Source organism: Mycobacterium sp. NTMscope_MAC_12, from assembly GCF_976985675.1.
The window spans coordinates 1,493,675-1,551,345 of record NZ_CDRJYY010000001.1 but is presented as its reverse complement, the minus strand read 5'-3'; the positions used below and the strand labels follow the sequence as shown (position 1 = coordinate 1,551,345).

Below are 57,671 nucleotides of genomic sequence, written 5' to 3'. Positions count from 1 at the left end.
ATCTTGCGGGATGTGCTTGCCGCGGAGGGGTTGGACTCATCGGATCCCAAGCACGTGATGACGTGGGTCGAGCGGACGTACGGCCATCCCTGTGACGTCGGCCGTGCCGGATTGCCCGCAGAGATCGCATCCATCACCACGTACCTGGCGTCACGACGAAACGGCTACGTGACCGGGGCCACCGTCAACGTCGACGGCGGATCGGACTTCATCTGATCGCGAACTCACATCGCTAGAGCACCACGTCGGCATCCGTACCGATGATGGCGTTGCGATCGGCGGACGCCAGCACCCCTGCTTCCGGGACCTCGCACAGCGCGCCCGCATCGACCCCGGCTTTGCCCGCGTCGTAGACCCGCACACCGACCAGTTCCAGGTCCGGCCGGCTCACGATGTGCCGCAAAGACATCATCCCGGTCACCCCGGTGGCCCGCTGGATCACGCGAGTCATGTCAGGATTCCTAATCCCACACGACGTCCAGGCGTGGTGGCGAACGAAAAATCGTGCCGCTCACGTAGGGCGGCGGAGCATCGGGGTCGAGTCGCAACCCTGGGAGTTTGTCGAGCAACGCGTTGAAGATCTTGGTGCTCTCCAGCCGCGCCAGGTGCATGCCCAGGCACAGGTGCGCCCCGTGCCCGAACCCGATGTGCGGCTTGCGGTCCCGAAAGATGTTGAAGGACTCGGCATCCTCCCATCGCGTCTCGTCATGGTTGGCGCTGCCGAGGTTGACCATCATCGTCGAACTCTTCGGGATACGGAGCCCGAAAAAGTCGATGTCGGTGGTGACCTCTCGGATGAAGTTGAGCAGCGGCGTCTCCCACCGGATGCCCTCCTCGATCGCCTGCGGCAACAGGCTGCGATCGGCCCGCAGCGCATCGAGTTGGTCGGTGTGGGTCAACAGACCCAACGCGAGGCTGGCCGTCGAGCGCGACGTGGTCTCTGCTCCCGCGGGCAAGAGATTGCGCATGAATCCGTAGATTTGTTCATCGGACATTTTGATACCGTCGATCTCGGCCTGAGACAGGATGGTAACCATGTCGTCCTTTGGCGACTTGCGCCGGTCGGCAAGGACTTCGACGAAGTACTCCTTCATCTCCGCCGAAGCTTTCATCGCCGTTTCCATGTCGGCACGAAAGCCCAGCAGATCGATGGCCAGCCGATGAAACTCACCGATATCCGATTCGGGCAACCCGAGAAGGGCGGCGATGATCCGCACGGGGATCGGCATGAACACCGCATCGACCAGGTCGGCGCGCTTGTCGTCGCGAAACTTCGCGATGGTGCGATCCACAACGGGCCCAACAAGTTCGGTGTCCCAGCGTTTCATCGAGGACCTCGCGAAGGCGAATTCGTGTAACTTGCGGTAGGTCGCGTGCTCGGGTTTCTGCATTTCCAGGATCGTCGGCCCTTGCAGTGGTCGCACCATATCCTCGTAGATCCGGGTGCTGAACGTGATGCTGTCGGTGAAGACGGCTTTGACCGCATCGAACGAGTACGCCGTGAATGTCTTCTTGCCGTCGGGACCATCGTCGGGAACACCCATTTCCGGCCAACCCGGGTGGACGGCCGCCTTCTGGCGCAGCTCGCGCAGCAGCGGGTACGGGGTCGCGTCGCCGTCGGCACCCATTCCCGCGTTGAACTTCGCCTGCGCCGCGCGGATGCGCTGCTCGATGTCGTCGGTAACCGTAGGCTCCGCCACGCGCCACCTCCCGTAAGGCCGCTCAACCTACAAGCTGTCGGTTGCAAACCTACATGATGTAGGTTGAACCAACCAGAACCTCAGAGAAATCCGAAAGCGCAACCTGGAGCGGTCGATTGGTTATCCGAGTCGTGCAATGGGCCACCGGCGCCGTCGGTCGGGCCGCACTGCAAGAGCTTATTGAGAATCCACGTTATCAGCTGGCGGGCGTGCTGGTGTACGACCAGGCGAAGGCCGGGCTCGACGCGGGTGCGCTCTGCGGGCTCCCACCGACGACGGGCGTGTTCGCCACGGCGGACAAGGACGAGATCATCGCGCTGGGCGCCGATGTCGTCGTGCACGCGGCCAGCAAGGCCCATGCCGTCGAGACGAACGCGCAGGACATCTGCCGCCTACTCGTGGCGGGCAACACCGTCATCACCACGACGTCGTACAACCACTTACCCACCTACGGCGTGGAGACCGAGGCGGCGTTCGCAAGGGCCTGCCAACAGGGCGGGTCACGCTTCCACGCCGCCGGCGAGAACCCCGGTTTTATGTTCGAGCGACTCGTCGCGACAGTGACGGGGCTGAGTAAGACAATCGACCGCATCGACCTCTACGAAGCCACCGACGTCTCAGCCGTCAACAGTCGGCCGATGCTCGTCGACCTGATGGGTATGGGCAGACCGCCGGAAGATGTCAGCATTGACTCCCCAATCATCAAGAAGCTCGACATGGCCTACCGCCAGGCCCTCAACGCGACGGCCGATGTCCTCGGGATCACCCTCTCGCACATCGATGTGGCGGTCGACGCCACCACACTGCCCCACGATATCGATGTCCCGGCCGGCAGGATGAGGGCGGGAACGGTTGTCGGGCAGCGTTTCTCGTGGGTTGGCCACTGGTCAGGCCGCCCTCTGCTGGCCATTCACGAGGAGTGGGTGCTCACCCGCGACCTGCCCCAGTGGGGTATGGCTCCGTTGGCGCCCGGTGAGAAGGCGCCGCTGATCCGCGCGGTCATCAAAGGTGAGCCGAGCTTCGAACTCCAGCTCGACGTGGCGTTCGATGGTGTGACGCCGACGGGCCAGCACGCCATGCCCGGTCATCTGATGATCGCGATGGGCGCGGTTCGCGCCATTCCGTACGTGCTTGCCCGACCGCCCGGCATCGTGACCGCACCGGTGTTCGGGGCGATCCAACTAGCGTGACGTAACAGCGACGGCGCGGGCGATGTGGTCGCTGGGCGCCGCGTGGAAAACGTGCGCGGTGCCGTCGGGCAGCACGCGCCGGGCCACGAGATAGTCGGAACCCATCCAGCCCTGTCGAATGAACCGGCCGAACCGCAAAAACGTGCCCGGTGCGCCGCTGGCCGACGGGACGAGTTTCACCTGCTCCATCCCGTTCTTCGCCCCCTCGCCGGTCAGCGGGCGCGCTGCGGCGAGGCCCCGCACGATCACGGTCGCCGCATCATGCGACAGGCCCGGCATCGAGTGTCCGGGCCGCCGACCGTATCGGGCCTCGAAGCGATCGAGGAAGGCCTGCCCGACAGTGTTGCGCTCATCGTAGCTGTCCAGCCCGATCCAGCCGGATAGATGCCGCATCCACTCAGTGCTGATGTGTGCCATTTCGAACGCCGTCGTCGTGTACCGCGGTGGATCCCAGCCGGCGGTCCGGAGCGCATCCGTGAAGCCCCACAGGCCGTGCCCGAACCCGACATGCACCAGCGCGTCGGGTTCCGACGCGCGCAACGCGGTGACCGCCTCGGATTTGTCGGCCTCGACCTGGGGAATCGCCACGGTCGCAACGACCTTCAAACCCGCGGCATCGTAGGCTCTTTGAGCGAAGGCGAGGTACTCCTTGCCGATCAGCGAGGCCTCATACGCGATGGCGATGCGCGATCGACCATCGCCGATCATCACCGCGGCCAGCATCACCGGCTCCTCCGGCATCGAACCGTTGTTCAGAGCGAAGCACCAGTCGCCGAGCGCTCCCTCCGACCCGGACAATGTCAGGATCGGAACCCGCGCGGTGGCCTCGACATGGGAACGCAGCGGCACGACGTTGTCCGATACCCACGGCCCGAAAATGACCAGACAACCCTCCGCCACGAGTTCGTCGAAGGCCCGTTCAACCGCAAGGTAAGTGCCGTTGGGCAGGCCCACCACGTTGCGCGCGACGAGTTCGATCGGCCGGTCGAGCAATCCGGAGTCATAGGCTTCGTCCATCACCAGCCGCAGCGCGGCGAAGGTGTCGTTGTCCATGTCGCCGGAGGTCGGATAGTCATTGAGCAAGCCGACTTTCAGGGGAGCGACCGAACCGTATGCGCGAACCTCGCCTGCCATAGCCGGCAACATACAGCATGGAGGTTGGGCCTAGGGTCCGAACCGTGCTGCGGTGTCGCGCGCTGACGCCGCCACTACCTAGCGCTCAACATTCAAGCTGAATGTTGCTACGATCGTCGGCATGGCGCAGCGCGGTGGGGCGGACGACGATCGACGCGCGCGTGGCGAGCAGACCCGTCGCGAGTTGATCGAGGCGGGCCGGGAACTGTTCGTGGAACACGGGTTCTTCAACACGAGCATCGGTGACCTGGTGGCCAAGTCGGGCGTCGGCACGCGCGGGGCCTTCTACCACCACTTCAAGGACAAGGCCGAGCTGTTTCGCGCCGTCTTCGAAGATGTCGAGAACGACCTCACACTTCGGTCCATCGCCGCTCCCCCGCCCGGCACGGACCCATGGGAGCGGCTCACGAGCGGTCTGCACGGATTTCTCGAAGCGGCCACCGAGCCCGCCGTCCAGAGGGTGATACTCGTCGACGGGCCGGTGGTGCTGGGCTGGCAAACTCTTCGGGAAATCCAGGAGGGCAACAGCATCGCCCTCATCAACGAGGTGGTCCGTGAAGCGATCGCGGCGGGCGTCATCGACGACCAACCGGTCGGGGAACTGACCCACATGCTGGTGGCAGCCCTCGAGGAAGCCGCACTTCTCGTGGCGCATGCCGCAAATCCCACCAGGGCTCGGCGTCGGGCCGCCAAGATCCTCGATCGACTCCTGCTCTCCTTCGCCGCCGAGCCCCGAAAAACATTGCGGCGGTGATCATCCTGTTCATGCCCTGGCCTGACGCCGCCGCTGTGGAAATGTACATTTTCGTAATTGAATATAGTTCCTCTACAACCTGATAACCTCGCTCGTAACCTGTGCGCAAGGAGACCCATGCTGCCCGAACACATGATCTTGGTGAGCGTCGACGACCATCTGGTGGAGCCGCCGAACCTGTTCGAGGGCAGGGTCGCGAACGAGTACGCCGATGTTTCGCCTGGCGTGATCCTCCTGCCAATGGGCGCGACGCTCGGCTCCGTCAGCGCCAAACTCGATGTCTGACAATGTCTGACAAGGGGCAGCTTCCGCTTCGGGTCGCCGTCGTCGGTGCCTCCGCCGGTCTGGGTCGATGCATCGGCACCGGGCTCGCCCACCGGGGCGCCCACGTCGCGCTGCTGGCGCGCCGCTACGACCGGCTGGTCGACGCCGCCAGGGACGCCGGCAACGGTGCGGTCGCCGTCGCCTGCGACGTCACCGTGACTGACAGTTGCCGGCAGGCGATGTCCGAGGTGGTCGGCGCGCTCGGCGGCCTCGACGCCCTGGTGTACACGACCGGCATGGGTGTGCTGGCACCACTGCGCGAGGTGACCGCCGAACAATGGGCGCAGTTGTTCGCCACCAATGTCACCGGCGCCTCGCTCGTCACCGCCGCCGCTGCCCCATATTTGGCGGCGGCTGCGGGCTCGGCCGTGTACCTGTCGTCGCTGAGTGCGTCCTACACGACCCCGTGGCCGCTGCTCGGGTCCTACGCGGTTACCAAGGGGGCGTTGGACAAGCTCGTCGAGGCCTGGCGCATCGAACATCCGGAGATCGGCTTCACCCGCCTCGCCGTGGGCGACAGCCTCGGCGGCGCCGGCGACGCACAGACCGAGTTCAACAAAAGCTGGGACCCCGACGCTCTCGAAGCGGCCATCAAGTTCTGGATGGAAAACAAGTACATGCTGGGCGGTCTCGTCGACGCCGATCATCTGACCGAGGTCGTCCATTCCGTCATCCGTTGCGGCAATAGCAGTTTCATCCCCTCCCTGACATTGGCTCCGCGCGCCTCCGAAGCAGTGAAGGAACTCCGGCAATGGTGAACCACGAATCGCGGATGCTCATCGACGGCAAGCTCTCCGAGTCTGAGCCAAAGACTGTCGGCCGGCCGGCTACCCTCCTAATGAAAGAGACGCGATGAAGTCCAAAGCAGCAGTCCTGCGCGGTGTCGGGGTCGACTGGGAAGTCACCGAAGTCGAACTTGATCCGCCGCACGCGGGCGAAGTGCTGGTCAAGATGGCCTATGCCGGGATTTGTCACTCCGACGAACACTTCTATACCGGCGACAGTGTGCCGACCGCGGAGATGGCAGAAATGATGCGGGCGTCCGGCCTTCCGGTGCCCGAATGGTTTCCCATGCTCGGCGGACACGAGGGCTCCGGTGTCGTCGAAGCGGTCGGAGCCGGGGTAAAGACACTGAAACCCGGTGACCACGTGGCCATCTCGTTCTTGCCCGCCTGCGGCAACTGCCGATGGTGTGCCAGCGGCTACACCTACCTGTGCGACGTGGGCGCCGACATCTACAGCAAGGCGATGACCACCGACGGCACCCGGCGGCGCCACCTCGGCGACGAAGACCTCATGGCGATGATGCAGGTCGGCACCTTCTCCGAATACGTGGTGGCGTCGGAGCGCTCACTGGTCAAAGTCCACGACTGGATCCCGTTGGAGGCAGCCTCACTGGTGTCCTGCGGTGTGACAACGGGATTCGGGTCGGGGTCGGTCGCGGCGGGCACCCAAGCCGGCGACACCGTCGTCGTGGTCGGCGTCGGGGGAATCGGCATGAACGCCGTGCAGGGCGCGAAAGTCGCCGGCGCCAAGCACATCGTCGCCGTCGACCCCAACGAGTTCAAACGTGAGGTGGCGCCGACGTTCGGCGCCACCCACGTCGCTGCCGACATCGGCGCCGCGCTGGAACTGGTCAAGGAAATCACCTGGGGCGTGATGGCCGACCGGGTCGTTCTCACGCCCGGGGTCGTGCCCGCCGACATGATATTGACGGCGATGATGTTGTTGCGCAAGGGCGGGACCTGTGTGTTGACCGGGATGCCGAAGATCACCGACCTGATGGTGCCGATCGTCCTCACTGACATGGTCAGTTCGTGCAAGACGTTCAAAGGCGTGCTCTACGGCGAGCTGAACCCGCGCGAGGCCATGCCGAAACTCCTGGCGATGTACGAGGCGGGTTTGATCAAGCTCGACGAGTTGGTCACGCAGAAGTACAAGCTCGACGATATCAACGAGGCCATGAAAGATCTCCGCGCCGGCAAGAACATTCGCGGCGTCATCGCCTTCGAATAGTGTTGCGACGTCACGTCGCGCGTTGCAACAGCATCACCCCAGACGGAACTCCCCCACCGGTGCTGACGACGGCGGTGCGTGCGTTCTCAACCTGACGGCTCCCGGCATGATGGCGCAATTGCAGCACCGCCTCGTAGACGAAACCGAATCCGTGTAGCCGTCCCTCGGACAACTGGCCGCCGTGGGTGTTGAGCGGCAGTTCGCCATCCAGCGCGATGCGTCTGCCGCCGTCCAACCAGCCCTGGGTCTCGCCGAAGCCGCAGAAGCCCAGGGCCTCGAGCCACGACACGCAGTTGAAGGTGAATCCGTCATAGAGCAGCGCAAGATCGACGTCCCTCGGTCGCAGGTCGGTGCGACTCCACAAATGGGCGGCCTGGCCAATGACCTGGGGCTCGTGGGTCAAGGTGCCTTGGTCCCACGATATACGTTCGGCCACTTGCGTTCCGACGGCCTCACAGCGTATGGCCGGACGCGGCAAGTCGTCGGCGGCCGAGGCGTCAGAGACCACGACCGCGATCGAACCGTCGCAGGGAACGTCGCAGTCGTACAGGCCGAATGGGGACGTGATGGGCCGCGCGGCGAGGTAGTCGTCCATCGTCATCGGGTCCCGGTAGATGGCCGACGGATTGAGCGCGGCATTGCGCCGCGCGTTCACGGCGATCATGCCGAAGAGTTCTCGATCGGCACCGTAACGGTGCAGATACTGGTTGGCATTCACGCCGATCCAATTGGCCGCCGAGGCCGCGCCAAACGGCAACGACCATTGCTGTGGCCCCGATACCCGTCCGCCGCCCCCGTGCAGCCGAAGCGCGGCGAACGTCGATTCCCACACCGTCCGGAAGCAAAGGACGTGTCTACAAAGGCCCGCAGCCACCGCCATCATCGCGGCTATGATCGCGCCGCCCTGACCGGGTAGATCCATGCCGCCGTTGATCCATGTCGGACGTATACGCAGAGCCTCCTCGACGGCGGCGATCCCGCCTTCGCTCATGCCCATGCCCACGGGTCCCGGGTACGTCGAAAGACCGTCAATATCAGACAGTTCCAAACCGGCATCGGTAACCGCGGCCAAACATGCATCCACCGTGAGCGACAACGGATCGACCATCAGTCGGCGGCCGATCGCAGACCGTCCGATGCCCGATATCACGGATCGATGCTCAAACCGCTCTCTGGCTACAGGCTGACGCGGGACGGGAGTGGTGGGCGGTCCCAGTAGGTCCCGCTCATCGGTGGCGCCGGTTGGTTCGAACAGCGGAACCCACACGTCGTCAATGTTTTCGAATCGCACGGAGACGCACTGGCCGACGTGCACCTCCTCGGGTGAGCAGCCGACGATATTCGTTGTCAGGCGCACTTCGGCGCACTCGTCGAGTGCGACCACCGCGACGACGTAGGGCGGTTCGAATCCGGGGAGCCATGGGTGCTCATTGACCGTGTAGCCCACCACCGTCGCACGACCGGAAACCACGGCGGGTGCAGCCGATGTCGCCCGGCACGACGGACAAATCGGTACGGGTGGGTGCACGTACGTATGGCACTCGGTGCAGCGCTGGATGCGCAGATTGCCGTCCCGGCCGGATGCCCAGAACCACTGATTCCACGGCGTGAGCTGCGGCAGCGGTCTCATGTCCTGGCCTCGGACGCACGCCGGCCGCGAAAGCCGTCAACACTCGCGAGATGCGGCCGCGTTATGGGAAGCATCCATGCCGGGTAGCTTCGGATATGCCTATTCTCATAAACGCAATTGTCCATTGTCGGCAATAGTCTCACATCGGTCGGCCCAGCTACCCGCCGGTCAGATCGATGCGCATCAGTCCTGCGCTGGGTACAGCTGCTGGTATCGGCTCATCAGTTTGGGGATGTCGTCGTCCATGGTCAACGAATGATCAGCGACGGCGGTATCAGCACAGACACCTGGCAGGTGCTCGTCCAGCCTGAGCGTCATAACCCGTACTCGGCTTTGAGAAGGTCGCCGGCACACTCACCGATTACTACGCAGGGAGCCATGGTGTTGCCGGTGGTTATGCGCGGCATGATGGACCCGTGGGCGATCCGAAGGCCTTCCACCCCATAAACTTTGAGGCTTCCGTCCACCACCGACATAGTGTCTCGCCCCATTTTCGCCGTGCCGGATTGATGCCAGAAGGTTTCAGCCCCGTCGCGGATGAACCGCTCGAGTTGCTGGCCGGCGAGGTTGCCGGGCATAACCTCACGCTTGTTGAAGCGTTCCACCGGGGCCGAGTTGCCGATTTCGCGGCACAGCTCGACGGCGGCGAGGGCGGCCTTGAAGTCCTCGTCGTGCGCCAGCCTGTTGTCCTCGATCGCGACCGGGTGGGCCGGATTGGGACCGGTTAGGCGGACCCGGCCGCGGCTCTTCGGTCGGAGCACGCCAGCACACGCGGTCCAACCGTGCTCCGGTAGTCCATAGACGGCGGCGTTTTCCGCACTGGACAACGGCAACTCCGCGACGCATATCTGTAGGTCGGGCGCTTCCATGAGTGCATCACTCTTCCAGAGCACCATCGCTTCTCCCCCGTTGTTGCGCGGCTCAAGCGGCTGGCGATACTCCCATACGCAGTCGATACGCGGATGGTCTTGGTAGTTGTGTCCGACGCCCGGTAGATGCGACACGAGCGGTATGCCGAACTGGCGCAGCTCGTCAGCGTCGCCGATGCCCGACTGCATCAATACTTTTGGCGTGTTGATCGCGCCCAGCGAAACGACCACCTCGCTCGTCGCGGCAACGCTGTGATTCGTCCCGCGGCACGAAAACTCTACGGCGGTGACCCGGTTTGCCTCGGAAATCAGCCGCGTCACCGTCGCGCCGGTGAGAATGGTCAGATTTGACGGGCGGAGACGCGGGCGCACATAGCTGCGAAACATCGACTGCCGGAATCCATTGCGTACTCGGAGATCGATCAGAGATGCGCCGCCGCCAGCCACCATCATGGCGCTGTTGTTGCTTGGGTAGCTAGGGATTCCCACCGAGCGTGCGCCCTCAACGATCGCCGCGGCCAGCGGATTCGGGTCGCTAGCGGGTGCGACGAACACCGGGCCGCCGGCGCCGCGGTCGGGGCCGGCGGGTCCGTGAAAACGGTTGGATCGGTTCGAGTGACGCTGAGACATGGGCGGTCCAAGGCGGACGGATTTGTTGAGAATGACCGCTCCCGCTTGACTTGGGCTGTTGCCGCGGATCGAAGATGAAGCCAGTAGGCCGCTGTGTTGGCGTTTGCCGTCTATTGGGCGCGCTGTCCGCTTCTGCGCTTGCCGTGTAGGTGGCGGTAGGTGGAAATTCCTCGGGCTAGGCCACGTACCGCGTAAATGGCAGCCAGGGTTGACAGGATGACGAGCAAGACGAATGTGATCAACCAATTGCTTCGGGTGTGATCGATGTTCCACCAGACGACGGTGAACAACACGGTGCAGGCGAACACAACGATGTCACGCCAATTGCCGTGGTAGGACGTGACTGCATCCCTGATTTCACGGTTGCGGTCGAGTCCAGCGACCGGGTCATCGATGCGCATATCGATGGTTCGCTGTAGTTGCGTACGCCGTTCGGTGTCCTCGGCTGGCAGTAATGAGACTAGTTCCAGGTCGGCTTTGATGTTGCCGCGAAGGTCGGGTAGCCGGAGGCTTCCCGCTGCCATCCCGAGCAGGGCCCCACCGGCGATCGGGGCGCCGGATAGGGCCATTTCAGCGATTCCGGGCATGATGTCTCCTTCGTTGATCCATGCGAACGGGTCAATGTGCTGCGCTAGAGGATCTCACCCAAACGTATCGGCGCGGACGGTGAGGCGACGACCGGGACGATGCGTTGGCTTCATCGATTAATCGACTCCGTTGCGGTCCCCCAAGGGAGACGCTAACAATCAGCAATTGCCAGCGACGGATGTGATGGTTTTGCGCAGCAGAAGATGTTCCCGTTGGACATAGTGGGTCCATTGATGTTAAGCCGAAGGCATCATGCCGACCAGACCAGTCAATGGGTTCGGTAGTGCTGTTTCCAGGCGGAAAGCGTTGGGCCGCTTGGCCGCTGTCGGTGTTGACGCCTTGTCGGCTCCGACGCCGGCCTCGGGATGCGGCAACGGTGGCGGTGATACGTCTTCGACCGGCGCCGCGTGGGTGACGAATAATTCGGTCAAGGTCGCAACGGATGCAAAGAAGGAGTCGCTGCCGTTAGACAGCGCGACGATTTCGCCGATGCCCAGCGGGATCTGAGATCACTCGGTGCAGATATTGCATGAAAAAGCTGCACCGCAATCGTTGAGGTCATCGAGCTTTCGCGCAGCGCCGCTTCGACCTTGTAGTGAGCTACGTGCCGACCGGACGGAGAGAGAATTGCGGCCACACGTCATCGCCGCCACCGCGATGATCCACCTAGGGCATTATCTAGTCCCTCCGGCCGATCCGAGCCGACTCGCAGAACCGAAGTTGCCTTAGACTCAATGAGAACGGGCAACACGGTCTGTCCTTTTTGCAGGCAAGCGCGAGTGAGTAGATCCTGTCCCGCCTGAGACCGGTACGGTATGGTTGGCTTTCTGAAAAGATGGGACCGGTAGCGGGCTAAGCGGCCCGTTTTTCCATGGTGAACTGGCAGACGTCGGTGTAGCCATCCCGAAACAGCTCGCGGCAGCCGGTCAGATATTTCATGAACGTCTCGTACATCTGCTCGCCCTTGAGCTCGATCGCCTGGTCCTTGTGCGCTTCCAGACCCTTGGCCCACGTGTCCAAAGTCCGCACGTAGTTCGACCCGATCCGATGGAGGCGGCTGATATGGAAGCCGGCTTCGGCGGCGTATTTGTCGACAACCGAAATCATCGGCAACCGGCCGCCGGGGTAGATCTCTTTGCGGATGAAGCTGATGAACCGCATCAGCGACATCGTCCTCTTCAGCCCGAGCTGCTCGGCTTCTTCGGCGCTGGGCAACACGATGGTGTGCAGCAGCATGACGCCGTCGTCAGGCAGGACGCTGTAACACATCTTGAAGAAGTCGTCGTAGCGCTCGTAAGTGCCGATGCCGTCGGCGAAGTGCTCGAACGCGCCGACGGACACAATGCGGTCCACCGGCTCGTCGAACTCCTCCCAGCCGTGCAGCCGCACCTCTTTGTGGCGCGGGCTGTCCATTTCGTCGAACTTTTGCCGGCAGTGCGCCAACTGGTTTTCGCTCAATGTCAGCCCTATGACATTGACGTCGTATTTTTCGACTGCGCGCCGCATGGTCGAGCCCCAACCGCAACCGATGTCGAGCAGCGTCATCCCGGGCTGCAGGCCCAGCTTGCCCAGCGCCAGGTCGATTTTCGCGCGCTGCGCCTCTTCCAGCGTCATGTTGTCGCGCTCGAAGTACGCGCAGCTGTAGGTCATCGTCGGGTCTAGCCAAAGCCGAAAGAATTCGTTGGACCGGTCGTAGTGCGACTGGACGTGGTCGACATTCGGCTTGAGTTCACTGTTGCCGTGTGTCATAGCCGCTGACCATATACGCCACCTCGGCTACCTGCAATTTTGTTCTGCGGCGACGCCCCGAGACGAGCTACCCACACCTCCCGGAGGCTACTTTGCCAGGGTGAATTGGTTGACGTCGATGTAGCCGACCCGGAATCCGTTGGCGCAGCCGGTCAAGTAACGCATGTAGCGCTCGTAGACCTCCTCGGACTGGATCTCGATGGCCTTGGCCTTGTTGGCCTGCAGCGCCGCCGCCCACAAATCGAGCGTGCGGGCGTAGTGCGGCTGCAGCGACTGGCGCCGCGTCAGGGTGAAACCGGCATTAGCCGAGCGCTCCTCGACCATCTCGATCGATGGCAGCCGCCCGCCCGGGAAGATCTCGGTGACCATGAACTTGATGAAACGGGCCAGCTCGAACGTCAGCGGCATGCCGCGCTCCACGATCTGCGGCCCGGTCAAGGCGGTGATGGTGTGCAGCAGCATCACACCGTCGTCGGGCAGCACGTCGTGGGCCATCTTGAAGAAGTCGTCGTAGCGTTCGTGGCCGAAGTGCTCGAACGCGCCGATCGACACGATCCGGTCGACAGGCTCGTCCCACTCCTCCCAGCCGTGCAGCAGCACCCGGCGGCTGCGCTGGGTGTCCATCTCGTCGAACGTCTGCTGCACGTGGGCGAGCTGGTTTTTGGACAGGGTCAGGCCGACGACGTTCACGTCGTATTTCTCGATCGCCCGGCGCATGGTGGCACCCCAGCCGCAGCCGACGTCGAGCAGTGTCATACCCGGCTGCAGGCCCAGCTTGCCCAGCGCCAGGTCGATCTTGGCCAGCTGCGCCTCCTCCAGCGTCATGTCCTCACGCTCGAAGTAGGCGCAGCTGTAGGTCTGGGTCGGGTCCAGGAAGAGCCGGAAGAAGTCGTCGGACAGGTCGTAATGCGCCTGCACGTCTTCGAAATGAGGTCGCAGTTTTTGCGTCATGATCTGGCCTTTCTGAGATGTAGAGGCTTCGCAGCCGTTCAGAACGCTGTCCGAAACGAACGCTGTGCTACCCGATGCGTTTGTCGGATGCTAACCCGCTCTCGGTTATGAGGTCACAGCGGCAATTGGCGGCCCGGGGGCTCGTGAGGTCCAGCGCCCTACGTGTCGCGGCTCGATGAAGAAATCATGGCAACCCAGCCGTCCCCAACGATGACCACTTCCGTCACTGTGACATCGCAGCGGTCGATAATCACGCTTGCCACTGCCACCACATGGGGCTGCGAAAGCCTGGCGGCGCGGTAACGGACGATACGTCCAATGATGGCTTCACAACGCTACTCCTGCTGTGGTACAGCGTGTTTCACGCCCTCACACGGATATCGTCGTTATCAATCGATTCGGCAGGGGCGCGCGCCGACGAAGGTGAACGCCGGCCACGGCAAGGCGGGGCTTTACGCGCCTCCACCTGAGGATTTCGCCGGCGTTGGGTACGCCGCCGATCAGGACGGCTTCGTCGTTCACCAGGCGAAGACGCTTAGCGGCGATCAGAAGTATGGCCCTCCGACTCTTGTCGCCAATCCGGATCCATTGTGTCGGAATAAGGGAGCGACAATGGGCAGCACTTAAGAGTGCGAATCGCGATTAATGCTGTTGTGCAATATCTTTCGTCGGGAGGCGGACGCATCAGACTAACCGTTGGGGTCCGTTAGACCCAGCGGAGCAGTTAGACATCAGCGTCTCAGCTACGTGTCATACATGACATCTCAACCAAGAATGCGACTCCGAAGCTGAGGACCCGCAGCCGCCGCTGTCGGTTCTCAAATCCTGCGTCATATCGCGAGCCATCAAACTGCTGCGATGCAGGTTGTCTCACGTCGTGTCATCTGCGCTTCGTCTCATATTCGTGTCATTTCGTCAGGCGCTGCATCTGGGTCGCTTCAGCAAGCTCTGATCATCGATCGGCGCGGCCGGACAGCTTGAACACCATTGCGTCACGTGACAGCGACGAGAAGGTCGGCACTTCAGTGCAGAAGCCGACGGGGCGTCCCCCCGGACCGCACCACTTTTACTGAATCAGGTTGTCCGAGAACGGTTTCAAGGCCCCAAATCATGGATAATCCACATTATCCACGCAGTGGTTCCCGCATGACTATGCAGACCCGAATGCGTTAACCGCGCCGAGATCGAGTGACTGTGACCGGCCTTGCTTATCAAAGCTCGACATTGTGTCAGCTAGCGCGCAAAGCGGTCTTCGCCAAGAGATTGCCCATCCTGATAGCCAGTCATATTGGTCCTTCCGACGTCTTGTCAGAGTTGAGGAGATCCACATCAACAGCGTCCTGACTGTGAGATTGCGAATCCTAAGAGCTGCCAAGGCTCTATGCGCAAGGTCGAACGGAACCTGCTTTCACTCCGATCACCCATCCTTGCTCGCGGCTACGCGGCCGAACTTCACCCCAGCGAACGGTTTTGTGCCCGGTGGCGAAGCTGCCCCGCTCGTAGCGGGAGGATGGCCGCGCGGCTTGCCACGGACGATCCGATCGTCGTGAAGCGACCAGCGGAAGGCTTTGGTGGCGGCCGACGGCGCCATTGCTGTCTCATGGTGCGAGCCTGACAAAGCCCGGCGGCATATGGGGCGCCGGCGCCGACTGCACCGGACCGCCGCCGCCGTTGCCACCACCGCCGCCCCCGTCGATGCCTCCACCGCCGTTACCACCACCGCCACCGCCGGCAGTGCCTCCCGGCTGAGGAGCCGCAGCAGGAGGCTCCACCTGTTGCGGTGGTGGCGGCAGCTCTTGCGGTGGTGGCGGCGGTCGTTGTGGTGGCGGCGGTGCCGCGATTGGCCGGGGTGGTATCAGGTTGTGCGCCGTCGGCGGCGGTGGTGGCGGAATCTGCGGCGGGTTCGGTAAGTCGGAATCTCCCTCGGGAACCGCTCCGGTCAGCGAGGTGAGCATTGTGCCCGGCGCGCCACGGTCCGATCGGTCGTTCCCGGAGCGGCCCAACACGAAGGTGGCACCGTCGATCAAGTGTGGCAGCCGCACCACGCCGGTGCCCGTCGGTTCCTGCCGCGCCGCCGAAGTGTCGATCATGTAAAAGCGCGGCGGCTCGCGCGGATCGCTTGCTGAGTTGACCGTGTTGTGTGTGGACGCGGCGACCAGGTGCGTCGGTTGATTCGATCCTGGCGCGGGACTAGCCATAGCCGTGATGGAAGCTATCTTTTGTTGGTTGTACGGGCAGTAGGCTTCCACGGCCGCAGTGATGAATCGGGTGAGGGTACGCGTGAGCCGCTCGGGGGGATATTGGCGCTCGGGCGGGTCCACGTTGAACGCAGTGTTCCTCATCAAGTCCACTACGTCGTTCACCGGCATGCCGCCATCGAGTTTGCGACAAACCTTGTGGGCAGTGGCGATGAGGCTTGGCACGTTCCGGCGGGCGGGGATCTCTTTTTTAACGAGCAGCGCCAGAAACTGGTCGTCCTGGTCGGGGTCGGCCGCTACTGTGCCGGCGCCCACAATTGCGGTGCCGGCTAGCACCACAGTGGCGGTAACCAGGGCGCCGGCGTGGCTAGTGATGCCGGCGAACATGGCAGGGGTTCCATTCTTTTGGCCATCCCATCGCTCCCCTTGGCGAGGTCTTGGCCCCTCCCGGTGGAGCGGACATATACTGTCTACTATAGTACTTAGTAGGTCAGCAAATTGGCAAGTGTGGCGTGGTCGCTAATGCGGGAGCCCAACGTCGACATTTGTGATCCGCTGACCGTCATCGAGGTGGCGGCGTCTGGGCCGGTGGCGCTCCTGGGCCCAGCCAGCGCAATGGATCGGTGGTCGCGATCATCGCCCGCGGCGCCACGTATGGACCGCTTACGACTGTGATCGGTCAGTGCGACGCACGCGGGGGTATGGGCCCTTCGTTGAGAACGCCGGATGTTGGCTGGTGGGTCAACATCCGGCCCCAAGTCCAGATGCTAAGCGGCTAACGCCGGCCTTCCGATGCTGGTCACACCGACCATGCTGCATTCCCTCTCGGCTCGTTGACTCATCCGAACTGCTCGAAATCGACTACCTCATACCCCTTGAGGGTATAAGGGATATGGTCTATCGTCGGATCGTGGGGTGTTTCCCGCTCGTCTGCGACGCTCGCATCGATTTGGGTAAGTCGGTCGGTGAGGTGTTGGTCGCGGCTCAAGAGCTGCGTGTTGTTTAGCGGCCGTGCAGACCATTGCACGCAACAGTGAAGTCGGAGTCTCGCCACGGTGAGCCCCGCGGGCGCTGGAACATCACCGCGGCGACGCTTGATCGTTGGCACGGGGATCGCCGCGGCGGTGGTGTGGGCGCTCGCTTTTGGCCTGTGTGGATTGCACCAGGCTGAGTCATATGGGGCTCATGCGCCGGACTCGGTGTTGGCGTCGACGGGTCAACGGTTAGTTGTCCACGGTGAGGACGCCTCGCTTGGCGACGGTGCACCACACGGTTGTCCGCAGCAGGTGGCGACGGCGGTACCGGTGCGCTCAGCGACCGAGTTGGCCGTGCTGGGTGTAGCCGTGGCGGTGGTCGCCGTCACGGGATGGATGGCGCCGCTTATTTTTTCGGCCGGGCGGGGCCCGCCTGTCACACCGGGCATTGCGCTTACCGGTCAAGATCTGTTGACGCGGTTCTGCTTGTCTCGTCGCTAACTGGTCAGCGTCAGGTCGTTGTGTCCTGCCACGACGGCCGGTGATCGCTGATCCTTTGTCAACGGCTGCTGCTCTGATTCGCGGCCCGGCACCGAAGCGACAATACCCATGACTGGCGTTGCATCCCTTGATCATCGTGTCCACCCGATCCACACACTAAACACCCGCAACCCGCGTAGCGGCGGCCCGCCGCCGGTGTCTCTTCACTGTCGGCGTCAGACTGGGCCAATCCCCGTGCTGTGCATCGCGGAACCGCCCGCCCGACCGGGACTTTTGGACCACCATGATGGTTTCAACTCCGGCGGCCGCATGAAAGACCGTCCCGCCACGCACATGGCGGAGCTGAGCCCGGTCCGCGGTGAGCTGCAACCCGGCGCCCGGATCGGCGAATCCACCAGCGGCAACCTGGGCCTAGGGCTGGCGCTAACGTCCCAAACATGGCTCATGGCACCACTATTCGCGACGTCGATTCTAGTAGCCGTCACCGGACGCTTGCGCGTCACCCGCTGGTTCGTCGCTCGCCGGAACTCAGGGCGTAGTCCGTTCATCGGCATGATGCTCGCGGCGGCATCGTTCGTACCGCTGCTCATGGTGCCCGACACTCAGTGCCTTTGCGCGCCCGCCGCGGTGGGCGCCCCTACTGTTATGAGGGGGCCTGCTCGCGATCGACTCGGTTGCGGTGTTCCCTCTCGAGATGGACACCATCGTCGGCGCCGGAATTCCCCCGGCAATCTCGCCACCAGATCGACATTCGGTGCCACACACCGTCTCGGGATCGGCGAACTCCCCTGGGCAGCATTAGCTCTCGTCGGCACTCTCGCTCCCCCGGTTCGACCCAAACACCAACCCCATCCATTTCGAGGCCGGGTCTTTCGCCGCACCGCTGCCAATCATTTGGCCTCCAGCGCAACCCGCCGCAGCGATCTCGTCTCGACCAATCCAACCCACAGGACTGCAGCCCAGAAAAAGGGGTGACGGAATGAAAGCCAAACTCCAACGCCGAACCGTGCTTTCCGTCGCGAGCCTGGCGGTAACCGCCGCGATGACCGTCATGCTGAATCCGCCCGCCGGCGCCGAGCCAGACAACAGTTCCACCACCGATCTGCCTCTCCGGCCTTTCGCTCTAGGCATTCGCTATGGCGCGATCGCCTATGCGCCGAACGGCGCAGTCGGCAAAGCATGGCGGTGGCGCACTCGATCACAAGCAGAGAACGCCGCAATGGATAAGTGCGGCGTCGCCAATTGCGAAGTGCTCAGTTGGTTCACCCGCTGCGGCGCTCTCGCTAACGACGGCTCGGCTTCCGCGGGCGGAGTCGGCCCTACGCGCAGCATGGCAGAAAACGACGCCATAACCAGGCTCGGCGGCGGGAGGGTCCTCACATGGGCGTGCAACCAAGTCAGCTGGTCCACAGATGGTGAGAACTGATCACGTTGCCGTACGAACGATTTAGCTCTGAGCGCGGGGGCTTGTCGGATCAATTTTCGTAATCGCGCCGCAGAGGCGGACCCTGTCGCCCGAGGGACGCGGCAGGCGGCGTTCCGACATGCGCGGTTGTCCCCGATCTGGTGTCGCAACTCGGTATTAGGTAGATAAGCGTGCTCGGCCGGCGTTCCCCTTTAGATGGCTATCGGGTAGCACCACATGGCGCCGGCTGCAGTGAGAACGGCGAAAATCAGCGGCCCCCCAGTGATGAGAAGGGTTGCGGCGGTAAGCAACAGCCGGCTGTTCCATCGATTTCGAGCGGCGGCCGGTGCGGCCAGACGTTCGGCGCGGGCCAGCACGTCCGTTCCGGTGGCCCCGAAGGCACCTTGCGGCGCCTGGGCATCCATGGACAACGCCAGCAGCGCGTCCAACAGCGTCAGCGAACCGCACCTGCGGGCCGCGGCGTCATCGGCGGCCATCTCCAGCAACAGAGCGATCTCTCGATCGGCCGTGCTGAACAGGGACACCCCGGGGATGGCAACCGCTAGGGCGTGCACGAAGGCCCGAACATGGTGGTGGCGCCCAGCCAGATGGGCTCGTTCGTGTGCCAGCACAGCCTGCAGATTGCGATCGGTGAGTGAGTCCAGCGCTGCGCTGGTCACGACGACGATGTCAGGGCGGCCGGCCACGCAGTACGCAGCCCGTTCGGCAGCGTCCACCACGACGGCATCCACTCCATCGATGCGCCGACCGATCACCCGAGCTCTTTCGGCGTGCCGGCGGCTCTGCGCGCATGCCCGCCACAGAGACCTGCCCGAGCGCCAACCCAGCGTGCTCAGTGTGCTGACCGCGGTCGCGGCCAGCACGAGCAAGGCCACCTGTAGCGCTACCGCGGCGCCGCCGTCGACCAGCCGCCGCAGCGACTCGAAACATGCGGTGGCGAGTCGACCTGGCTCATGCCAATAACGCACAAGGGACACGATGAGGAATGCAGTCGCGGCCAGCCACGAAGCGACAACGCTGACCATCACCATTAACCACGCAGCCACCCCTAGCCGCGGGGCGGTACCCGCATGGGTCAAGCGAGGCAACACCCACGGTGAGAGCGTCGCGACCGCGAAGCTGTACAGCAGCAGGCAGACTGCGACGCTCATCGTGCCGTTGGGCTCTCGTCGAAGCTCATCAGGCGCAGCGAATTGGCACCCACGCTGACCGCAGAAAATCCCATTGCCGCGCCCGTGAGGATCGGGTTGAGGAAGCAAGCCGCGGTCAAGTCGGGGCTTGCAGGTGAGTTCGTGGGTTCCGTCATCGCGTCAGCAATCGCGCACTTGCAAGCAGCACACGAGGTTTCGAGTACCGAACCGACCGTTGTGCTCACCGCCAGTACCTCCGATCCGTGGCACACCACCCAGTGTTATCCTTCCAGCGCACTGGAATGTCAAGGACGGTGGTATGAAGATTGGCGAGTTGGCCGAACTCGCCAACGCCAGCGCCAAGACCACTGCTCCTACGAGGGCTCGGGTTTCGTATCACCCGCGGCGCGAAGTGCGTCCAGGTATCGCGACTATGAGCGGTGGTGCTGAACTCATCGGAGGGGCGAACCGCACAGCTTCTCCAGAGCTCCTCGGCCACATCCGTCACGGCAGCGGCCGCGGATCGATCACCGCGAAATCGCGGGCTTGCACAAGGCTCGAACTCGGTATTGCCAGTCGCGCAGTGCTATATCTACTATCTGCGTACATAGATAGTACGCCCAAGGTGGTTGTTTGGGCCGGCGATGACAGGACTTGTGTTCCTTGAGGGATGGCGCAATGCGACGAACTCGGCGATCGTTTACTCCTGAGTACAGGTTTACGGCCGCGCATCGTGTCATCGATGGAAAAGAGCGTGTCGTCGACGTCGCCCGGGAGCTCAATCTGAATGACAGCGTGCTACACACATGGGTGCGCGATGAACGGTGGCGCATGTCTGCCGACAGTGCTGGCAGGTTGCTAGATGATCCCAGTGGCGGTGAACCGCTTTTACCCAAGGAGCGAGCGGAATTGGTGCGACTCCGCAAGCAGGTGGCTGAACAGGCAGAAACTATCGCCTTCCTAGCCAACGCCTCGGCGTATTGCGCGGCGCAACTTAACAGTCCCGAGTTTCGTGCGCACTTTCTTGCTTGGGAAGGATGGCGCGATGCCCAGCAAGCACGACGAGAGCCTCAGGGCCAAGGTGGGTTTGACGGTGACACATATGACCGATGGCTATGACCTGTATAGGCGACGGTGCGCGCGATCTTAGCCTGGAGCCCCCGCGTGGCGGTGAAACTATACGGCTCGGTAGCGCGGCTCGGAGTGCGTCGTCTAAAAGACTTGGACCGCGCGCCAATTGGCGACTGGCCGTGCGATCGCAATGCTCTACGCGGTGGCGCCACGTCGATAGTGGCGAGCCTGGCGCGTGCTCGTGCCACGCGCGTGACTGGCAAGCACGGACGACACAAATGACCACTGGCGTCCTCTCTGACGTCGACGGGAGCGGCTCGGTATCGCATGATTCATGACTTGGTACTTCGTTGGGTCGTCACCGGATTGTTCGTCCTGACCGCCGCAGAATGCGTGCTGGCGATCGTCGGCAAACGCCGACCGTGGACCTGGGTCGTCAGTCACGGGCTGCATTTCGTCATGGCACTGGCAATGGTGATGATGGCCTGGCCATCGGGCGCACAGCTGCCTTCGACCGGACCTACAGTGTTTTTCCTGCTCGCGGCCATGACGTTCGTGACGATGGCCTTCGTTGTGGCCCGAACAACCGCCTTGCGCGTTAGGTACGGATATCACACTCTGATGATGCTGGCGACGGGCTGGATGTACGCCATGATGAACGCTCGGTGGTATCCGGCCCGAACGAGCACCCAGCACAACGCTCCGCCAGCTATGTCGTCTATGCCGGGCATGGGCATGGCCGGCACGGCCATGCCGGCAGGCAGCGGATCGCCTGTATGGTTTAGCGCTGTGAACTGGTTCGCTGCCGTCGGTTTCGCGGTTGCGGCGCTTTTTTGGACCTACTGGTACTTCGTCAAACGTCAGCATGAGCCGTCCCTGTTCAGGTCACTGGGTAACCTAAGTCAGGCAGGGATGGCTATCGGCATGTCTATCCTGTTCTCCGCCACGCTATTTCGGATTTGAGCGTGCGAAAGCCGCTTCCGATAGTCCTTTCGCGCCTTCAGCATGGGCGAGGTCGACGTACGTCTCCACTTCCTTATCCGCTCAAGTGTGGAGTGCCATTCGGCCGTTCAGGGCTGCATCGTTCGCGAATCTCGCGTGCCCCAGAGTAAGCCGCCAAATGCCTTGCAGGCCAGCGGAACCGCGTCGAAATCGCATACGGCGTGGCGCAACCCTGATGCAAGGTATTTCGTGGCTCCTCATTTCAGAGCGACCACTGATTTGCGTACGCCCAGCTGGGCCTCGCGACCGAAGCGGCGGAGCCGCAGCGAGTTGGTTACCACGCTGACCGAGGAGAACCCCATCGCGGCACCCGCCACGACCGGGTTCAACATGCCGAGCGCGGCGAGTGGGATTGCGGCGGTGTTGTAGCCAAAGGCCCAGCCGAGGTTCTGATAGATGGTGCGCAGTGTCTGCCGGGAGAGCCCGATCGCAGACACGACACCGTCGAGCCGCTCAGACATCAGGGTGATGTCGGAGGCCTCGATGGCCACGTCGGTACCGGTGCCGATGGCAATGCCCAAGTCGGCCTGCACCAGCGCGGGGGCGTCATTGACGCCATCGCCGACCATCGCGACCACCTTGCCCTCGTCCTGCAGCCGGCGAACCTCGGTGACCTTGTCTTCCGGCAACACCTCGGCCAGCACCTGGTCAATGCCGACCTGCGCAGCGATCGCGGCCGCGGTGCGGGCGTTGTCTCCAGTGATCATCGCGACCCGTAGACCCATGGCATGCAGTTGACGGACCACATCGACGGCGTCTTCTTTGACCGTGTCGGCCACCGCTAGCACACCCACCACGTGTCCGTCGCGGCCGACGAACACCGCGGTGCGGCCCTGCGCTTCGAGGTCCGCGGCGGCGGTAGCCAAATGGTCGGGCAACTCCAGATCGTGCTCGTTGATGAGCGTGCGCCGCCCAACCACCACCGGCCTGCCGTCAATCTCGGCGCGTACCCCGTGCCCGGCGACGTTGGTGAACGCAGCGGCGGCCGGGATCTCCAATCCCCGCTCATGCGCTTCGGCGACGATCGCCGCACCGATCGGGTGTTCGGAGCCCGATTCGACTGCGGCGGCGATCCGCAGCACCAGATCGGGCTTGCGCCGCTTGCCGGCAACGACCTCGGTCACCCGCATCTGGGCGCGGGTGAGGGTGCCGGTCTTGTCGAACACCACCGTGTCGATCTTCTTCGAGGCTTCGAGCACCTCGCCACCCTTGACCAGGATTCCCAGGTCTGCGCCCCGGCCGGTGCCGACCATGATTGCCGTGGGGGTGGCCAGGCCCAGCGCACACGGGCACGCGATGATCAGCACCGCGACCGCCGCGGTCATGCCGCCGATCGGGTTGCCGGCAAGCAGCGTCCACCCCGCAAACGTCGCGACGGCAACAACAATGACGGCCGGAACGAACACGGACGAGACCCGGTCGGCCAGCCGCTGGACCGGGGCCTTGCCGCTCTGCGCCTGCTCGACAAGTCGCACAATCTGCGCCAGCGCAGTATCCGCCCCAACCGCCGTGGCGCGCACCGTCAGTAGCCCATCGGTGTTGACGGTCGCGCCGGCAACATGGTCGCCCACCGTTTTCTCGACCGGGACGGACTCGCCGGTCAGCATCGACTCATCGACGGCGGCGCGCCCGTCGATGACCTCGCCGTCGACCGGGATCTTCTCCCCCGGCCGCACGCGCACCAGGTCTCCGACGCGGACCTGATCGACTGGCACGCGGCGCTCCTCGCCGTCCACAAGCAGCGTGGCTTCCTTGGCGCCGATCTCCAGCAGCTTGCTGATCGCCTCGCGCGCCTTGCCTTGGGCTCTGGCCTCGAAATAGCGGCCCAGCACCACGAACGCGATGATCAGCGCCGAGGTGTCGAAGAACAGAGGCCCACCGGCAAACAACTGATAAGTGGAGTAGAGGAACGCGGTCAATGTGCCCAGCGAGATCAGAGTGTCCATGTTCGAGGTCAACTCCAGCGCCCGCTCGACCGCCCCCTGGAGGAACGGCCACCCGGCGACGAATTGCACCGGCACCGTCGCGGCGAACGCCAACCAGCCCGCCCAAGGGTAGGCGCCGAAGAACATTGTCGAAGCCATCGCTACCAGCCCCAGCGGGAAGGCCAACCACACCCGCCGCCACCACTTGCGCCGTTCGCGCCGACTCTGCTCGTCCGGCGACAACTCACTCCCGATGACCGGTCCGGACCCGCAGCCGCCGCAACTCTCGCCGTCCGTCGCACGATCTTGCACATCACGGCGCAAGCCGAACAGCGCCAATCCGATCCCGCTGGCAATTCTTCGCAGCACACCGGCCTTTGGAATATCAGCCGAGTGCGGGGCCCGCGCGGGCACCGATTCGGCGGGGATGTGCTCGGCTTCGGCGATCGCCGACAGCACGTCAGCGGCGTCGCAGGCTTGGGGCATGTACCAGACCACCACGGATGCGGTACGCGGATACGCTTGCACGGCCTGCACGCCGGTCACTTGGGAGACCATCTCCTCGATCGCAACGGCCCGAACCGCGTCCACACCAAACCCCGTGACGCGCACACGCATCCGCCCCGACGCATCGGATACAACTTTCAATGCGACGTCGCCGTCAAGGACCCCGGTGGTCATTTGTCGTCGCTCGAGTCCACCACTGTCAGTGGTCCAGCTTCCTCCCCGGCGCGCTCTTTGGCCTCAGCCAGCACGTCGGCGACCGTCAGTCGAGCCTGCTCGGCGCCCGCCCCGGCCTTGCGCTCGGCCTCGCGGACAACGCGTATGCCCCAAGCGGTAGCGATGACCGTCGCCTTCCGCAACGGAGCCTTCCCCGCCGCCTTGCGCAGTGCCTCATACGCGGCAACCCCGACTACGCCGGTCACCACCGTGGGTACCGCCTTCACCAAGAATCCGTGCAACACCATTCCGAGTGCTCCCTTTCATGTCATGCAAATTGTTGACCCGTCGGTGGGTTCAACTTCGGTGGTGTCCGCCGTGATGACCGGACTGAAGAGACCATCAAGCCACTACCGCGGGCGTCATAGGCCAATTACTGCCGTACAAGCCGGCAACAATCTCTGGGACCAAGGTGACTTCTGGACTCACCGAAACCAACCGTCAACCTTGAGCGCACCGCCGCAGCTCGCGATTGCCATGAATCCAGTGTTATCCTTCCAGTGCACTGGAAGGTCAAGGAGGGCGCATGAAGATCGGCGAGCTGGCCAAACTGACCAACACCAGCACCAAGACGATCCGCTTCTACGAGGACTCGGGGCTGTTACCGTTGCCCGCACGCAGCGCTTCCGGGTATCGCGACTATGGACCCGAGATCGTGGATCGGCTGCGGTTCATCCATCGCGGTCAAGCGGCCGGGTTGACCCTGCAGAAGGTTCGCCAAATCTTGGCGATTCATGACCGCGGCGAGATGCCGTGCGGGCACGTCCGCCAAGTCCTGCATAGCCGCCTTGACCAAGTCCGCGCCCAGATCGCCGAACTCGTCGCGCTTGAGGGTCACTTGCAGACTCTTCTCGACCGTGCATCACGCCATGCGCCGACCAAACATGACCATTCCACCGTGTGCTGGATCTTGGAAAACGACCTGGACGCCCCAGAAGCCGCCGAACTCACGGACGCCCGTGGCTAGTACAGCTAGATCGACATCCTGGCGGGACCAGCACGTACACGGTTTCCGAGGGCTCCTGCGCGTTTACCTAGGCAGTAGTGGGTTCATCGAGTCAGACTTGCGGATGTCTGTGACGGGTTTGGTCTCGGTAGCGACGGTTTGAAGCGGCCCCATCTGCCGACTCGGCGGTCACGATCAGTCTTGTATCAAAACCCTGGCCAGACGAGCCCAGAGCAGTGATAGTGCACTGGTGAATGCCCTTGAAGTGGTGCTGCTGAGTTTCGTGGCGGGATTGGGCGTCGCTCTGCTGACTGCCCCGGTGGGCGTGTCAGGTGCAGCGTTCCTGCTGCCCATTCAACTCACCGTGCTGCAGGTGCCAAACCCCGCGGTCACCCCCACTAACTTGCTGTTTAACATCGTGGCGATTCCCGGCGCTCTTGTGCGCTACCGCACTCAAGCACCGTTACATAGCCCGCTGACCGCCATGCTGCTGATCGGCACGCTGCCCGGCATGGTGATCGGCGCCATCATCCGGGTATTCCTCATCCCGGGGCCCCAAGTCTTCCGGCTGCTTGTCGCTGGATTCCTTCTCCCGCTGGGGATCTGGTTGTGTCTTCCACAAAACCCGGCGGCCGCATCGCCACCGCGGGCAGTCCCACCGCCAACATCAACGACCATCGTGCTGGCAACCATCGTCGGTGTGATCGGTGGGATCTACGGTATCGGTGGCGGATCACTGCTAAGCCCGATCCTGGTCGGGCGCGGCGTTCCCATCGCCATGGTTGCGCCGGCCACCCTGGTCTCCACCTTCATCACCTCAGCCGTCGGCGCGATCACCTACCTCCTCCTAGCAATTGCGGCCGCCGGACACCACATCGCACCCGACTGGACCATCGGACTCATCGCCGGCGCTGGCGGACTTATTGGCGGCTACCTCGGCGCACGGCTGCAACCACACCTTCCCGAACACTCCCTCCGCGTGGGGTTGGGCGCTCTGGCCATCGCAACCGCAACCCTCTACCTCCTCCAAGCCGTGCACTAACGAGACAGGACCACAGCCAAGGCGGGTCGATTTCCCGGGAACCGAAAAGGGATGCTCCTATAGATTGTCAAGGGCTGACCGCTGGGTCTTCGGGTGTGGGTGTGAATCGTGTTGGGCGCGTGAGTTCCTGGTAGATCTCGCGGGCGATGGCCCGTTTGAGGCAGCGCATGATGTCCTTCTTTGACAGTCCTTCGGCGGTTCGCCGGCGAGCATAGGCGCGGGTGCGTTCGTCATATTTCAGCCGCACGACAGCGACGGTGTGAAGTGCTTTGTTCGCTGCCCGGTCGCCACCCCGGTTGAGCCGGTGGCGGTTCGTGCGTCCCGAGGATGCCGGGATAGGAGCAACACCGGCGAGATGGGCGAAGGAGGCCTCGGAACGAAGCCGTTCGGGGTTGTCGCCGGCACTGACCAACAGTTGTCCGGCGACCTCGGTGCCGACGCCAGTCTTGGCCAGCAGACCTGGAGCAGCAGTGGTGGTCAGCTCATCCAAGACGATGTCGAGCTCTTTGATCTCGTCATTGAGCGCCAGGTGGCGGCGAGCCAGGGATCGAAGCGTAAGTCTGATCGCTGCCGCTGGCGCCGAGAGGTCTGTTCCGGGGCGCAGACGCGACAGCGCCTGGATCAATGCAACGGTTCCCAACGGTTTCATGTGCTCACGCAAGTCCATCGGGCCGGTGATCAGCAGTCCGCGAATCTGGTTGATGCACTGAGTCTTTGCCTTGACTGCCGATCGCCGAGCCACGCGAAGACAACGGATGGACTCCACGATGCCGTCTCGTGATTTCGGAACGCTGTCGGCTCGCCCGGAGGCTACCGCTTGGGCTGCTGCGTAGGCATCAACGGGATCAGACTTGCCATTGGCGCGCCGGGTCGCACGGTCGGGCCGGTTGACCTCGAGCACCGCCAGGCCCGCTGCCGTCAACACCCGGCCCAGTTGGGCTCCGTAGGTTCCGGTGCCTTCCACTCCCACACCGGCGACCGATCCGATCGAGGAGATCCAGTCCAGGAGGCTGCGGTAGCCGTCCGGATCGGCGGGGAATTCTCGGTCGCCGAGGTGGCGTCCGAGTTGGTCGATGACAGCAACGTGGTGCGTATCGGCGTGGGTGTCGACCCCGACAAAGACAGCGGTCGATGCGGCAGGCATTGGCCTCCTTCAGTGGTACTGATACGGACAGCACCCTGAGCGCGGGCCGATGGGACAAGACAGTGATGGGCCCCGTTGCTACGACAAGCTCCTATAAGGTCACCAAGCACGCCCTCAACGGGTGCATGGGCTCAGTGACGGACCGGCAGATCCCACTCAAAGGCAGCCATCCGGCGCCGGTCAATTTTCGGGCCAGGCCCGCCACCAAGCTCCGAAACAATGATCACTGTCAATTTTCAGAAACCGTTGACACCTCAGTCCCCAGCTGAATCCGCGCATCCTTCCAGCGCCACCAGCATTCGCTCCCTGGTCCGGAGGTCCGGCCTGGCAGTCCTTCTGGTGTCCGCGGGGCTAGGTTGGTGGTGATCAGTGGTGAGCGCCGCCGGCATGTGCGATGACGGAATGTCCGCGGACGCCCAGTCAACGATGTCCTTCGCCGCGGCCCTCGTCGCGAGGGCAGCCATGATGGGCGACGATGATGCTTCGGCCGAGCACGAATTTCTTTGCTGCGAGTAGGTTTTCGGAGTTAATGGCCTAGGAACCTCTAGATCGCGGTTCCTAGGCGATACGGCTACGGTCGCGGAGTGACCGGGGCCAAAGGAGTAGTCGACGTCGACGACGGCGGTTGACCAGGCCCCATCGGCCCCATGCCACCGGCCCCCATCATGCCTCCCATTCCGCCGCCAGACCCGCCCATCTCACAGCGCATCACCTGCGGTCCGTTGTGATGCTCCCAGCGGGAGCCAAGGAAAAAGCCCGAAAAGAACACCGCACCCACGATGAAGACAACACCGGCGGTGATTCCCACCACTGCCGCGGCCTGACCTAGGCGGCTGGATCGCTGAGGGTTCGGTTTCCCGGCCGTGGATTCGCTTGGTGCTTGGGGTGTTTCAGTCATGTGCACCTCCGAGTTTCGCTAGATTATGTTACTGGCCTTGGAAGGCCGTTCCACCCTTGACGTTCGGCCGCCAGCTGGTCAAGCGCCTCGGAAATATTGTGGACTCGACCCGATCAGATTCGCTGCCAGCATCGAATACCCATATGCGGGTTGCGACGGAGCAATCCTCTTTCCTATCTGTCAGCGGCGCCAATCCCTCTCAGGGGTCACCGATGCAGCACTGTCTACGTACACATATAGTAGATGATTAAACGATAAAGCGCACAGGCCTCCCCAGTCTGAGTAACTGTTGAGGTCCAGCGATGATCGGCGTCGCCCGTCGGAGAATCGGCCTCGTGCACACGCACGGCTTGACGCAGTGATTCATATCAATAGCCCGTGAAGGAACGTTTACCCTCGACGAGTTCTTACAGAATTGGGCGTGGGCCTGTCCACCGGCAGCATCGGCGGGCTGCGAGCCGGTGCCGGAAGACGCTACGGGACTTCCTTAATGGCAATCCCATGAGCGGCGACCCTGCTGCCCTGCCCTCAACGCACACGACGAATCGTCCTGACCTACGACACCGTCCAGCCCGGAGAACCCACACCGACCAGAACAACTTCGAGGCGGAGCCGTAGCGTTGCGCCTCGCATAACAATTGGGTGCGGCTACGGTCGAGGCTAGATCGAGCGCTGGAGCATCACGTGGCCGTTGTCGGCCAAAACCACTTGTACTGCGGCGATCTGGGTTACCGGCATCGAAATGCTACCGGTGGGCGTCGCCGTATGGCCTGGGATCGCCACCCACGTCGCCAGCCGGGTCTGGCTGCCGTCGCGGCCCACGACGACCAACGCCACCGTATCGTGAGGAGCATCGGGTGGAGCTAGGCACACGAACTTCAGCGCGATGTTTGTACCCCATTGCTGGCCGCTAAGTGACACTGTCGATGCCAGCAGGGTCGTACCGATTTGGTCCATCGGCAGCGCCGCCTGTGGCGGCGATGTCGGGAACCTACCATTAACCCCAATTAGCACACCGATCGTCAGGATGACGGCAGCGGCAGCCGAGCCCACCCAGGTCATCGCGCGGCTTCGAACGCGGTGCGAACGGACCGCGGCCAGCATCGACGGCAGCAAATCCGGCGGCATCTCGGTTGCTCCGGCTGGGTGGTCTGCCTCGTTGATCGCACCAATGTCACTGCGGGCGAGCTGCGCCAGCATGGCCGGAATGCCGCTGAGCTCGGCAACGGCCTGACGGCATTGCGGGCAGCCGGCCATGTGCGCCTCGAATTCACGCCAATCGGTGGCCGACAGTGATCCCAAGACATACGCGGCATCCCACATCGCGTGGAGGTGGTTGTCACCAGGCGGGCCAACTCCGCGTAACGATGTCATCATCACCATCACCCTCCATCCCTAGCGACTAGCAGGTATTCGAGCTCGATGGCGCACGGACGGGCTGTCGGATGGCTTTGGTCTCGAGCCAATTGCCTTGCATCTTTTGGCTTTCGCTGTCGACGGGCATCGCGATGGGCGGTAGCGCTGTCAACGTGTCACCTCGCTCTATTGCTGCGTAAGCCGGCGTGATTGCTGGGTAAGCCGGCGTGCCGAGCGACCTAGCGCAATCGGGACTTGACGGTCCTTCGGCAATTTGAGGTCCCCGGAGCAGGGTCTCGCAGACGACGTCTTCGGGACGACTCGCATGGCCTATCAATCGAAACGCATATCGCCACAAGGCGGCGGCATGATCGTCGTCGCGAGCCGTCCTCGCCGCTTGCAGTTCCGATCCGCCGATGACCCCTGGCACTCCATCACCTCCTGCTATGACACGAGTGGGGCGCCTGGCAGGTTCACCAGCCGAAGCGTCGCGACCGTCATCATCTATGCCAGCCGGTACGTAGATGCAGTTTCATATCTGGTTGTTGTCACGATTGTTTCGTCCGATTCCTCGCCAACGCATGGCCGAACGCGTTCATCGTCGCGTGACCGGCTTGGCCCGTGGACAGGAGCAGCGGGCCGCGGCCAGAGCCGCATCATCTCTGTCCGTTGCCGGATATTTCGAATTGATCTACTATCTGTGTACATAGATAGTAGGAATGCAGATCAGACTCGTCGGCAGGCCGGTGACGGCGCAGTCCTAGTTGGGCGATGCGGTTGGGCGGTCTCGGTTTTCGGATCTCGTGGTCGCGTGGTGATCGGTGATGAGACGGAGGTAGTGCGGCGATGATCTCGTATGGCGCCGACAGCTGGGTTTGGTGTGGCACGTTGTTCAACGGATTGGCGGTGATGCTGTTTTTGGGCGTCGTCATCACCGCTGTGGTGCTCGCGATTCATGTTCGCGACGCGAGGCGAAGCGTCCCGTCGGCGGGAGCGGACGGCGGTTTTGATCGGGCCGGCCAGGTGCCAACGTCACCTGGCGCGCGCGGCGATGCCGACGGGGATGATGTCTGCCGCCGGTTGATGTAGGCGGGCGAGATGCGGCGACCGCGCTAGTGATTGACGGCGGAAAAGTGATGGGCTATCCGGGAGCCGTCAGAAGGGTAGATCCACTCGACGCGCGGCCCTAGCGGCGCTGCCCGACGCGGTGGGCGGTGTGTGGGATAAGCACTGCGCGGCGTGCCGGTGCCACCGGTGCTGCGTATCCGATTGACAGATGGCGGCAGGGTGGGACCACCCTAGCGTCCGGCGATCACGAAGCCACTCCGAACCAATGCGTCTGCAAAGCAGCATGATTCGACGGGTGAAGGCAGGACCCGGCGGCCCCGTAACGGTTACTTGCGTCGGGTCCGTCGGGCCAGCCGCTGCAACGCTGCACGCAAACGCGCGGATTCCTCGGGGCTGATCTGTTCGAGGAAGTGGCTCAGCACCAGTTCAGAGCGCCCCCCGGCATCAAATACCTCGCGCATGAGCTGGGCACTGTGCTGCTCGCGGGTCAATGTAGGCCAGTACCGGTAGGCCTTGCCGTCTCGCTCACGCTCCAGCCACCCCTTGGTGTGCAGGTTGTCCATGGTCGACATCACTGTCGTGTAGGCGATCTCGCGTTCAGCGGCCAGCTCGTCAAATATCTCGCGGACCGTAGTGGTTCCATTCCGGTCCCAGATGCGGTCCATCACCACCGCTTCCAACTCCCCGAACCCGCGCACGCGCACCGTCACCCTCCGATCCGCTCAGCATTCCCACGCCGGTCACCGTCATACACTAACTACGTACACACATAGTAGGTTAACCGTGGCCCACATACAATGTCGGATGTCTGGCCACGATGCGGCAGAAGTCATCCAGATGACGCTGGCATTTTCGAATCCTCGCATTGGGAGACCGTCGAACGTGATTGCCGCGTCGACGCAACGCTTTCGACGACCCAGGCCATGCCTTCCTCGAGCGGGCGGACCAACTCAGCCGGCGGGCAGGGCTCGTCCGAGGGTGCGGGAAAGGATGTCGGAACGAACCGCAGCGGAGCGTAGGAGAACCAGTCGATCTACGCGATCCCGAAACCGGTGGCTTCCGTCGCTGCCGCGGTATCCCGGTTGGGTGACAACCGCCCGCACGCGACCACAGCGAGGTGACACGTCCTGCGGCATGTCGAACCCCAGGTGATGAGAGCGCATGTGCTCCACGAACCGCACCTCGCCACCAGGCTTGAGCACCCGCCGGAACTCGCAGACACCCCGCCAACGTCCGACACCGAACTCGACACCAGTTACGCGACCGCCGCGTGATACGAAGCGGAATTTCAACCGTTGCTGTTGTATCAGCGAAAGCTGTATTGTTTAACCAATGCTGACATGTGAGGTGCGGGAATCGGCGTTGGCCCGGCTGGGCCGGGCGCTGGCCGATCCGACGCGGTGCCGAATTCTCGTCGCGCTGCTGGATGGCGTTTGCTATCCGGGTCAGTTGGCGTCGCACCTCGGATTGACCCGATCCAATGTGTCCAACCATCTGTCGTGCTTGCGGGGCTGCGGTCTCGTAATCGCTGCGTATGAGGGCCGCCAGGTTCGGTATGCCCTGGCCGATAGTCACCTCGCGCGTGCCCTGGGTGAGTTGGTTCAGGTCGTTCTCGCCGTGGACACCGACCAGCCTTGCGGCGGCGAGCAATCCAATTTCGAGGAAGTGCGCACCGCGCCGTCTGGTCGATGAGCGGGCTCGCCGAAGCGCGACGAGAAAGCAGAACATAAGGAGGGTTAGCTGTGGTTGCACATGGCCTACTGGTTAAGGCGACCGGGACGGTGTTCACCGGGCTCGTCGGGGTAAGTGCCTACGAGGCGTTGCGCAAGGCGGTGGGAAAAGCTCCCGTCCACCGCGCGGCTGTGACCGCGACGGAGTGGGGCATGCGGGGAACCCGGCGCGCCGAGGTGGCGGCCGAGACCGCTCGGCTGAAAGTTGCCGACGTGGTCGCCGAAGCTCGCGATCGCATCAGTGACGACGCCTCCCTTCCTGTCAACCCCGTAGCCGACGACTGTTGCTGCTGACATCGCACGCTGCGCCCTCGGCGGACAGGGCAGGTTGACATCCGCGGTAGGGATCCACCGATATACCGCTAGGAGCTGGCGATGCTGACCACTGGTGCGAGGCCCGATGCCGACCTCGGGCTGAACGTTGTGTCTGCGACGGCGCGGCGAATGCGGGTGCACGCCAGCCAGTTTCGATTCGACACGGTCCGCGCGGTGGCGATCGAGGACGCGGTTGGCATGGTGGCCGGTGTCGAAGACGTGCGGGCCTATCCGCGCACCGGCTCAGTGGTGATCTGGTATGCGCCTGAGAGCTGCGACACCGCCGCCGTCCTCTCGGCGATCGCCGATGCCCGGCACATTCCCATAGCTTCGCTGCCGACGCGCACCCCGCACGCGGCCGACAAGCGCAAGCCCGGTGTGCTGCAACGAGTCATCGACTGGAGCACGCGGGTTCGGTCGGGTACGTGTGACGTTGAACAACGTCGTCCCCCAAGGGCGGTCAGCGATTACTGCTGCGACCACGATGACAGCGAGAACGCGCCGGAACGGCTCTGGCAGGTCGCCAAGCTGCGACGCGCCACGTTATCTGGGGTGTTGCTGACGGGGTCGGTGATCACCGCATGGACCACTCCGCTGGGGCCGGTCGCTCTGGGTTTTAAAGTCGTCGCCCTGGCGGTGGGGGGCTCGACCTTCGTGCCGTCGGCCATCAAGCGACTTACGCAGGGCCGCATCGGTGTTGGCACGTTAATGACTATCGCTGCGGCCGGCGCTGTCGGTCTCGGCCAGGTCGGCGAGGCTGCCATGCTGGCGTTTTTGTTCTCCATCAGTGAGGGCTTGGAGGAATACGCGGTGTCGCGTACGCGGCGCGGCTTGCGCGCGTTGCTGTCGCTGGTGCCGGATCAGGCCACCGTGCTGCGCGCGGACAGCGAAACCGTGGTGGCCGCGGCCGACCTTCAAGTTGGCGATCAGATGATCGTCAAGCCGGGTGAGCGTCTGGCCACTGACGGCATCATTCGTGACGGGCGCACCTCATTGGACGTCTCCGCGATCACCGGTGAGTCGGTACCGGTCGAAGCCGGGCCTGGCGACGACGTGTTCGCCGGGTCGATCAACGGTCCCGGCGCGCTGCTGGTGCAGGTCACCGCGACGGCAGAAGACAACTCGCTGGCGCGCATCGTGCACATCGTGGAAGCCGAGCAGGCGCGCAAGGGCGCCAGTCAGCGACTGGCCGACCGCATCGCGCGACCGCTGGTGCCGAGCATCATGATGGCCGGACCGGCGATCGCCGGGGCGGGCAGCGTCTTCGGTAGCCCGGCGGTCTGGATCGAACGTGCTCTGGTGGTATTGGTGGCTGCCTCGCCATGCGCATTGGCCATCGCGGTGCCGGTGTCGGTGGTGGCGTCCATCGGGGCGGCCGCCAGGATCGGCGTACTCATCAAAGGTGGCGCAGCACTGGAAGACATGGGCACCATCGGCGCAATTGCCCTGGACAAGACCGGAACCCTGACGATCAATCGGCCCGCGGTCATCGAGGTCGCCACAACCAGCGGCGTCACTCGTGAAGAGGTGCTGGCGGTGGCAGCCGCGCTGGAGGCCCGCAGCGAGCACCCACTGGCCGCGGCTGTTCTCGCCGCGATCCAAACACCGGCCGCCGCGGCCAGCGAAGTGCAAGCCATCCCGGGTGCCGGATTGACCGGTCGGCTCGACGGCCACGGTGTCCGACTGGGACGCGCCGGCTGGCTCGATCCAGCCGACCTCACCGAGGATGTAATGCGCATGCAACACGCCGGGGCCACAACGGTTCTCGTCGAACGCGACGGGCGGCTGCTCGGCGCCATCGCCGTGCGCGACGAACTACGTCCGGAAACCGCCGAGGTCGTTGCCGAATTGCGAGCCCGCAACTACGAGGTGGCGATGCTCACCGGCGACAACCATGCCACCGCTTCAGCCTTGGCCGCCGAAGCTGGAATCGAGCGCGTGTACGCCAACCTGCGTCCTGAGGACAAGGCGCGCATGGTCGCAGAGCTACGTGCCCAGCGGCGGACCGCGATGGTTGGCGACGGCGTCAACGATGCTCCGGCCCTGGCCGCCGCCGACCTGGGAATCGCTATGGGCGCCATGGGAACCGACGTCGCCATCGAAACCGCCGACGTCGCGTTGATGGGCCAAGACCTGCGCCACCTGCCCCAGGCGCTGGATCACGCCCGCCGTTCCCGCCGGATCATGCTGCAAAACGTCGGGCTATCGCTGGCGATCATCACCATGCTGATGCCGCTGTCGCTGTTCGGCACCCTGGGTCTGGCCGCGGTGGTGTTCGTGCACGAGGTTACCGAGGTGATCGTCATCGCCAACGGCGTGCGCGCCGGACGCATCAAACCCCTTGCCGGATCAAAGCCATCGAGTCACGATTCAACATAACGATGCAACGAATCTACGGCCTGTCCAGGATGGTTATGTCGGTGGGTCGGAACGCTCCCCGCGTTTCAAGGCCTTTTGACACCCGGAGGAAGACTAGTGGCCCAAACGAAAATGTCTTGTGGGAAGTGGTTGACAACCAGCGTGCTCCTGCTCGTTGCTGCTCTCCAGTTCGCTACTCCTGCATCAGCGGACCAAACTGATGATGACTTCCTCGCCGCGCTCAGGAAACACGGGATCGTCTTCACCAATCGGGATGCCGCGATCGCGACCGGCCATAGGGTGTGCAGCGGCCTCGATGCAGACCAGACGCCGGCCAACCTTATTTTATCGCTGGTAAAAGACACCGACCTTTCCGCACATGTGGCCGGCTATTTCTTCGGAGCCGCAGTGAATTCCTACTGCCCGCAACACCGCCCCGTTATCCCTCAGCCGGGGGCATAGACGATGGAGACGGACAAATGGCGCACCACTGGTGGGCATGGAGCTCTCCGCGGGCGGCCTTAGCCATTGCACGCCCACGCACCGACGCCAACGACACATCGTTCGCGAAATCACGGCTTTGCTGCTGTTCCTGAGAGGTGACGTGCGTGAAGCTGGCGCGAGCCGCGGTCGGCGGGCAGATTTGTGTAATTCGACGGATCACGAAATGGCTTGATGCCCATCCTCGATTCCGCATCTCCATCCCGACATACTTGTCGTGGCTCAACAAGCTGAACGGTGGTTTGGGTTACACATCGATTAGAAGCTCCGCCGGGCCTCGACTGCTGCTCGGACATCTGCGAGTCAAAGGCCGCGTCCTGTCCCGACACACGGGCTACGATGCCGATCTGACCAGAACGGTACTCGAAACGTAAACGTGCATCATCACCTGCAAGATGTGCAGACGAATGTGACGGGCACGCAACCTATCACGAGCACTGCCGGGTGTGCGGAGAAATCTGCCGCCGCTGCGAACGGGCATGCCGCGAACTCATCGTGTCACTCGGCTGAGGGGCTGGCCCGGCGCCGGCTTCAGCTATCGTAGCGACGTGTCCTCGGATTCGCTCGCTGCCAGTTCGGCGGCGGTGTCGGGTAACGGTCCGATGCGCGCTTATTCGGTTACCGAGAACAAGCGCAGCTGGGCCGTTGCCGTGTCGTGACCGTCAGCTGCGTTCTGTTTCTTCGCTCGCCTCGCTGACCTGGTCGAGGTTCCAGGTGCCCGGCACCATTGGCGCGGACGGGGCACCACCGAACTCATCGCCGTCCAGCGTGGTCAACCCGGCCGCCTGCCCGCTGCCCCTCGATGCCGTTCCGGCAAACCCCAACGGACCCGCGCCCCGATCCGAGGCCACGGTTGACGTGATTGGCTTATCAGCAGTTGGCGGCGGGCGCCACCGTGGGGCGACCTCGACATCCATATCCATGAACTCGTCGCTGTGTCCGCGCAGCGTCGCGCGCTGTCGCCGCCGCGCCCGGGCCTGCTCCCGGGCGCCCGCCGCCGACCCCGCCGCGGCGGTATCGGGCTCGGGGGCCTTTCTTTTGGCGCTGGAGCTTGAGCTGGCACTTATCCCCGAGCCGATCCCGATGCCGGGAGGCCCCACCACGTAGGGCGGAACAAAACTTGCCGCGCCGCCGGCCGCGGGCGGCGGTGTCGGCGGCGCGGAACCAGCGACGGTGGTCGTCGCGGGCGTGGGCGCCGGAGCCGAAGCGGGGGCCGAGCCGGGGCTCACGATGGTCGTTGCGGTCGGGGCAATCCCGACTACCGGCAATTTGGGCTCGGCCCCGACTGGGATCGTTTCGGCAGGCGTGGTTCCGGTGGGTATCGCGGCCAGGCCGGCCAGGCCGCTCGCCGCTCCCAGGGCTGCGACCGCTCCCACGTTGGCGATTACCAGGCCGAGGGCGACCGACAACAACTGCGGCGATTGGGCAAGATAGGAGATGATCGCCTGCACGTGGAACATGAAATCGGCCTCCATCAAAGCAAGGAGGGCCGGCACCTGCGTGGGATTAGTCAGCAACGTGTTTATAAGATCCGGAATTTGCGAACCGAATAATTCGTTCGCCCACTCCGAATAGAACCGGGGATCGTTTGGGCAATAGACGTCCTCGGTATTTCCGGTCCATGGGTCTGTTCTGGTGCCGCAGCCGTTGCTGCCGGTGGTGTTGCTGTCGGATTTCTGGATCTGCGGCGCGGGGTCGGTTTGCGGGGTTGACGCCACCGCCGTGCCGGAGACCGCTTGATAGGTGCTCATCGTGGTGGCGGCCTGAGTCCACATCCGCGCGTAGTCGGCTTCGTTGAGCGCGATCGGAATCGTGTTGACGCCAAAGAAATTTGTCCCCACCAAGGCTGCGTGGCTAGCGTGGTTGGTGGCCAGCTCGGCCAGTGTGGGCATGGCCGCCAACGCGGAGATGTAAGCGGCAGCCACAGTCTCATGTTGGGCGGCCGCGGCGGCGCTATTCGCGCTCGCCTGCATCAGCCAAGCCAGATACGGGAGGTTTGCGGCCACGTACGACTCTGAGCTCGGCCCCTCCCATGCCCCAGCCTGCACGGACGCCACCGAGCTGCTGAGTTCTTCTGCTACTGAAGCGTATTCGGCGCTCAAAGATGACCATGCCCCGGCAGCGGCCAACAGCGAACCGGGTCCCGGGCCACTGCTCAGCAAGGCTGAGTGCACCTCCGGCGGAAATCCCATCCAGACGGGCGCGGTCATCGTCAAACACCTGCGATTCGATGCCACGACCGTGCGCCAGCATCAGCGGTCACGCAACTGGCGCCGACCTCGGCCACGCCGATCCCGGCGCGGCAGAGGTCGACCATCGTTTCTTCCCAGGGCCGTATCACCGCCGTACGCAACCGGGGCGCGCCGGGATGCGCGGCCGCCAGGTGCGCGCCCATTTTTCGAAAGCCGCACCGGCGGCGCCGAGGCATTCGGGACAAAACGTGCAAAGTCATCGCAGACATCCTCGTGTAGCGGGGGTTGCAGGGTTAGTCGACGGCCACACCACCCTAGCCCTATTGACACTGGTTTTCATTATCAGTAATTGGTATCACGGGATGGAGTGCGGGGGAAGTGCCGATGTCGCGCCGCGCACGAGGGCTTTGCGTTCGGCGCTGACGCGCATAAGCGGCCATGCGGTCGAAACTGGTGCAGCACTGCGTCCGTCAGCTGCGGGCCTACCCTGGCTATCCGGTCAAGACGCCGACCTCGTCCATCCTGTGGCTAAGCCGGTGCCTTAGGCGGGCGCCACAAATCCCGCCGGGGTCGCGACGCCCAGTCCGACGGAGGCCGATTGCCGGCGTTTGGCGGCGTCCGCCTAGTGACTGCGCGGTATCAAGCCCGTGGCGTGACATGTCATCGGAATCAACCTCATTCGAACGAAACCGTAAACCCAACACCATCGGTTGTGGAGCGACCTTTGAGCTTTTTCTTGGACGCAACTTTGATGTCTCGCAAGGTAATTCACGATCAAAGGTGACTTGGTTTGGACCTTCCGTAGCGCGTCAACGGTTTGTCGGCGACCGCCGGGTTGCTCGACCCGATGCTGACCAACACCTTCATCGAACTTGTCCGGCCAAAAAGATCACCGTCCGACTCGGAGGGTTGATGAAAACCGCGACAGCTCCCGCTCGTTTAGCGTACGTCGGGCCGGGTACGCCTGGCGCGGAGGCACTCCTCCACAGAAAACCATCCACACCGCTGCCGTTCAACACCAGGAGAACACGTGACTACTACCAGCAGCATGCTGAAGACCTATCCCCAAGACCTCGACGGAATGGATAAGGCCAAACTGACAGCCTGTATCGAAGCCTGTATCGAATGTGCGCAAGCCTGCACAGCCTGTGCAGACGCCTGCCTCGGCGAAGCTGCGGTCGACCAGCTGAGAAAATGCATCCGCACGTGCCTCGACTGCTCGGACATCTGCGAGGTCACCGGGCGCGTCCTGTCCCGACACACCGGCTACGATGCCAACCTGACCAGAACGGTGCTCGAAACATGCGCCATCACATGCAAAAGCTGCGCAGACGAATGTGAGGGGCACGCAACCCATCACGAGCACTGCCGGGTGTGCGGGGAAGTTTGCCGCCGCTGCGAACGGGCGTGCCGCGAGCTCATCGGCTCGCTCGGCTAAGTGCTCACTCGGCACCTACCCGCATGGCGCCGCCACCGATGCCCTCTAGCGTGCGCGCCGTGATGGCTCACGTGATGTACTCGAGGCGAGTCATCATGCCGGCCTCTTGGTGATAGGTGTTGTGGCAGTGGAACACCCAGATGCCGGGGTTGTCCGCGAGGAGGACGGCGCTCATTTTCTGCTTGGGCAGTACGTTGACGGTGTCTTTGCGCGGGCCGGGCTTGCCGTCGGGCTTGATCACCTGGAAGGTGTGTCCGTGCAGGTGCATCGGGTGGTACATCATGGTGGTGTTGTCGAATGCCAGCGTGGCACGTTGACCCTGGCGGACCTGTAGCGGCTTGGTCTTGCTGTAGGGCTCGCCGTTGATCAGCCAGTCGTACTTCGTCATGTCGCCACTCAGGACCACCGGGAGATTCACATCGGATTTGGCGACACCCAAGTCGACTTCCGGTGCGGCGGTGAACATCTCGACGGTGCCGACTCGTTTGTTGAGTTCGCCCGGCTGGAAACCCGGATCAGGGGCGCTGCCGGCGCCGGTGGAGAGCAGGGCCCGCGCCAGCGCATTTTTGCCTTCGGCAAGAGCGACCAGCGGGAAAACGCCGTCGGCGGCGGTGACGACGACGTCGTAGCGTTCGGCCATGCCGATCAGCAGGGCGTCGACCTCGGTGGGCACTACGGGATAGCCGTCGGTGTGGGTGACGGTCATCGAGTGCCCGGCTAGCGCGACGCGGAACGCGGTGTCGGAGCCGGAATTGATGATCCGGATCCGGATGCGCTGTCCGGGCTTGGCGCTGAATGTGGTGGGAGCGGCGGGAATGCGGCCGTTGATGAGGTAGTGCGGGTAGGCAATATCGCCCGGGTCGCCGCCAAGCAGATTGCTGGTTCCGACGCCGTCCATCTCCATGGGGGGCATGTTTTCCATGCCCGGCATGCTGCTCATGCTGGGCCTGCGCTGATTGGTCAAATCGTCGTAGAGCTGCCTGGGGGTTTTGCCGATGCCGTCGGTCCAGTCGTCGAGTACGACGATCCATTCGGCGTCATAGCGGCCCGACTCTCGGGGGTCATCGATGATCACGGGCAGATACAGGCCATAGTCGGCGTCCAGGCCGACGTGCGGATGCGCCCAGTAGGTGCCCGGATGGGGTACGGAGAACCGGTAGGTGAAGTCGCGGCCGGCGTCGATGTTCGGGGTGGCGGGCGCGACGCCGTCCATGTCGTTGCGCAGGGCGATGCCGTGCCAATGCACCGAGGTGGCCGAATCGAGCCGGTTGGTGACCGTGACCGCGAGTTCATCGCCGACATTGGCGCGGATCAGGGGCCCCGGGATGGCGTTACCGTAGGCCATCGTGCGCACAGTGATACCACCGAGGTCGATCGTTGTCGGTTGAGGCGTCAGTGCCGCCGTGACGGTGCGCCCGGTGTGGGGCCGCGCCGCCTCGGCAGCAGCGATGGCGTCCGCCATCGCTGTGTTGCCGGTACGCGTTTGCTCGCCGGATCGGCCGCAGGCGGCCAGCGCGAACCCGCCGGCAACGGTGGCGGCTATGAAGCCCCGCCTGCTGAGCCGCGCCCTGTCAGAAGTCGATTCACGCACGCCCGATACCTGTCTTTCATTGCGCCGTTCGGTGTTTCGTTCAGTCCCAGAGAGCCGCGATCGCGCTCCCGCGGGCTCGAATATACCGCATAGGGGTATTGCTGTACCGTTGGGTTGGCCGCACTGAAAGCATATCCGGGAAGGATTTTTAGATGGGACTGGCGCAGAGGCTGTTCGCTGATCATCGGCACGGTGACGGCTCCGGGTGGGTACTCAACTATCCCCGTACCTATGAATGGGCCACCAATGCGTGGTCTCTGGGGCTACGTGCGCGCATGTGGGACCGGCTGGTCGGGCTATCCGGCGCCGAGCCCGGCGATAGGGTGCTCGACGTCGGCTGCGGGACCGGATACTTCACTCGACGAATCGCACGGGCGGTGCACCCGGGTGGCAGCGTTGTCGGGATCGATCCCTCACAATCGATGGTGGACTACGCCGCGCGGCGTGCACCGGCGAACTCCACCTTTCAGGTCGCCTCCGCCGAAGATCTGCCCTTCTCCGACCAGTCGTTCGACCTGGTGGTATCCAGCTTGGCGTTTCACCACTTTCCAGTTGACCGACGTGCCGACGCAGTGCGACAAATGTTTCGCGTTCTGCGACCGGGCGGGCGGCTCTGCATCGCCGATCTTCGCCCCTCGGGCGGTGGCATCTTGCATCGGTTTGCTGCTGTTTTCAACGCCCATGCCAGGGAGCAGAACCGGCTACACCAGCTCGATGAGCTGATTACCGATGCGGGGTTCTCCATCGTCGGAACTGGTGACCGGTTGTTGCTGCACTACATCACGGCGCAACGGCCGCAGGGTCGGTGAGTCCGGCGATGGGTACGGCGGGCCACTGGTTGTAATCGCGATATGCCGGGCCCAAGGTGACGGTAGATCTCAGGCATAACTATGCCGGCCGTCGTACGCTCCGTGGAGCGTCGTCAGCATCTGGTTTGGCGCAACATAGGACTGCTGAACCGAGGAAGGTGCCGGTTTACATATACGGGTACGGGGTATATTCTGCTTCTATGTCCACCGGGCGCGCAGTGAACTGCTCATCGGCGACGCACGCGATGAGTTGTGAATCCGCGCATCGGAAACTCCCCGGCCTATCCTTGGTTTTCTCGCATATTGCCTGGGTTGGTGTGTCGTGATATTCGGCGGCGCTAGCAGGCTGCCTCGGCTCCGGTATGTGGTGGCAGTGGGGGCTGCGGCGTGGTTGGCGGCGTGGGTTCTCATCGGTGCCCACAGCGTGATGGGGCATTCGCAGTCTTCCGTGTCGCAGTCTTCGATGTCGCAGCCGGCGCATGCGTTGGTGGCTTCGCTGGGTAGCGAGTTCACCGTTGATGTCGATCATCCGCATGTGGGCAAGGGTTCCTCGGGCGACCATCACGAGCAGTTCACCACGGCGGTGCTGCCGCGCTCAGGCGCGGTGGTGGCTGCGTTAATCGCGTTTAGTGCGGTGGCCGCCGTGGCGCTGACCGGTTGCCTGGCCCGGTTTGGGGTGCCCGCCGGGCGCGGCCCCCCGCGCGCGCCGGCTTTTTCTGTTACCGGTCAAGATGTCTTGACGCGGTTCTGCTTGTCTCGTCGCTGACTGGTCAGCGTCAGGTCGTTTGCAGCACGTGTGTGCTCGGCGGCTGGTGATCGCTGACCCCTGTCAAGTGCCGCACTGATTCGCGGCGTTCGCAAGAAAGCGACGATTCTCATGACCGATGTTTTGTCTTTCGATAACTATGTTCACCCGATCCCGGCGCTCAAAGTTGTTCAGCCACGTGAGTGCGCCCAGCCCGGCACCGACACCTATCGGCGCCCCGGTGCGATGGTGGGCCACACCCCGGTGCTGCGCATCGAGGCGCCGTTCGCCCCGCCCGGACGCGGGTTTTGGGCCAAGCTGGAAGGATTCAATCCTGGCGGCAGCATGAAAGACCGCCCGGCCATGCACATGGTCGAAGCCGCCCGCGCCCGCGGCGAATTAGCTCCCGGAGCGCGCATCGTGGAATCCACCAGCGGCAGCCTGGGGTTGGGGCTGGCGTTGGCCGGCCAGGCCTATGGGCATCCGGTCACCGTGGTCACCGACACCGGCATGGAGCCGATCGTGCGTCACATGCTGGCCGCCTACGGCGCCGATGTCGAGCTGGTCACCGAGCCGCACCCGGTGGGGGGCTGGCAACAAGCCCGTAAAGACCGGGTCGCCCAGCTGTTGGCCGCCCACCCCGGCTCCTGGTGCCCCGACCAGTACAGCAACCCCGACAACATCACCGGCTACCGGTCGTTGGCGTTGGAGCTGCTTGATCAGCTCGGCGGGGTCGATGTGCTGGTGTGCTCGGTGGGCACCGGCGGGCATTCGGCCGGGGTGGCGCGGGTGCTGCGCCAGTTCAACCCCGACATGAAACTGATCGGGGTCGACACCATCGGCTCGACCATTTTCGGTCAACCCGTGGCCAGCCGGTTGATGCGCGGGCTGGGCTCGAGCATCTATCCGCGCAACATCGACTACGCCGCCTTCGACGAGGTGCACTGGGTGGCCCCGCAGGAGTCGGTGTGGGCGTGCCGCACCCTGGCGGCCAGCAACTTCGCCAGCGGCGGCTGGAGCGTGGGGGCCGTGGCGCTGGTCGCGGGCTGGGCCGCGCGCACCTTCCCGCAGGACACCCGCATCGCCGCGGTGTTTCCCGACGGACCCCAACGCTACTTCGACACCATCTACAACGACGACTACTGCCACCAACACCAGCTGCTGGACTGGCAACCCGTCGCCGAGCCCACCGTCATCACCGACCCCACCCAGCAGGTGGTGACCTCCTGGACTCGAACCAGCACCGTCGTCAACCCCGCACTAATCGCAGCCGCATGAGGAATATCCTCACCCGGTTTCGAGGCTTCGACCGGCCCAGCCAGGTCCTGATGCTCAACCAGTTCGGCATCAACATGGGTTTCTACATGCTGATGCCGTACCTGGCCGGGTACCTGGCTGGCCCGCTCGGGCTGGCCGCCTGGGCCGTCGGGCTGGTGCTAGGAGTGCGTAACTTCTCCCAGCAAGGCATGTTCATCGTGGGCGGCACCCTGGCCGACCGGCTGGGCTACAAGCCATTGATCGTGGCCGGATGCGTGCTACGCACCGGCGGATTCGCGCTGCTGGTGGTGGCTCACTCGTTGCCGGCCGTGCTGATCGCCGCCGCGGCAACCGGTTTCGCCGGCGCCTTGTTCAACCCGGCGGTACGCGCCTATCTGGCCGCTGACGCCGGAGATCGCCGGGTGGACGCCTTCGCCATGTTCAACATCTTCTACCAGGCCGGAATCCTGCTGGGCCCGCTGGTCGGACTGACATTGATGGCCCTCGACTTTCGGGTCACCGCGTCGGCAGCGGCGGCCGTGTTCGCAGTGTTGACCGTGGCGCAGCTGTTGGCGTTGCCGCAACGCGGTGTCGATTCGGCGCCGCAGCAGAAGTCGTTCCTGCAGGACTGGCGGGTTGTCGCCGGCAACCGGCCGTTCCTGCTCTTCGCGGCGGCGATGATCGGCTCCTACGTGTTGACCTTCCAGGTGTACCTGGCGCTGCCCCTGCAGGCGTCGATGCTGACGCCGCGGTCTGGAAAGGCTTTGGTTGCAGCACTTTTCGTTGTCTCTGGCCTGGTTGCGGTGGTCGGACAGCTGCGCATCACCCGTTGGTTCACGAAACGCTGGGGACCCGGACGTAGCCTGGCCATCGGTGTGGCCATCCTGGCGGTCTCGTTTGTGCCGCTGACAGTCATTCCCGACGGTCATCGGTTCGGGACACCGGTGGCGGTGGGGGCCCTGCTGGTGTCGGCGGCGCTGCTGGCCGTCGGTTCGGCCGCGGTCTTCCCGTTCGAGATGGACACCGTCGTCTCGCTGGCCGGCCGCCGGCTGGTGGCCACCCATTACGGGTTCTACAACACCATCGTCGGAGCCGGAATCCTCATCGGCAACTTGGCCACCGGATCGATATTCGGTGCGGCACAACGGCTGAGCGCTGGCGCACTGGTTTGGGGCGGGCTGGTTCTCATCGGCATCATCGCCGCAGTTGCCCTCTACCGTCTCGAACCCGCACACGACCTGCAACCGGCTCATCCCGAGCTTGGCGACGTCCAACCTGCGGTACCGGCCATAACCCGCCGGCGATTCACACCGCCGCACGGCAAGGCATCTGTGTCCCCGTCTCCTGGTCATCCTTTCGGGCGCCGGCCCGCGATGACGACGACTCTAACCCCAACGGGGCGCCGCAGGATGCCATCGGCACGCAACCAGGCGCGAGATTACTCACGTTCGATCGCGTCGATGTAATCACCTTGTGGTTACCCATGTGAATCCGCAGGAAGATCCGCCGTCAAGCACCCGATCGGCGCGAACTCCCGATGTTATTAAGGGATTCGACGCGAACAGCTGCCAGCGGCTCGGCCGCGGGCATCGCCTGTCGAGTGAGTCGTCATGTGTCCCGGGCCGATAGAGCGAAGCCGCGAGCTGGTGTTGTCGTGGGAGCCGGCCGCCGCACCGACTACCGCCGAGGTAGCGGAATGCCGCTTGGGCGCCTCTATACCTCGGGCGGGTAGGGGTATTTTGGGATGTCGGTGCAATGTGCGGGTAACTGTCCGATGCCCAACTGTCGATATCAGCTTGACCTGCATAAAAATGGCCAACGGCATGCACGATCGCGAGCCGGGCACAATGCGGTATCGACTGCCCCGCATATGGCATACCCCCCTATGGGCGGGTACAGTTGAGACACTATGAGGCCCCGCGGCGCAGGTACTTCGGTGCGGTTGCGAGTTGTTGTCGCGATCGCGGCTGCAGTGTGGTTGGTCCTCGGCGCCCTCGGGTGCGGGCTGGTGCATTTCGCTCCCCTCGCATTTGACCCACCGCACGCCTTCGTGACAGCGCCGGGCGGCGGGTCTGGCCCTGGCGCGTCCGACATTCAGGCCCAGCATGCTTCTCTTTACCGCGGCCTGGTCGCCAAATGCTCCAAGGTGTTCGGGGCCATGCCGGTGTCGGGACCCGTTACCGCGCTGGTGGAACTCGGTCTCGCGGTCGCCGTGGTCGCCGTCGCGGGTTCGCGCATCAAACTCGTGGTGCCGGTCGGGCGGGCCCCACCCCGCGCGGCTGCCATTGCCTTCAACGGTCAAGACCTTTTGACGCGGTTCTGCATAGCTCGCCGGTGATCGGCCGGCGGCAGGCCATTTGTCGCGCCACGACGATCGGTGAGCACTCGCTCACCGTCAACCGTCTCGCCGGCCTCGCCCCGGATGAACGCAGAAACAACCAACGCATCATCCTGTCTGACTCGGCCTAGCCGAGTCAGCCGACGCGGTCTCCATCTCGACGACGACCGCATCAACGCACCCGATACCACCGCAGCGGACAGGGCCAGCCCATGTCCGTAATCCCAAGTCTCCAAGGAGAAGTCCATGTTCTCACTCACCGTCGCCCCGCAAATGTTGACGGCGGCGACCGGTAACCTGCAGGGCATCGGCTCGGCGATGAGCGCCGAAAACGCCGCCGCGGCCGGCCCGACGACCGGGGTGGTTCCCGCCGCCGCCGATGAGGTGTCTGCGTTGACGGCGCTGCAGTTTGCCGCGCACGCGCAGATGTACCAGGGCGTCAGCGCCCAAGCTGCGGCGATCCACGAATTAGTCGCGAACACCCTTGGCGTCAGCGCTGATTCGTATGCGGTCACCGAGGCCGCCAACGCGGTCGCGGCCGGCTGAGCACTCCGAGGTGAAATGATGGATTTCGCAGCTTTGCCACCCGAAATCAACTCGGCAAGGATCTATGCCGGTCCGGGCCCGGGCTCGATGCTGGCCGCAGCGTCGGCCTGGGAGGGGCTCGCCGAGCAGCTATATTCGGAGGCCGCTTCGTATTCCTCGGTGGTTTCAGGGCTGACCAGCGGGCCGTGGCTGGGTCCGGCGTCGGCGGCGATGGCCGCCGCGAGCGCCCCCTTCGTGGCGTGGATGGACACCACTGCCGCCACGGCACAGCAGACGGCTTCGCAGGCCATGGCGGCCGCGGCCGCCTATGAGGCGGCCTTTGCAATGACGGTGCCGCCCCCAGTCATCGCGGCCAACCGCAGCCTGTTGCTGTCGCTGATCGCGACCAACATCCTCGGGCAAAACACGCCCGCGATCGCGGTCGCCGAGGCACAGTACGCGGCGATGTGGGCCCAGGACGCCGCCGCCATGTACGGCTACGCGGCCGCCTCGGCGACTGCGTCGCTCCTGACCCAGTTCACCCCGCCGCAGCCCGCCAGCAACCCGGCCGGCCTGGCCGGGCAGGGGACCGCGGTCGGCCAAGCTGTCGGCAGCTCGGCCAGCACCGACGCGCAGGCGGTCCTGTCACAGGTGACCTCCACGGTGCCCACGGCTCTGCAGCAGCTCGCGTCGCCGCTGTCGTCCACGTCCGAGTCGTCCACGGGGTCGCTGTCGTCCCTGAGTTCGTCGCTCAGTTCCATGAATCCGGCTTTATCGATGACAAGTTCGGTGGGGTGGATCTCGAGTGCCCTGCTCTCGAACGCGAATCAGATGAAGAATTTGATGCCGGCCGTCAGCGCCGCCAGCACCGCAGCTTCGGGACCGGGGCTGACGGGCGCGCTCGCTTCCAGCGCGCTGGGAGCACCCGGCTCAGCAGGACTCGGCGGGGCGGCCGTGTCGGCGGGCGTGGGCCGGGCGGCCACGGTCGGAGCGTTGTCGGTGCCGCAGACCTGGGCTTCGGCGGCCCCGGCAATGAGTTCTGCCGCGTCGGCGCTGCCCAGCGCCAGCCTGGCCACTGCCCCAGGAGCCACAGCGGGGGCTCCCGCAAGCATGCTCGGCGCGCCGCTGGCAACGATGGCCGGGCGCAGCATAGGCAACGTCGGCGAAACCGACCTTCGCTTCATGCCCCGCCTGACGGTGGTACCGCCCTCGGCGACTTTCGGATAGCAAAGGAGAGCACCAATTCGTTTTGGCAGGCGGCCATGACGCCGGCCACGTCGAGCAAAACTGATGATTTCCAGGTAAGGAGACACTTCAATGACTACACGATTTATGACCGAGCCGAACGAGATGCGGACCATGGCAGGCCGTTTCGACGTGCACGCCCAAACCGTCGAAGATGAAGCCCGCAAGATGTGGGCGTCCTCGCTGAACATTGCCGGCGCCGGATGGAGCGGGACCGCTCAGGCCGCGTCCTACGACACCATGGGCCAAACGAACACTGCATTCCGCAACATCGTCACCATGCTGCACGGGGTGCGCGATGGGCTGATCCGCGACGCCAACAACTACGAACAGCAAGAGCAAGCCTCACAGCAGATGCTAGGCAGTTAGGAGAACCGACGATGAGCATCAACTACCAATTCGGCGACGTCGACGCCCATGGCGCGCTGATCCGCGCCCAGGCCGCTTCCTTGGAGGCCGAGCATCAGGCCATCATCCGCGATGTGCTTGCCGCCGGGGACTTTTGGGGCGGTGCGGGTTCGGTGGCCTGCCAAGAGTTCATCACCCAGTTGGGCCGCAACTTCCAGGTCATCTACGAGCAAGCCAACGCCCATGGGCAAAAAGTCCAAACCGCCGGGGCCAACATGGCCTCCACCGACAGCGCCGTTGGATCCAGCTGGGCCTAGTTGTGATGTCCAGGGAGGTTGGTCAGTCGGGTGACCGGTGGCTGGCCTCCGATGGCGGAGTGGGGTCGGTGGTGATTGTAGAAGTGCAGCCAGCCGGCTAGAGCGGTGTCGCGCTGTTGGGTTGATTCGTAGAGTCGAGCGTAGGCCCAGCCGTCGGCCAGAGTGCGGTGGAATCGCTCGATCTTGCCGTTGGTCTGCGGTCGGTATGGACGGGTTCGCTTCGGGGTAATGCACAGCTCGGCGCAGGCATCACGCCATGCGTAGGACTTGTAGGCCGAGCCGTTGTCTGAGAGGACTCGTTCGACGGTGACGCCGTGGTCGGTGAACCACGCCACGGCGCGCTGCAGCACGCCGATCGCTGTGACCGCCTTCTCGTCCGCGCAGATTTCGGCGTAGGCCATCCGGGAATGATCGTCAATGACGGTGTGCACGAACGCCGTTCCGATCCGGGGGCGATAGTCCTTGCCGCGCTGGCCAGTGCGCCGGGCGGTCTGTCGGGCGTTGTGCTTGCTGATTTGTCGGCTCACGAACTTGTGCCCGCCGCCGTCGGGGATGTTGCCGAACTTGGTGACGTCGACATGGACCAGCGCTCCGGGCGAGGCGTGCTCGTAACGACGCAATGGCTCGCCGGTGACGCGGTCGATGTAGGACAGCCGGTTGATACGGCAGCGGGTCAACACCGCATGCACGGTCGAGGCCGGCACACCGAGCCGGCCAGCGATCTGTACTGGACCAAGCCGGTGACGCCACCGTAACCGCACGATCCGCCGCACCATGCGTGGCCCGGTCCTGGTCGGGCTGACACGGGGCCGCGAGCTGCGATCGGCCATCCCGGCCACCCGTTCGGTTCGAAATCGGTCGGCCCATTTCTTGGCGGTTCGTGGGGCGACCATGAACATCTTGGCTGCCGCGGCGTAGGTCCAGCCCTGCTCGACGACGAGGCGAGCAAGCCTCAAACGAGCGCGTGGCGTCAAAGCAGCGTTAGCGTGGGACACGAAGGCCTCCTGGTTGATGAAGCGGTTTCTAGACAGCTCCACTTCATAACCGGAGGCCTTCACCTGTCACACAGGCTCACCGATACCAAACGGGACAATGTCCCTGGACATCACACCTAGCCGCGCCCTCAGCCGCACCTCGATCGCATAGGTAACGCAAATCACGACTTGCGCATTGTCGTTCGATACTGCGCCCTTGCCCAGGGAGCTAGGCGAACTCGAAAGCTCTTGCTGGATCATGCCTCTGGAGGGTTCAGCCACATCGACATGAATGCCACAATGTAACGCAAGCCCGGCTGAAGACACCGCCGACTGGAGTGACGGCTTCGATACAGCTGCACCTGGCGGTCCCGAAGATGCCGCGCTCGTCAGTCAATAGGCGGGCGACAGACGCGCTGGCGACGACAAGGTCGTTACGGTTATCGCTCCAGCTGGACCAAGGTGGCCGCTGCGCCGGTGGGAGCGGATGGTGCTTTTAGATCGATACTGCGCCGGCAGGTTTCGTTAACGGTAATGATCGATCGGTCAAGATCAGCGCTTCGGGCGCCCCTGGACGTTGCAGCGCGACCCGCCTGCGCGGTACCAGGCATATTTGAGCAGCCCGCCATTGTTGTGCCTGTGAATTCGACGCCGTCTGTCCGCGACAGTACGAAGGCATCTCGTGCCTGGTATCCAGCTGAACGGTCTACGGATTTGGACGGAACCCAGCAGCCGACCGTCCACCGTGCACCCATCGCAATGCCTGTCCTGCGAGCGCCTCGCCCTGACGTGGTTACCGGGGCCTGGCGCTGCGTGGACGCATCAGAGCGGCGAGGTCCTCGCGGCTGGCCGTGCAGGTCTTGGCCATCGCCTTGTAGATGTGGTTTTCGACGGTACGAACCGACAGCGTCAGTCTCGCCGCGATCTCACGGTTAGACAGCCCTTCACCGAGCAGCATCGCGATTTCTCGTTCGCGATCGGTCAGCGGCAAACGCTCGGCGGCCTGCCGAAGCGCCGGTGTGGTAGCGCCGCCGCACTGCTCGGCGAGCGCCTCGGCGCGCGTCGAACACGTCAACGCCGACCCGCGCTTGTCCTGCCGGCGGTACGCAATAGCTGCATGGGCCGCCGCGTCCAAGGCCGCAATCAGATCACCCCTGCGCTCGAATTCCTCTGACACCAACGCCAATACAGCCCCGTCCCCGGCATTAAGGGCCTCAGCGAATCGGGCCGCAACAGCTGCGCGCGGTCCTTCGACGATCGTTTCAAGCTCGCGCAAGCGCGGCGCACTGGAATGGTCACCAAACTGCACGGCGGTCTGTAGACACATTACTTCCGCGGCAAACTGCCCATTGGCGCCGGCGATCCCGGCAGCCGAGAGCGCAGTGGTGATTGCGTTGCTGACGCTGCCCTGGCAGGCGGCGACCCATGCACGAGCCAGCTCGTACTCGTAGTCGAGGTATCGCCAGCCTGGATGCCGCTGCTGGTCAAGTCTGGCAAGGGCAGCGACGGCCTCACTGGTTGATCCGCGCATAGCGAGCGCGATCGTGTGTGGGATCTGGCAGCGGTACCCCCATCCGTTGCGCTCGCCGGAGGCGACCAGCGTGTCGATGACGGGTTCAAGAAGCGCGCATGCGGCATCGAGGCGGCCCGCGCCAAGTGCAGCGCGAGCCGCGACGGGTGCACCGACTAACTGGCCCGGCCCTGGAACGTTGGCCACCCGCTCGCCCAGGAGTTCGGCCATACCCTGAGCTTGCGCTATCTGACCAGCTAGCAGCAGCGCGCCGACGTGCGCGTCGGTGATGATGACGAAGCCGCGTACTGCCACGGGGTATCCGGTGCTCGCAGCGGCCGCGGCTTCGATGGTTCGGCCGGCGTCCCCGGCCGCAACGGTTCTGGCCCACGCGGTAAAACGGGAGGCCACATCGGATAGCTGTTCTGGCACAACGCCTTTCGACGCTTTGCTGGCGGCGTCGGGCCTGCCCATCGCTGCCCAGTACACGGTGAGAAAGGCGTTGATGCAGCTGTGAGCCTGCGCCGGTATCGCTCGCGACGCGTCGTCAATCAGCCTCTTCGCCCCTTGGGGATCTGCGAGGGTGAAGAGCCTGTTGGTGGCCCGCAGATTGGCGAGCCTGGCACGCTCGCCGTCGCCCAATTCGCTAGTGGGCATGTCCGCGAGCACCGCGTCGGCCTCCTCGCCGCGGCTCAGCGACGATAAAACATACGCGCGGAGGAAATTCGCTTCCGGACCCCCGCCAGCGCGGATGGCCGCATCGGCGAGCCGATCGGCCAGGGGCAGATCCATCAGCCACACCGCCCCCGGAGCGGCGCTGGTCAGAAGGTCGGCGTCGGGCTCAAGATCGGAGTCCAGGCTCAACACGGCGCGCCGCACCACCGCCCGCACGTCGGCGCAGCCGACAGTGGCGAGTTCAGCCACGACCAGTCCCCGCAACCGGCGCAGCCTGGTGGGTACCGCACGCCGCTTGCGCACCTCGGCATACAGCGGATGCGCCACCCGCACCTCGACACGACCGTCGACCTGGTCCAGCGTCAGGAGGCCGCGCACGTCGGCCTCCTCGACCGCCGCCGGATCGGTGATACGCGTCAGTGACCCCAGCTCAATCGGCTCGCCGATCGCCAGCACGTCGACCACATCGCTCACCGATGCCGGCAGGGCACCGATGCGCGATTCGATCAGTTCAACCAAATCGGGCGGCACGACCGGTTCGCCGACCCAGCACCAACGACCATGCTGCTCGACGAGCCGGCCATCGGCGATCTCCTGCTCCACGATGTTGCGCAGGTATAAAACGTTGCCGCAGGTCAGGTTCCATAAGCGGCGGGCCGCGTCCAGATCCACACATCCACCGAGGGTCGCCGATAGCAGCTCCAGGGTTTCGGCGGGTGATAAAGGCTGCAGATCAAGCCGCTCGAACTGGCCAGCCTTCCACAGCTCACGCATGCCCGCGCTGATCGGCTCCCCGTCCCGCACCGTCAGGATGAGTTTCGCAGCGCCTCGCTGGACGATCTGATGCAAGACAAATGTCGACGCGTCATCGAGCAAACTGACGTCGTCAACACCAATCACCACCGGGCTCCCAGCCGATGCCGCAGTCAGCGACTCGATCACGCCGCCTACCAGTTGCAGCGTGTCACCCGCGGCCGACCCCGCCCAAGGGGCGAACGCGCCCAACGGAAGCATCTGCGCCGACGACGTCGCCACCACCCAACGCGTTTCGCATCCCTTCGATGCCGCGAACGACAGCGCCTCGCGGGCGATCCGGCTTTTGCCAACACCCGCAGCCCCACGAATGACCATCCCGCAAACATCGGGCTCCCATAGCGCGCTGTCGATAAGCCGCATTTGCTCGAAGCGGCCCGTCAGCGGCAACCGTATGCGCACTGATCCTCGGTCCGCCTGCCGTTGACGACCGTGCGGTCTCACCTCGGTAACCGTTGGCCTCGCCCTGCCACGTCGGTAGCCGACCCCATCCACGCTGCGCGGATGGTCCGCCGCAGCGAGAGCAGGCGCCGCGGCGGTGCCCTGCGCGAACATGCCTGAACACAAGCACCCTGACTCGCGCAATGCCTCATCCAAATGGGTGAAATCCAGATACTCTTCATAGGAGAATCACACTGAGGAAGGTGCCGATGCGGATACCAGCCAGCGAATCAGGGGCCGGTCGATGGTCACGGTCGAGGACTTCTCGCGCCTAGTTTCCGGCATCTACGCCGCCGCGGTCACTCCCCGGCACTGGGAGCCGGCCCTCGATGAGATTTGCCGCAGCCTGGGCGGGACGATCGGCACGCTCATTGAATCCGCGGGTGGAGTGTGGTCCATTCAAGCCACGACTGCGCCAGCCGAGGTCGGTAAGACCTACGCCGAGCACTACCACCGCCTCGACTATGTGCTCGCCGGGGTTGGGAACGGTCCAGCCGGCGCAGTACGCACCGGCACAGAGTTGATAGCACCGCGGACGAACGAAGAGTTCTACAACGACTGGATGCGCCCGAACGGCATCGAAGACGGGCTGTTCGTCGGCCTGACCGGTGGACAACGCCCCTCGTGTTTGATCGTGGCGTCGCCGCGGCGGACTGAGTCGTTCGACACGCCTGAACGCGTGACCTTGATGAACGGGCTGGTTGGACACGTGCGACAGGCGCTGCACACGGAGGACAAACTGGCGGCTCTGGCCGACAGCGTCGTTGAGCTGGCAGGCGCACTTGAGGTTGTCCGGCACGGTGTCATCGTCGTCGCAGGCGAGCATCTGGTGATAAACCTGAATTCGGCCGCCGAGCGGATCCTTTGCGCGGAAGACGGCGTGTGCATGCGGTCAGGACATATCGCCGCAACAACCACCCATGCAGAACAAGAGCTGCATTGCGCCATCCAAAGTGCACTAGCGGCCGATGGCTCTGCCGTTCGTACAGGCCGGTCGCTAACCTGCGTTCGGCCATCGGGTAAGCGGGCCTACGTCATTCACGTGCTGCCCTCACACCGCCGCAATGCCGATGAGCCACTCCGACAGCCAATGGCGGTGGTGTTGATTATCGACCCAGAAGACGAACCCGAACCCGCCGCAGCGTTGTTGCGCCGGCTCTACCACCTCACCGAAGCCGAAGCCCAGGTTGCCCTACACGTGATGCACGGTGCGAACCTCAAGCAAATTGCAGACGAGTTGTCGATCTCATGGACGACAGTTCGCACCCATCTGCAACACGTCTTCGACAAAACTGACACCCACCGCCAAGCTGAGCTCGTCCGTCTACTACTCGCGCTGAGCCCATGACTGAGCGAATCCGGCGCCGGGCGATGGTCACGGTCGAGGACTTCTCGCGCCTCGTAGCCGACATCTACGCCGCGGCCGTCGCGCCCCAGCAGTGGGACGCGGCCATCCGCGACGTTCAGCGCGTGCTCGGTGGCACCGGGGGATCGCTGCTGATGGGCGGGGGCAGCGTTTGGTCGTTCCAGGATTCAACTCTTCCGCTGGCAGCGCTCGAGACCTATGCGGAGCATTACCGCCGATTGGATTATGTGCTCGAGAGGGTGCAGAACGGCCCGATCGGCGTGGTGCGGACCGGGCCGGAAATCATCGTTCCGAACCGGAATGCGGAGTTTTATACGGGCTGGATGCAGCCCAACGAACTAGAAGATGGGTTATTCGTCCGGCTCACCGGCGGTCCTCGACCGACCTGTTTTCTAGTGATGTCATCGAAACGGTATTTTGATGCGCCCGAGCGGGTGAAGCTGGTAGGCAGCTTGGTGGTGCATCTGCAGCAGGCGGTCCGGACGCAGGACCAATTCGCCGCTGTAGTCGAACGCAATACGGAGCTTGCGCGGGCGCTCGACGCGATCCGAGATGCTGTCATCGTCGTCGGAACAGATTGCCGGGTAATCAACCTCAATTCCGCCGCCGAAGACGTTCTGCGCGGCAACGACGGCCTGCACACAGAATCGGGGCGCATCGGGGCAATAAATATGCAGACCGAGCGCGAGTTGCACTGCGCGCTGCATGGTGCGCTGATCGGTGGAGAATCAGGGCTTCGTGGCGGGCGCTCTTTGATCTGCAGACGCCCATCGGGCCTGCGTCCCTATGTGATTCAGGTGATCCCGCTGCATCGCATCGGAACTAGTGAAAGGGCAGGGGAGCCATCGGCGTTGGTTTTGATCAAGGACCCAGAGCGCGAAACTGAGTCCGCCGCAACGCTGTTGCGCCGACTCTACCGACTCACCGAGGGCGAGGCCGAAGTCGCCCTACGGCTCACGCATGGTGCGGGTCTGAAGCAAATCGCGGACGAGCTATCGGTGTCGTATGAAACGGTTCGCACCCACCTGCAACACGCCTTCGACAAGACCGACACCCACCGCCAAGCCGAACTCGTCGGCCTCGTGCTCGCACTCACTCCATGAAGCCGCCGAACCAACGGCGAACGGGCGTATGTGCCGCGTTTGCGCCGCTGGTTGGGTCCATTCGCCGCGCTCGCCAATGCTTAATCTGCGGTGTCGAATTCGATGGGTAGGGTGGTCGGCCCGCTGAGCGCAGTTAGCGGCTTCCACGGGGCCGGTCCGGTGCGGCGCGCGTTGTGCATGCGTTGTGTCATGACGGTGAGGGCTTCGGCGAGCTCGAGGCGGGCGAGGTGGGAACCGAGGCAGTAGTGCATGCCCGCGCCAAATGTCTGCATCGCCGGGGCGCCGTCGCGGGTGATGTCGAGGCGGTCGGGATCGTCGTAGACGGCGGGATCCCGGTTGGCTGCGGCCATGTTTGCGAGGACCAGGGTGCCAGCCGGGATAGTGACGCCGGCGAGTTCGACGTCCTCGATGGCGGTGCGCAGCATGGCGAACGCTACCGGGGAATGGCGCATGATCTCCTCGACGGCATTGGCCGCCAGCTCGGGATGCCGTCCCAGCAATGCCCACTGCTCCGAGTGATCGCACAGCACGTGCACCGCGGCGGCGAGCTGGTTGCGGGTGGTGTCGGTGCCGGCCATCAGCAGCCCCGCTACCAGCATGCGCAGCTCGCCGGCGCCCAGACGGTCGCCGTCCTCTTCCGCGCGGATCAGCTCCGAGATCAGGTCGTCGGTCAATGTACGCCGCCGGCTGGCGACCATGTCGTCGATGTAGGCGTCAAGCGCCTCCCAGGCGGCCAGGATCGAGGCCGTTTCGTCGGCGGCGTTCCAGCTGAAGACCTTGAAGATGTCGTCGGTCCAGTCGGAGAACAATTGCCAGTCCTCGGCTGGGGCGCCCAGCAGCGCACAGATGATGGGGATCGGGTATTGGCGTGTGATGTCCGCGACCACCTCGCAGCGCCCGTAAGCGGTGTGGCGGTCCACGAGTTCGGTGATGACGTCGCGGATGGTCGTGCGCAGCCGTGCGGTGGCTCGCGGTGTGAAGGCCTTTGACACCAGGCGGCGCAGCCGGTGGTGTTCGTCGCCGTCCAGACTGATCAGGTTGGTCGCGACGCGGTCCCATATCGGGCCGGAGGTGATGCCTTGGGCGGCGAGGAACATCCCGTGAGGCACGCGGAGCCGTTGGTCGCGCAGCACGGCGTGAACCAGCTCGTAACTCAGGACTTCGGGGCCGTGGGTACCCATTGCGATCGGTGTTCGACTGCGGGCTTGAGCGATGAGCCGATGCGCCTCCTCAGGATCATGCAGGTGCTCATAGGCCAAGATGGGCAGCCCCGCGTCGAAGGCGTTCGGGCAAACGGGCGTAGGCATCGTGTCGGCGGTCATAAGGGCCTCTCAGGTAGGAACGAGTCGGCTGGCCATTAACGGTTGCTAGCCGCGACGCCATCGTCGCTCCGGTCCCGCAAGGACACGTAAGTAGTCAGCTACTCATCTAACCTGTCGACTACGTCGAACTGCCTGTGGTGATCGAGTCGTGCCGACAGCTGCTCGCTCGGCGCCGAGCATGCCGGGACCAGCCAGTTTTGCACCGCGCAACGCCATGGCAGCAGCGCGTCAACCTAGCTGATTAACCACCGCGGCCGTGTCAAGCCACACATTCTCGCGGCTAATCAGCCCGTCGCGGAACTCGAAGACATGCAGCATCCGAAATCTGATGCGCCGCCCGTTACCCGGAAGCCCGAGCAACGATCCGATCACGGTGCCCGTCATGAGCATTTCGAGGACCATCGCCTCGCCGGCCACGTACTGGCGCAGGACATGCCAGCTTTCGCTGCGGAAGTTGGCGGTGAGGTAGGCATAAAAGCCGCGGGCCCCGTCCTTACCGCGAGTGGGGCTATTGGGGAATCCGACCACATCATGCTCGATGTCGTCGGTGTACACGGCCACTGCGCCGTCGATATCCCCGTGACCTTCAGCGCTCATGTGGCGGTCCACGAGTGCCCGCATCTGGCTGTCAGCCATCGCCGTCTCCCAGTCGTGCCCCGGTACGAAGACAATTGATTCTCGTCGTCTCAGGCGAGCCGACAAGACCCCGGCGCGAGATCGCGTATCCGTGCTACCACGCCGCCATGCTGCGAAATGTGAGTAGTGCACCACTCATGTCGATTGGTCCCGCGCGATCCACTATTCCCAGTAACAGAACGTGGG

At 64.0% G+C, this 57,671-nt stretch carries 51 protein-coding genes and 2 pseudogenes (1 of these 53 cut by a window edge); 30 read left to right on the top strand and 23 right to left on the bottom strand.

What is annotated here, in order from left to right; all coding sequences use genetic code 11:
* Positions 1-216 carry the final stretch of an SDR family NAD(P)-dependent oxidoreductase gene (locus AC0KS4_RS07190; protein ID WP_238957677.1) on the top strand. 588 nt of this gene lie to the left of the window's left edge, so the window shows 216 of its 804 coding nt (coding positions 589-804); the start codon falls outside the window, past its left edge; its stop codon occupies positions 214-216.
* 16 nt (positions 217-232) lie between these two features.
* Here the strand turns inward: AC0KS4_RS07190 and AC0KS4_RS07185 are convergent, their stop codons facing one another.
* Together AC0KS4_RS07185 and AC0KS4_RS07180 are read right to left on the bottom strand one after the other, a co-directional pair.
* Positions 233-451, bottom strand: a complete 219-nt coding sequence (locus tag AC0KS4_RS07185) for a hypothetical protein (protein ID WP_238957675.1) — start codon at positions 449-451, stop codon at positions 233-235.
* A gap of 10 nt (positions 452-461) precedes the next feature.
* Entirely contained in the window at positions 462-1,700 is a 1,239-nt protein-coding gene (locus AC0KS4_RS07180; RefSeq protein WP_238957674.1) for a cytochrome P450, read from the bottom strand.
* 131 nt (positions 1,701-1,831) lie between these two features.
* On the opposite strand from AC0KS4_RS07180, the gene AC0KS4_RS07175 reads away from it, so the two are divergent.
* Positions 1,832-2,890, top strand: a complete 1,059-nt coding sequence (locus tag AC0KS4_RS07175; RefSeq protein ID WP_238957672.1) for a dihydrodipicolinate synthase — start codon at positions 1,832-1,834, stop codon at positions 2,888-2,890.
* On the opposite strand, the gene AC0KS4_RS07170 is transcribed toward AC0KS4_RS07175, so the two are convergent.
* Positions 2,882-4,024, bottom strand: coding sequence for an ABC transporter substrate-binding protein (locus AC0KS4_RS07170; RefSeq protein ID WP_225327017.1), 1,143 nt, complete (start codon positions 4,022-4,024; stop codon positions 2,882-2,884). The genes AC0KS4_RS07175 and AC0KS4_RS07170 overlap by 9 nt on opposite strands.
* 121 nt (positions 4,025-4,145) lie before the next feature.
* Between AC0KS4_RS07170 and AC0KS4_RS07165 the strand changes: the two genes are divergently transcribed.
* The 4 genes from AC0KS4_RS07165 to AC0KS4_RS07150 all read left to right on the top strand — a co-directional run bounded on the left by AC0KS4_RS07165 (position 4,146) and on the right by AC0KS4_RS07150 (position 7,118).
* Positions 4,146-4,778 (top strand): TetR/AcrR family transcriptional regulator, encoded by a 633-nt coding sequence (locus AC0KS4_RS07165; RefSeq protein ID WP_225327018.1) that lies wholly within the window; start codon positions 4,146-4,148, stop codon positions 4,776-4,778.
* Between the two features lie 117 nt (positions 4,779-4,895).
* Positions 4,896-5,063, top strand: coding sequence for a hypothetical protein (locus AC0KS4_RS07160; RefSeq protein ID WP_225327019.1), 168 nt, complete (start codon positions 4,896-4,898; stop codon positions 5,061-5,063).
* A 2-nt stretch (positions 5,064-5,065) separates the two neighbouring features.
* Positions 5,066-5,860 carry an SDR family oxidoreductase gene (locus AC0KS4_RS07155; RefSeq protein WP_225327020.1) on the top strand — a complete coding sequence of 265 codons (795 nt, stop codon included), beginning with the start codon at positions 5,066-5,068 and terminating at the stop codon, positions 5,858-5,860.
* A gap of 94 nt (positions 5,861-5,954) precedes the next feature.
* Positions 5,955-7,118, top strand: a complete 1,164-nt coding sequence (locus AC0KS4_RS07150; RefSeq protein ID WP_225327021.1) for an NDMA-dependent alcohol dehydrogenase — start codon at positions 5,955-5,957, stop codon at positions 7,116-7,118.
* Positions 7,119-7,128: 10 nt separating this feature from the next.
* Here AC0KS4_RS07150 and AC0KS4_RS07145 read toward each other — a convergent pair whose 3' ends face one another.
* The 7 genes and pseudogenes from AC0KS4_RS07145 to AC0KS4_RS07115 form a co-directional block, all read right to left on the bottom strand.
* Positions 7,129-8,748, bottom strand: a complete 1,620-nt coding sequence (locus AC0KS4_RS07145) for a thiolase C-terminal domain-containing protein (protein ID WP_238957670.1) — start codon at positions 8,746-8,748, stop codon at positions 7,129-7,131.
* A gap of 183 nt (positions 8,749-8,931) precedes the next feature.
* Positions 8,932-9,066 (bottom strand): hypothetical protein, encoded by a 135-nt coding sequence (locus AC0KS4_RS07140; RefSeq protein WP_275254661.1) that lies wholly within the window; start codon positions 9,064-9,066, stop codon positions 8,932-8,934.
* A pseudogene (locus AC0KS4_RS07135) lies at positions 9,063-10,226 on the bottom strand (GMC family oxidoreductase); the annotation flags it as partial. The gene AC0KS4_RS07140 and the pseudogene AC0KS4_RS07135, both read right to left, overlap by 4 nt.
* A gap of 131 nt (positions 10,227-10,357) precedes the next feature.
* A complete protein-coding gene (locus tag AC0KS4_RS07130) occupies positions 10,358-10,834 on the bottom strand; it encodes a hypothetical protein (RefSeq protein WP_238957669.1) in 477 nt (158 codons plus the stop codon).
* Positions 10,835-11,687: 853 nt separating this feature from the next.
* Complete coding sequence (locus tag AC0KS4_RS07125) at positions 11,688-12,584, bottom strand: cyclopropane mycolic acid synthase family methyltransferase (protein ID WP_225327024.1); 897 nt, start codon at positions 12,582-12,584, stop codon at positions 11,688-11,690.
* A gap of 87 nt (positions 12,585-12,671) precedes the next feature.
* On the bottom strand, positions 12,672-13,535 hold the full coding sequence (gene mmaA2, locus AC0KS4_RS07120) for a cyclopropane mycolic acid synthase MmaA2 (RefSeq protein WP_225327025.1): 864 nt from the start codon (positions 13,533-13,535) through the stop codon (positions 12,672-12,674).
* Between the two features lie 1,598 nt (positions 13,536-15,133).
* Positions 15,134-16,120 carry a DUF732 domain-containing protein gene (locus AC0KS4_RS07115; protein ID WP_238957667.1) on the bottom strand — a complete coding sequence of 329 codons (987 nt, stop codon included), beginning with the start codon at positions 16,118-16,120 and terminating at the stop codon, positions 15,134-15,136.
* A gap of 668 nt (positions 16,121-16,788) precedes the next feature.
* Between AC0KS4_RS07115 and lpqS (AC0KS4_RS07110) the strand changes: the two genes are divergently transcribed.
* Positions 16,789-17,208, top strand: coding sequence for a putative copper homeostasis (lipo)protein LpqS (gene lpqS, locus AC0KS4_RS07110; RefSeq protein ID WP_472408506.1), 420 nt, complete (start codon positions 16,789-16,791; stop codon positions 17,206-17,208).
* A 979-nt stretch (positions 17,209-18,187) separates the two neighbouring features.
* Positions 18,188-18,634: a DUF4189 domain-containing protein gene (locus AC0KS4_RS07105; protein ID WP_238957665.1), complete on the top strand. Its 447-nt coding sequence runs from the start codon at positions 18,188-18,190 to the stop codon at positions 18,632-18,634.
* Between the two features lie 191 nt (positions 18,635-18,825).
* Here the strand turns inward: AC0KS4_RS07105 and AC0KS4_RS07100 are convergent, their stop codons facing one another.
* Both AC0KS4_RS07100 and AC0KS4_RS07095 read right to left on the bottom strand, forming a co-directional pair.
* Entirely contained in the window at positions 18,826-19,785 is a 960-nt protein-coding gene (locus AC0KS4_RS07100; RefSeq protein WP_225327028.1) for a M56 family metallopeptidase, read from the bottom strand.
* Complete coding sequence (locus tag AC0KS4_RS07095) at positions 19,782-20,009, bottom strand: hypothetical protein (protein ID WP_238957663.1); 228 nt, start codon at positions 20,007-20,009, stop codon at positions 19,782-19,784. The genes AC0KS4_RS07100 and AC0KS4_RS07095 overlap by 4 nt, the downstream gene beginning before the upstream one ends.
* Positions 20,010-20,442: 433 nt before the next feature.
* Between AC0KS4_RS07095 and AC0KS4_RS07090 the strand changes: the two genes are divergently transcribed.
* Both AC0KS4_RS07090 and AC0KS4_RS07085 read left to right on the top strand, forming a co-directional pair.
* Complete coding sequence (locus AC0KS4_RS07090; RefSeq protein WP_225327029.1) at positions 20,443-20,883, top strand: transposase; 441 nt, start codon at positions 20,443-20,445, stop codon at positions 20,881-20,883.
* 279 nt (positions 20,884-21,162) lie between these two features.
* The gene (locus AC0KS4_RS07085; RefSeq protein ID WP_238957661.1) at positions 21,163-21,798 is read left to right on the top strand and encodes a DUF5134 domain-containing protein; all 636 of its coding nucleotides are present in this window, start codon (positions 21,163-21,165) and stop codon (positions 21,796-21,798) included.
* 236 nt (positions 21,799-22,034) lie between these two features.
* Here the strand turns inward: AC0KS4_RS07085 and AC0KS4_RS07080 are convergent, their stop codons facing one another.
* Together AC0KS4_RS07080 and AC0KS4_RS07075 are read right to left on the bottom strand one after the other, a co-directional pair.
* Complete coding sequence (locus AC0KS4_RS07080) at positions 22,035-24,380, bottom strand: copper-translocating P-type ATPase (protein ID WP_238958019.1); 2,346 nt, start codon at positions 24,378-24,380, stop codon at positions 22,035-22,037.
* A gap of 59 nt (positions 24,381-24,439) precedes the next feature.
* A complete protein-coding gene (locus AC0KS4_RS07075; protein WP_225327031.1) occupies positions 24,440-24,730 on the bottom strand; it encodes a DUF1490 family protein in 291 nt (96 codons plus the stop codon).
* A 278-nt stretch (positions 24,731-25,008) separates the two neighbouring features.
* On the opposite strand from AC0KS4_RS07075, the gene AC0KS4_RS07070 reads away from it, so the two are divergent.
* Both AC0KS4_RS07070 and AC0KS4_RS07065 read left to right on the top strand, forming a co-directional pair.
* A complete protein-coding gene (locus tag AC0KS4_RS07070) occupies positions 25,009-25,449 on the top strand; it encodes a heavy metal-responsive transcriptional regulator (RefSeq protein ID WP_225327032.1) in 441 nt (146 codons plus the stop codon).
* A 229-nt stretch (positions 25,450-25,678) separates the two neighbouring features.
* Entirely contained in the window at positions 25,679-26,470 is a 792-nt protein-coding gene (locus AC0KS4_RS07065; RefSeq protein WP_225327033.1) for a sulfite exporter TauE/SafE family protein, read from the top strand.
* Between the two features lie 67 nt (positions 26,471-26,537).
* On the opposite strand, the gene AC0KS4_RS07060 is transcribed toward AC0KS4_RS07065, so the two are convergent.
* Together AC0KS4_RS07060 and AC0KS4_RS07055 are read right to left on the bottom strand one after the other, a co-directional pair.
* Entirely contained in the window at positions 26,538-27,614 is a 1,077-nt protein-coding gene (locus AC0KS4_RS07060; RefSeq protein ID WP_238955752.1) for an IS110 family RNA-guided transposase, read from the bottom strand.
* A 1,558-nt stretch (positions 27,615-29,172) separates the two neighbouring features.
* Positions 29,173-29,889: an anti-sigma factor family protein gene (locus AC0KS4_RS07055; protein ID WP_225327047.1), complete on the bottom strand. Its 717-nt coding sequence runs from the start codon at positions 29,887-29,889 to the stop codon at positions 29,173-29,175.
* Between the two features lie 825 nt (positions 29,890-30,714).
* On the opposite strand from AC0KS4_RS07055, the gene AC0KS4_RS07050 reads away from it, so the two are divergent.
* Positions 30,715-30,957: a hypothetical protein gene (locus AC0KS4_RS07050; RefSeq protein WP_225327034.1), complete on the top strand. Its 243-nt coding sequence runs from the start codon at positions 30,715-30,717 to the stop codon at positions 30,955-30,957.
* A gap of 305 nt (positions 30,958-31,262) precedes the next feature.
* Here the strand turns inward: AC0KS4_RS07050 and AC0KS4_RS07045 are convergent, their stop codons facing one another.
* Positions 31,263-31,640 (bottom strand): BlaI/MecI/CopY family transcriptional regulator, encoded by a 378-nt coding sequence (locus AC0KS4_RS07045; protein ID WP_225327048.1) that lies wholly within the window; start codon positions 31,638-31,640, stop codon positions 31,263-31,265.
* Positions 31,641-32,268: 628 nt separating this feature from the next.
* Here AC0KS4_RS07045 and cmtR point away from each other — a divergent pair.
* The 5 genes and pseudogenes from cmtR to AC0KS4_RS07020 all read left to right on the top strand — a co-directional run.
* Positions 32,269-32,628: a Cd(II)/Pb(II)-sensing metalloregulatory transcriptional regulator CmtR gene (cmtR, locus tag AC0KS4_RS07040; protein ID WP_225330302.1), complete on the top strand. Its 360-nt coding sequence runs from the start codon at positions 32,269-32,271 to the stop codon at positions 32,626-32,628.
* A 50-nt stretch (positions 32,629-32,678) separates the two neighbouring features.
* Positions 32,679-32,960 carry a DUF1490 family protein gene (locus tag AC0KS4_RS07035; RefSeq protein WP_238957659.1) on the top strand — a complete coding sequence of 94 codons (282 nt, stop codon included), beginning with the start codon at positions 32,679-32,681 and terminating at the stop codon, positions 32,958-32,960.
* A gap of 81 nt (positions 32,961-33,041) precedes the next feature.
* A complete protein-coding gene (locus AC0KS4_RS07030) occupies positions 33,042-35,360 on the top strand; it encodes a heavy metal translocating P-type ATPase (RefSeq protein WP_238957657.1) in 2,319 nt (772 codons plus the stop codon).
* A gap of 96 nt (positions 35,361-35,456) precedes the next feature.
* Complete coding sequence (locus AC0KS4_RS07025; protein ID WP_225330300.1) at positions 35,457-35,801, top strand: DUF732 domain-containing protein; 345 nt, start codon at positions 35,457-35,459, stop codon at positions 35,799-35,801.
* A gap of 324 nt (positions 35,802-36,125) precedes the next feature.
* Positions 36,126-36,350, top strand: a pseudogene (locus AC0KS4_RS07020) (four-helix bundle copper-binding protein); the annotation flags it as partial.
* Between the two features lie 152 nt (positions 36,351-36,502).
* Here AC0KS4_RS07020 and AC0KS4_RS07015 read toward each other — a convergent pair.
* Complete coding sequence (locus tag AC0KS4_RS07015; RefSeq protein ID WP_238957655.1) at positions 36,503-38,050, bottom strand: PPE family protein; 1,548 nt, start codon at positions 38,048-38,050, stop codon at positions 36,503-36,505.
* 1,030 nt (positions 38,051-39,080) lie between these two features.
* Between AC0KS4_RS07015 and AC0KS4_RS07010 the strand changes: the two genes are divergently transcribed.
* Positions 39,081-39,470 carry a four-helix bundle copper-binding protein gene (locus AC0KS4_RS07010; RefSeq protein ID WP_275254660.1) on the top strand — a complete coding sequence of 130 codons (390 nt, stop codon included), beginning with the start codon at positions 39,081-39,083 and terminating at the stop codon, positions 39,468-39,470.
* Between the two features lie 67 nt (positions 39,471-39,537).
* Here the strand turns inward: AC0KS4_RS07010 and AC0KS4_RS07005 are convergent, their stop codons facing one another.
* Positions 39,538-41,061: a multicopper oxidase family protein gene (locus AC0KS4_RS07005; protein WP_238957652.1), complete on the bottom strand. Its 1,524-nt coding sequence runs from the start codon at positions 41,059-41,061 to the stop codon at positions 39,538-39,540.
* 152 nt (positions 41,062-41,213) lie between these two features.
* On the opposite strand from AC0KS4_RS07005, the gene AC0KS4_RS07000 reads away from it, so the two are divergent.
* From AC0KS4_RS07000 to AC0KS4_RS06960, 9 genes are all read left to right on the top strand, one after another.
* The gene (locus tag AC0KS4_RS07000) at positions 41,214-41,870 is read left to right on the top strand and encodes a class I SAM-dependent methyltransferase (protein WP_238957650.1); all 657 of its coding nucleotides are present in this window, start codon (positions 41,214-41,216) and stop codon (positions 41,868-41,870) included.
* A gap of 367 nt (positions 41,871-42,237) precedes the next feature.
* Entirely contained in the window at positions 42,238-42,636 is a 399-nt protein-coding gene (gene lpqS / locus AC0KS4_RS06995; RefSeq protein WP_238958018.1) for a putative copper homeostasis (lipo)protein LpqS, read from the top strand.
* Positions 42,637-42,747: 111 nt separating this feature from the next.
* Entirely contained in the window at positions 42,748-43,893 is a 1,146-nt protein-coding gene (locus AC0KS4_RS06990; protein ID WP_238957648.1) for a PLP-dependent cysteine synthase family protein, read from the top strand.
* Positions 43,890-45,338: an MFS transporter gene (locus AC0KS4_RS06985; protein WP_238957647.1), complete on the top strand. Its 1,449-nt coding sequence runs from the start codon at positions 43,890-43,892 to the stop codon at positions 45,336-45,338. Before AC0KS4_RS06990 ends, AC0KS4_RS06985 begins: the two co-directional genes overlap by 4 nt.
* Positions 45,339-45,808: 470 nt before the next feature.
* Positions 45,809-46,210, top strand: coding sequence for a putative copper homeostasis (lipo)protein LpqS (lpqS, locus tag AC0KS4_RS06980; protein WP_225330292.1), 402 nt, complete (start codon positions 45,809-45,811; stop codon positions 46,208-46,210).
* 246 nt (positions 46,211-46,456) lie between these two features.
* Positions 46,457-46,756, top strand: a complete 300-nt coding sequence (locus AC0KS4_RS06975) for a PE family protein (RefSeq protein ID WP_225330291.1) — start codon at positions 46,457-46,459, stop codon at positions 46,754-46,756.
* A 15-nt stretch (positions 46,757-46,771) separates the two neighbouring features.
* Positions 46,772-47,962: a PPE family protein gene (locus tag AC0KS4_RS06970; RefSeq protein ID WP_238957645.1), complete on the top strand. Its 1,191-nt coding sequence runs from the start codon at positions 46,772-46,774 to the stop codon at positions 47,960-47,962.
* Positions 47,963-48,052: 90 nt separating this feature from the next.
* Positions 48,053-48,349: a WXG100 family type VII secretion target gene (locus AC0KS4_RS06965; protein WP_225330289.1), complete on the top strand. Its 297-nt coding sequence runs from the start codon at positions 48,053-48,055 to the stop codon at positions 48,347-48,349.
* Positions 48,350-48,360: 11 nt separating this feature from the next.
* Positions 48,361-48,645 carry a WXG100 family type VII secretion target gene (locus AC0KS4_RS06960; RefSeq protein WP_008257405.1) on the top strand — a complete coding sequence of 95 codons (285 nt, stop codon included), beginning with the start codon at positions 48,361-48,363 and terminating at the stop codon, positions 48,643-48,645.
* On the opposite strand, the gene AC0KS4_RS06955 is transcribed toward AC0KS4_RS06960, so the two are convergent.
* Both AC0KS4_RS06955 and AC0KS4_RS06950 read right to left on the bottom strand, forming a co-directional pair.
* Positions 48,642-49,640, bottom strand: coding sequence for an IS481 family transposase (locus AC0KS4_RS06955; protein ID WP_238957004.1), 999 nt, complete (start codon positions 49,638-49,640; stop codon positions 48,642-48,644). The two genes, AC0KS4_RS06960 and AC0KS4_RS06955, sit on opposite strands and share 4 nt — an antisense overlap.
* Positions 49,641-50,412: 772 nt before the next feature.
* Positions 50,413-53,019 carry a helix-turn-helix transcriptional regulator gene (locus tag AC0KS4_RS06950; RefSeq protein WP_238957644.1) on the bottom strand — a complete coding sequence of 869 codons (2,607 nt, stop codon included), beginning with the start codon at positions 53,017-53,019 and terminating at the stop codon, positions 50,413-50,415.
* Positions 53,020-53,302: 283 nt separating this feature from the next.
* Between AC0KS4_RS06950 and AC0KS4_RS06945 the strand changes: the two genes are divergently transcribed.
* Both AC0KS4_RS06945 and AC0KS4_RS06940 read left to right on the top strand, forming a co-directional pair.
* Positions 53,303-54,406: a helix-turn-helix transcriptional regulator gene (locus tag AC0KS4_RS06945; RefSeq protein ID WP_225329942.1), complete on the top strand. Its 1,104-nt coding sequence runs from the start codon at positions 53,303-53,305 to the stop codon at positions 54,404-54,406.
* Positions 54,403-55,527 (top strand): helix-turn-helix transcriptional regulator, encoded by a 1,125-nt coding sequence (locus tag AC0KS4_RS06940; RefSeq protein ID WP_225329941.1) that lies wholly within the window; start codon positions 54,403-54,405, stop codon positions 55,525-55,527. The genes AC0KS4_RS06945 and AC0KS4_RS06940 overlap by 4 nt, the downstream gene beginning before the upstream one ends.
* A gap of 80 nt (positions 55,528-55,607) precedes the next feature.
* Here AC0KS4_RS06940 and AC0KS4_RS06935 read toward each other — a convergent pair whose 3' ends face one another.
* On the bottom strand, positions 55,608-56,849 hold the full coding sequence (locus tag AC0KS4_RS06935) for a cytochrome P450 (RefSeq protein ID WP_225329940.1): 1,242 nt from the start codon (positions 56,847-56,849) through the stop codon (positions 55,608-55,610).
* A 228-nt stretch (positions 56,850-57,077) separates the two neighbouring features.
* Complete coding sequence (locus AC0KS4_RS06930; protein ID WP_225329939.1) at positions 57,078-57,485, bottom strand: nuclear transport factor 2 family protein; 408 nt, start codon at positions 57,483-57,485, stop codon at positions 57,078-57,080.
* Positions 57,486-57,671 lie beyond the last annotated feature (186 nt).

Coding starts and splice junctions, on each gene's coding strand:
- mmaA2 (WP_225327025.1), bottom strand. CDS start 13,535: ATGACGCAAAAACTGCGACCTCATTTCGAAGACGTGCAGGCGCATTAC.
- AC0KS4_RS07150 (WP_225327021.1), top strand. CDS start 5,955: ATGAAGTCCAAAGCAGCAGTCCTGCGCGGTGTCGGGGTCGACTGGGAA.
- AC0KS4_RS07015 (WP_238957655.1), bottom strand. CDS start 38,050: ATGACCGCGCCCGTCTGGATGGGATTTCCGCCGGAGGTGCACTCAGCC.
- AC0KS4_RS07050 (WP_225327034.1), top strand. CDS start 30,715: ATGATCTCGTATGGCGCCGACAGCTGGGTTTGGTGTGGCACGTTGTTC.
- AC0KS4_RS07000 (WP_238957650.1), top strand. CDS start 41,214: ATGGGACTGGCGCAGAGGCTGTTCGCTGATCATCGGCACGGTGACGGC.
- AC0KS4_RS07030 (WP_238957657.1), top strand. CDS start 33,042: ATGCTGACCACTGGTGCGAGGCCCGATGCCGACCTCGGGCTGAACGTT.
- AC0KS4_RS06935 (WP_225329940.1), bottom strand. CDS start 56,849: ATGACCGCCGACACGATGCCTACGCCCGTTTGCCCGAACGCCTTCGAC.
- AC0KS4_RS06970 (WP_238957645.1), top strand. CDS start 46,772: ATGATGGATTTCGCAGCTTTGCCACCCGAAATCAACTCGGCAAGGATC.
- AC0KS4_RS06960 (WP_008257405.1), top strand. CDS start 48,361: ATGAGCATCAACTACCAATTCGGCGACGTCGACGCCCATGGCGCGCTG.
- AC0KS4_RS07155 (WP_225327020.1), top strand. CDS start 5,066: ATGTCTGACAAGGGGCAGCTTCCGCTTCGGGTCGCCGTCGTCGGTGCC.
- AC0KS4_RS06975 (WP_225330291.1), top strand. CDS start 46,457: ATGTTCTCACTCACCGTCGCCCCGCAAATGTTGACGGCGGCGACCGGT.
- AC0KS4_RS06945 (WP_225329942.1), top strand. CDS start 53,303: ATGGTCACGGTCGAGGACTTCTCGCGCCTAGTTTCCGGCATCTACGCC.
- AC0KS4_RS07185 (WP_238957675.1), bottom strand. CDS start 451: ATGACTCGCGTGATCCAGCGGGCCACCGGGGTGACCGGGATGATGTCT.
- AC0KS4_RS07165 (WP_225327018.1), top strand. CDS start 4,146: ATGGCGCAGCGCGGTGGGGCGGACGACGATCGACGCGCGCGTGGCGAG.
- AC0KS4_RS07160 (WP_225327019.1), top strand. CDS start 4,896: ATGCTGCCCGAACACATGATCTTGGTGAGCGTCGACGACCATCTGGTG.
- AC0KS4_RS07125 (WP_225327024.1), bottom strand. CDS start 12,584: ATGACACACGGCAACAGTGAACTCAAGCCGAATGTCGACCACGTCCAG.
- AC0KS4_RS07100 (WP_225327028.1), bottom strand. CDS start 19,785: ATGAGCGTCGCAGTCTGCCTGCTGCTGTACAGCTTCGCGGTCGCGACG.
- AC0KS4_RS07075 (WP_225327031.1), bottom strand. CDS start 24,730: ATGGTGTTGCACGGATTCTTGGTGAAGGCGGTACCCACGGTGGTGACC.
- AC0KS4_RS06985 (WP_238957647.1), top strand. CDS start 43,890: ATGAGGAATATCCTCACCCGGTTTCGAGGCTTCGACCGGCCCAGCCAG.
- AC0KS4_RS07060 (WP_238955752.1), bottom strand. CDS start 27,614: ATGCCTGCCGCATCGACCGCTGTCTTTGTCGGGGTCGACACCCACGCC.
- AC0KS4_RS07170 (WP_225327017.1), bottom strand. CDS start 4,024: ATGGCAGGCGAGGTTCGCGCATACGGTTCGGTCGCTCCCCTGAAAGTC.
- AC0KS4_RS06930 (WP_225329939.1), bottom strand. CDS start 57,485: ATGGCTGACAGCCAGATGCGGGCACTCGTGGACCGCCACATGAGCGCT.
- AC0KS4_RS06990 (WP_238957648.1), top strand. CDS start 42,748: ATGACCGATGTTTTGTCTTTCGATAACTATGTTCACCCGATCCCGGCG.
- AC0KS4_RS07105 (WP_238957665.1), top strand. CDS start 18,188: ATGAAAGCCAAACTCCAACGCCGAACCGTGCTTTCCGTCGCGAGCCTG.
- AC0KS4_RS07115 (WP_238957667.1), bottom strand. CDS start 16,120: ATGTTCGCCGGCATCACTAGCCACGCCGGCGCCCTGGTTACCGCCACT.
- AC0KS4_RS07010 (WP_275254660.1), top strand. CDS start 39,081: ATGCTGAAGACCTATCCCCAAGACCTCGACGGAATGGATAAGGCCAAA.
- cmtR (WP_225330302.1), top strand. CDS start 32,269: ATGCTGACATGTGAGGTGCGGGAATCGGCGTTGGCCCGGCTGGGCCGG.
- AC0KS4_RS07070 (WP_225327032.1), top strand. CDS start 25,009: ATGAAGATCGGCGAGCTGGCCAAACTGACCAACACCAGCACCAAGACG.
- AC0KS4_RS06965 (WP_225330289.1), top strand. CDS start 48,053: ATGACTACACGATTTATGACCGAGCCGAACGAGATGCGGACCATGGCA.
- AC0KS4_RS07130 (WP_238957669.1), bottom strand. CDS start 10,834: ATGCCCGGAATCGCTGAAATGGCCCTATCCGGCGCCCCGATCGCCGGT.
- AC0KS4_RS07055 (WP_225327047.1), bottom strand. CDS start 29,889: ATGATGACATCGTTACGCGGAGTTGGCCCGCCTGGTGACAACCACCTC.
- AC0KS4_RS07145 (WP_238957670.1), bottom strand. CDS start 8,748: ATGAGACCGCTGCCGCAGCTCACGCCGTGGAATCAGTGGTTCTGGGCA.
- AC0KS4_RS07140 (WP_275254661.1), bottom strand. CDS start 9,066: ATGACGCTCAGGCTGGACGAGCACCTGCCAGGTGTCTGTGCTGATACC.
- AC0KS4_RS07090 (WP_225327029.1), top strand. CDS start 20,443: ATGCGACGAACTCGGCGATCGTTTACTCCTGAGTACAGGTTTACGGCC.
- AC0KS4_RS07080 (WP_238958019.1), bottom strand. CDS start 24,380: ATGCGTGTGCGCGTCACGGGGTTTGGTGTGGACGCGGTTCGGGCCGTT.
- AC0KS4_RS07085 (WP_238957661.1), top strand. CDS start 21,163: ATGATTCATGACTTGGTACTTCGTTGGGTCGTCACCGGATTGTTCGTC.
- AC0KS4_RS06940 (WP_225329941.1), top strand. CDS start 54,403: ATGACTGAGCGAATCCGGCGCCGGGCGATGGTCACGGTCGAGGACTTC.